Here is a 57,671-nt window from a genome sequence, read left to right on the forward strand (position 1 = left end):
GCCTCAGGGTAGTCATCTTTAATGTTCAGTGCTTTCAGATTGAACGCGGCATGCAATTGGTTATCGGCGGTCATTGAAAGCCCGGTTGATGCCGGTATATTCCCGCTGCCATTACCTTTCAGGAGGTCAGCAATTCCTTCTGCCAGAGTCACATTGTCAGTACGGTACACTGCCGCCAGAGAAACAGTACGGGTGACCTCCAGTGAGCGACTATCCCGTTTCAGCCATGCCTGTTCCATCTCTGCCAGGTTCAGCAGCAAAGATTCCCCGGCCATCAGCCCGGCGTTATTGCTCTGCCATGCGCCTGATTTGATGTAGCGGGTAGCCGTATCATTGGTCTGCCATGCGTAAGCTTTTTCCGCCATCATGCAGCGTGCCGCTGTCAGGTCATAGAAGCGGTAATAGATGGATGCCAGACGGCCGCGCAGCCAGCTGTAGAGCGCTTTATTACTGAATTTGCGCTGCAGGAATTCCAGTTGTGCCTGAGTCTGCGCCTGCTGGATTTCCAGGTGTTCGCGCTGCATCTCTGTGGCGGTGCGGCGGACGGCCAGGGCTTCCAGTTGGGCATCAATCTGTTTCACTTCAGATTCGGCATTATTTTTCTGGATTTCCCATTCCTGACGGCGGCGGCGCCATGCTTCAGACTGGCTGATATTATCCGCAGTAATTTTGGTGGCGGAGGCTGCCAGGCTCATACCTGCACCAATTGCTTTCGGGATACCGCCCCAGCGGCTGCCCCCCACGGCCACGCCGAAGATGTTCGGAGCCATATCGGCAGCGGCGGCGGCCATATCCAGCACGCCAATGGAGGTGCTCAGTATTGCGGAAGAGAGGTACAGATCCATGGTCCGTTTTTCTTCCGCACTGACATTTTCATCATACAGGGCGCGGTAGCTGTCAACGCGGGACTGTGCACCGGCACGGCTCTGTTCCAGTGTTTTCTTCTCGGCATCCAGTTCGGTGAGAGCCTGTTCCTGCATACGCAGGGAAGAGAGCATCAGCTCACCGGCCTGGTTTTGCAGCAGTTCACTCATCGCCTCCGCATCCCGGCGCTCAATCAGCCCCAGGAGGGTGGAACCGAACTGCATCAGCTGCCCGGTCAGTGAACGTGCACTGTCCAGTGCCTGCGGGAAGCGCATTGCCGGGATGTCAGCAGACGGTAAAGGTTTGCTGCCACCGGAGGCTGCGGCTGCGGCACTGAGCAGTGCGGCCGGGTCTGCCGGTGCGGCAAAGACCGGCAGCGATAACGGCTGACCATCAATGGAGAGATTATTACGCAAGTTAAACAGGCGCATTTCCAGCATCTGCCAGTAGCCGAGCAGTTTTTCGTTTTGCTGTGGCCGGAACAATCCGGTCAGGGTATTAGCAGTGCGGACGTCAGGCAGCAGACCGCCGCTGCGGATACGGCTGATTTCGTCATGAAACTGTTTTGCCTGAGTTTTATCTGCTGCATTGCTTAGTGACGGATTTTCCCAACCATTGCTGAAAATGCTGACAGGTTTATCCCCGAGCAGCCCCAGCGCCTGCATATACCACATTTTGGCTTCATTAAGGGTATCGCGTTCCTGCATGCGGTAAGCTTTGTCACCACGGGCAATCAGCAGATCCAGCAGTTTCATCAGGGTGCTGACTTTGTAATGCATCGGATCATTCTGGGCGACCGCATCGGGATCAACCGAATCCAGCGGGTCGGCGTTCCAGGACGTGTCTTCTTTCAGCGGACGCACGCGCCAGTCACCGGCACCGCTTGCAGCAGGCTGCCAGATATAGCTTAACCAGCGGTTAGCTTCGGTAAAGTTTTGCTCCTGCAACAGACGCGTTGCTACCATCATCGGAGTGTAATAAAACAATTCCCAGAAATAAAGGGCATTGGCACCGCTGAAATCCATCGGTTCACCGGATTGTAATAAACCGGTGACGCCGTTTTCTGCCAGGCCGGCGAAGGTGCCGTTGTTAACGCTTTTATCCAATGTCCAGCCTTCAGGATTATTATCGGTACGGAACAGCAGGATTTGTTTTGTTGCTTCTTTCTGGTATGTAGCATTGAGATATAAAGTATCCTGCTGCGCACCAGCAGACTGACTCACCGCATTTTTTCCGGGTTTAATCAGCGGAATAAATAATTTTACTTCTGTATTATCGGTAACACTGAGTGAGCCACTGTAAACAGGAAATTTGCCGGAGCCTGTGGCATCATTGCTGTAATAAATCGTAAATGCCCGGTTAGTGCCGTGGGTATTCTTGTCATACGGTTTCAGTGTCAGTGTGACATAGGTGCCCTGTCCCGGTTTCGGTTCAGGCAGATACTGGGTTTCAGGGGATAATATTGCGTCAATTCCGTTATTGGCACGCTCAATTAACTGGCGGGTGAACAGTGTGTTTAACCGGGTACGGTAACCATCCCATTCCATATATTGAGCGCCGTCCGGCGTGGTGTACAGGGAGATGACTTTTTGAACTGGATCAGTTTTTTTTATAACCAGTTTATAAGTGGTAGTAGCTGCAAGAACATCTGTATTCTTGAACCTGACTTTTATAGTACAATCCAGGTTATTAATATCTGCACCAGCGGGAATGGTTATAGACAGTTTCCCAAACGGGAATGCCAGTGTTTCTCTTGAGACTGTCGGGTATAATGGTGGCCGGAGTCCGACGTCACTACCTGTTATTGTTTCAAATTTCGTACTATTTAGTTCAATCTCAATGGAGATATCATCTGAACTGATTGTTTTGACTTGTGCTATCATTTTGCCCAAGCTAAGCGTGCCCAGTTTTTTTTCACCAGTGCTGATAGTATATTTATCTTCCTCCAACGTTAACCTATCGTCGGTAACATCTCCATATGTAAAATACAACATTGATGTTTCTGCGTGCTTTATAAAGAAACTCGCGAGTTTACGGCCTACCAGCTCAAGAGGAGTAATTAGCGGATAAATTCTACCAATGGAAAGAGAAATATGTTTTTTCGGTGGCTGGTTATTATAAGTATATATGGCACAAGCGTTAATCTTATCGGATATAGAATTATCGGCAGGCTCCATTTTTTTTGATTCCGGAGCATAAACCGTACCGGAATGAGAGTTAAGATGAGTAATATATTTCTTGCGATAAAAATCAGGAATATAATTAAATAATTTATAGGGGGTGATGTTAATATAAGCAGTAGGGTTCAATATCAGTGCAGATATACTGTTTTCAGTTTTGACAGTATAGTCGCCATGGGAGATGACCAGATCAATTTCTTTATTCCCCTCTTGTTTTTCCAGGGTAAATTCGAAAGAGGATATACGATTCAGGAGGGTGTTTACCCTGACGGTAGTTTCTGTATCTAATTGATGGGTAACCGTGGCTAATATCCCTGCTATATTCGGTTCTTTTTTACAGCTCATGTCCGGCTGAATATGTAGCCCGAAGCTATTGGGCTGTGTTTCCTTTTCTATTTGATACCAGGCAATGAGCAGTGAATTATCTTCCTGGCTGGCGGCACAGTACAGACCCGTTTTTTTCCACTCGGATATGTTTTTTTCAGTAATATCATAACTGAACGGCGAAGCCCAGCTGCCATCATATTTGACATGTGTCAGCTTCAGGGTAAAAGATGCCGTATCTTTACCGGTGTTATCTTTCTGTACTTGTTTTTCAATCCATAACAAATAAAGACGTGAATGGAAAATCACCGGACGCACCATATCCCCATAAGGATTCACCGCACAGGTAATTTCTTTCCAGTCACTCCAGGCATTGGCGGCAAAACGGCCATTCTGACATTTACTGTGATCGGCTTTGCGCCAGTAATATTTTTTCGGCTCAGTCTGGCTGGTACCGATAAACCAGGTGTTACCCTGATTAATATTAACCGTATCATGATAACCGCTGACTACTTTCAGGTCAGCGACCTGCTCAAAGGCGGTCAGGTACTGGCGGAAGCCGTTTTCCAGGGTATCTTTGTTGAGCTCACTTTGTGAAAGCTGCTCCAGCATGGTGTTCATCATCCCGGTCTGACCGGTACGGAGGGTCGGATCAACGAAGTTTTCAGGGTAATAGACTAACTGAGACACACCCGCCCAGGTACTGTAGCGTTTATTACAGGCATCCCAGTCTTTAAAGAACTGACGCTCAAGAGCGTCACTGTCAGCACCCGGCTCATCACCGGCAATAGTGCGGTTAATATAGAGCTGAATACCGGCGATGGCATCTGCCAGCAGGGTGGTGGTGATTTCAGCGCTGACTTTTCCGTCCACCAGCAGATTACGCCAGATATCATCACGGTCTGCCACCGGGTTGTTCATAACCAGAGAGCGGTACTCCCCGCTGAGGGCTTCATTGCGGCGCGGCTCAGACTGATTTTGCAGTTGTTTGGTCTGTTGTTCGCTCAGACCGGCCTGTAACAATCCGGCCAGTGCGGAGAGGTCTGTATAAGAAGGTTTCGCATTTTCAGACACTGTCAGCAGAGTGGTGATATCTTTCGGGGTGATATGCAGGGTATCTGCCAAATCCAGCCGTGGCGGCAATGTGGCCAGCTGTGCCCATGTGGTCAGTTCCGGTTTTTGTCCGGCCAGTGTCAGTGCCTGAGTAATCACCTCTTCTGACAGATTCAGTGCTTGTGCCAGAATTTTAACTGTCAGTGTCCCGCTTTGCAGTGCATCCAGTACCGTACCGGCCTGTCCACCGCAGCGGTTAATCAGGTTATGGAAATCACTGATGTTATACAGTTCAGTAATGGTTCCGGCCGGTGCACCCTGTGACAATGTCTGAAGTTCGGCATTACTGAGTGTAAAGGTACGAATTGTCAATGCACGCTGTGCCAGTGCCTGGCACCATGCCGCCAATTTTTTCTTTTCGTCATCAGACGGCGCTTTTTTGATAATAAGCTTCCAGGCCCCGGTGGTGGTGGGTATCCCTGCGGTATGATTGTTATCCAGCCAGCGCAGCAGAGCTTCCCCTGATTCCGTGACGTCCAGTTGCATAGCTGCAGTAATCACCGGTGCCATGGTGGTATACAGCGTTTTTGTATTGGTTTTGTCAATACCACCGTTACGCAGGAGATCCAGCAGGACCTGCATCTCTTTGGTCGGCGCCGCCGGAGATATTTTATCCAGCAGCAGCATCAGTTGTTCAACCGTGATATTTTGTGTATTCAGCCATTGGGTGATCCGGGACAGAAAAGAGAGCATTCCCTGGCGTATTTTGCCATCTAAATCGTAAACGTTCATTGAACTGTAAGGGGAAATCTGCAGCAGAGCATCCAGTTGTGCTACTGTCAGGTTGTGCACATCCGCCAGCAGACGAACAAATAACAGACCACGAAGTTTTTCTGTCTTGTTTTCGATAGTTTTGGATTTGTTTCTACGATTTGTGATAACAAATAGTTGCCACAAACCGGTATTATCTACCCGGAAAGCGCGTTTCAGGACTTCACGACGCGGGTCTTCGGCATCCGGTTCCATCGGCATATCATCACCACCTAAAGTGTAAGTTACACCATTCAGCGGCGGATTATTAAACAGGCGGTCAAAATGGCTGATCTGCCCGTCATAGCTGACTCTGCTGATACCGGCGTTACACAGCATTAATGCTGTTTCAGTATCAATACCGTAACGTTTACGGTAAAGCAGCGTTTCGGTGAAACGGCGTAATTCGTATTCGCTTGAATCATTTCTTACGTGGATTAATGCATGTTGTGTTTCGTGCGGGGTCATACCGCTGACTTTTGCCAGACGCAGTGTTTTGTTGAGTCTGAGGAGCCATATACCCGGTTCTGCATTGGGATGGATGGTGAAGGTGGCTGAGGTGTAATGGTTCCCGTCGCTGGCAGGTTCTGGTTTTTTTCTGGTGATGCCGATTTCAGTCTCTGCTTCCAGAAGCTCAGCATCCAGTGTGACGGGGATACTGTAGTGCTCCCCGGCGAGAGGAACAAAACCATTTTTATCTGCCAGGTTATCAAACGATTTACCATAGCCTATACTAAAATGCGGCGCGTCTTTTATGGTTTCCTTTACACTAAAATTAACTAAAAACTGATTACCACCCTGCGGAATTAAATCAATATAGTCTGCCTGTTTTTCATCACTCTGTGTTTTGGCCAGTTCACTGAATGTGATGTTTCCGTCAGTGCTTATTACCGGTATTACCAGTTTATTATCACCGTTATACACATCCGGTGTTGGTAACCGGCCTGTTATTTCGGCAGCAACAAGGGCCTGAATGTCATCTGCCGGAAGCTCATAATAATTGGCCAGCGCATCCAGAGTCATCAGGTCTTTAATCTTAACCTTCGGGAAGTTTCTTTTGAGAGACTTTTCCAGATCGGAGCCGGTTAATGACTCTGTGTCTTCTGTCAGTATGTTATATAACTTTGGTGAGATACCGGCGTCGTATGCCGCCAGTATGGCAAACTTCGCAGGGTTGCTGAGAATATTATCCGGCAGGACAAAATTCCGCTGTGCCAGGGCATTATGTATTCCCTCAAACGGCGCGTTATACGGGGTTACACCACTGCGGCGGGAGGTCGCCAGGGTTTCATAATATTTGTTTTTGTCTGTCTTACCGGTTTGCGCCATCAGCGCCGTTTCCAGTTGCTCATTAGCCAGTGACAGAGCAGAGATTTCGTTATCCAGATTGTCCTGAGAGAGCACCAGTTTTGCCAGGTCCGGACGGCGCTTATCCAGATTACGGTCACTGTCTTTTGGATGCAGTCCCCGTGCTTCACGGTACAGCTCAGTCAGATAACCGGCAGGGGAAAACATGGAAGAGACGGCGCCGGGTGCGACAAATTTCTCTGCACGCGGCGGAATAATATTATCATAGCCATATGGGGTGGCGCCGTAATAACGGGCAGTATTCATTTCTTTTTTCAGCAGCGGGTTAGCGCGGGTCAGCATCCGGGCGGTATAGAGAATGTTGTTTTGCTTTTCTTTTTGCGCTGCACGGTGTAGTAACTGTGCTTCTTCACGCGATAACCGGCCTGTGTTTTGGCTGCGGATCTCTGCAAGGGACATCGGCATAAAATCTGCCAGTGTCACGGTTGTTTCACCGCTGCGTTGCTGATTCAGTTTTTCAAGAATTCGGGTTATTTGATCCATTGATAATGGCCTCCTAAATATGAAATTTAGTTAATGACATAAGTGTGTACCTTGTAGTACTCCTTAAATTCATTGTTTACCGGTGTTATATTTCTAAAAAAATGAAATCATTGATATATATTACTGAAATTGAGTGTCGGTTTTGGAATGAGGATAGTCAATCAGAACGATTAGCATGATGTGCTGATTTTGATGGAAATTAATTATCTATATGATTATTAATCATAAAAAAAGATATTACGCGAGCGGGAGTAATGAGCTGATTTTATTGTTTTGCTTTTATCATCAATTTTATTTATATAAAAAGTGGTGTCGGTGAAATGACAAAACGAATGCGATCCGTATGGATTATTCGCCGGGCCCGGTTTTTTCTGCGGTAAAATGAACGTTTCTTTGAGTTGAGTGTCTGTAGCATGTAGAATGCTGCCAATAAGTCTATTAACCAGCAATATAGAGTGTTGGCTTTGAGTCCTTACAGGTGTCCAAAGCTAGTTTTATAGGGCATTACAAAGAAGAATTTTATCTTGAAAATCAACCACATCCGAAATTTTTCCATTATTGCTCATATCGATCACGGTAAATCCACGTTATCAGATCGCATTATTCAGATTTGCGGCGGCTTATCCGACCGTGAAATGGCAGCGCAGGTTCTGGATTCAATGGATCTGGAACGCGAACGCGGCATTACCATCAAAGCACAGAGCGTGACGCTGGATTACACCGCACAGAATGGTGAAACGTACCAGCTCAACTTTATCGATACCCCGGGACACGTTGACTTTTCTTATGAGGTCTCCCGTTCACTGGCTGCCTGTGAAGGGGCGCTGCTGGTGGTTGATGCGGGGCAGGGGGTTGAGGCGCAGACGCTGGCAAACTGCTATACAGCGATGGAAATGAACCTGGAAGTTGTCCCGGTTCTGAACAAAATTGACCTGCCTGCTGCCGACCCGGAGCGGGTGGCGGAAGAGATTGAAGATATCGTCGGGATTGAAGCCGCCGATGCGGTGCGCTGCTCGGCGAAAACCGGTGTGGGCGTGACCGATGTGATCGAACGCCTGGTACGTGATATTCCGCCGCCGGAAGGTGACCCTGATGCGCCGTTACAGGCACTGATTATTGACTCCTGGTTTGATAACTATTTAGGGGTTGTGTCTCTGATCCGGATTAAAAACGGCACACTGCGCAAAGGCGACAAAATCAAAGTGATGAGCACCGGCCAGGTGTATAACGCAGATCGCCTCGGGATCTTCACACCAAAACAGGTCGATAAAGAGATCCTCAGATGCGGTGAAGCCGGCTGGGTGGTCTGTGCGATTAAAGACATTCTCGGGGCACCGGTCGGCGATACGTTAACCGGCGCACGCGCACCGGCGGATAAACCGCTGCCGGGCTTTAAAAAAGTCAAACCTCAGGTCTATGCGGGTCTGTTCCCGGTCAGTTCTGATGACTATGAAGCTTTCCGTGATGCACTTGGTAAACTGAGCCTCAACGATGCTTCCCTGTTCTATGAGCCGGAAAGCTCTACCGCACTGGGCTTCGGTTTCCGCTGCGGCTTCCTGGGTCTTCTGCATATGGAGATTATCCAGGAGCGTCTGGAGCGTGAATATGACCTCGATCTGATCACCACCGCGCCGACCGTTGTTTATGAAGTGGAAACCACCAGCGGTGAAATCGTCTATGTCGACAGCCCGTCCAAATTGCCGCCGCTCAACAATATTGAAGAGCTGCGCGAGCCGATTGCGGAATGTCATATGCTGCTGCCGCAGCAATACCTCGGTAACGTGATTACCCTGTGTATCGAAAAACGCGGTGTGCAGACCAATATGGTTTATCACGGTAATCAGGTTGCTCTGACCTATGAAATTCCGATGGCGGAAGTGGTGCTCGATTTCTTCGATCGCCTGAAATCCACCTCACGCGGCTACGCATCACTGGATTACAACTTCAAACGTTTCCAGGCGTCTGACATGGTGCGTGTTGATATCCTTATCAACAGTGAGCGGGTGGATGCACTGGCACTGATTACGCACCGCGATAATTCTATGTACCGCGGCCGTGAGCTGGTGGAGAAGATGAAAGACCTGATCCCTCGTCAGCAGTTTGATATCGCGATCCAGGCTGCCATCGGTATGCATATTATTGCGCGTTCAACAGTGAAACAGCTGCGTAAAAACGTTCTGGCGAAATGCTACGGCGGTGACGTCAGCCGTAAGAAGAAACTGTTGCAGAAACAGAAAGACGGTAAGAAACGCATGAAACAGGTCGGTAACGTTGAGTTACCGCAGGAAGCGTTTTTAGCCATTCTCCATGTCGGCAAAGATTAATCATTCAGCAGGTTGTAAGGAGACATAATGGCGAACACCTTTGCGCTGATCCTGACCCTGGCAACGTTGGTTACCGGGATCATCTGGGCGGTGAATAAATTTAAAATTCAGCCGGCCCGTAAGAAAAAACTGGCGCGCATGGCGGAGCTGACTGAAGGAACCATGGATCAGGCCCATCTGGCTGAGACTGTGGCCAAACCGGGCTGGGTGGAAGGTACCGCATCCCTGTTCCCGGTGCTGGCGATTGTCCTGATCGTGCGCTCATTTATTTATGAGCCGTTCCAGATCCCGTCCGGGTCCATGATGCCGACGCTGTTAATCGGCGACTTTATGCTGGTGGAAAAATACGCGTACGGGTTAAAAGACCCGATCACGCAGACCACCCTGATCAAAACCGGGGAGCCGAAGCGCGGTGATATTGTCGTGTTTAAATATCCGGAAGATCCGCGTGTCGATTATGTCAAACGTGTGATTGGCCTGCCGGGCGATAAAGTTGTTTATGACCCGTATGCCAAAGAGTTACAGGTCTATCCGGGCTGTACCAAAGACCAGAGCAGCTGTGAAACCCTGCCGGTCACCTATGGTCAGGAGTATGAAAGCGAGTGGGCTATCCGCTGGGAAAAATCCCCGCTGGGCGGCTCCTTTATGAGTGGCGGCGCACGTCAGTTCCCTATCGAAGATGATATGGAAGTCGGTTATCGTCGTCAGGCGGAACGGATTGAAAACCTGGGGCCGGTTGCTCACCATATTCTGACTGTTCCGGAAATCACCCCGGACAGCATCAGCGGGCAGCGCCTGTTCCGTCAGCCGGGATTACCGGAGTACACCTGGGTGGTGCCGGAAGGGCATTACTTTATGATGGGTGATAACCGCGATAACAGTGCGGACAGCCGCGTCTGGGGATTTGTGCCTGAGCAAAACCTGGTCGGCCGTGCAAGCTTTATCTGGTTAAGCCTTGAAAAACAGGAAGGTGAATGGCCTACCGGTCTGCGCCTGAGCCGTTTCGGACGGATAGAATAGAAAAAACAGAATTTGCTGAGCATTACCTGTAATCACAGTGTAGAATATGCCCCGCAAAATGATTGGCTCCCCGGTATACGGGGAGCCAGTGCAAACGCAACAGTTTTGTATCGCGGCTTTTCGCGGCTACAGGTCTGTTGCGTGTGCGTTTTATAAACATCCTAATTTTTGGTCGCACATGAACCCGATAGTGATAAACCAGCTGCAGCGAAAACTCGGCTATACTTTTACCCGTCAGGACTTATTAATGCAGGCACTCACTCACCGCAGTGCCAGCAGCAAACATAACGAACGCCTGGAATTTCTCGGCGATTCTATTTTAAGTTTTGTTATTGCCAATGATTTATATCACCGCTTCCCGAAAGTGGATGAAGGGGATATGAGCCGGATGCGCGCCACACTGGTGCGCGGAAATACCCTGGCGGAACTGGCCCGCGAATTTAACCTCGGCGAATGTCTGCGCCTGGGGCCCGGGGAACTGAAAAGCGGCGGCAGCCGCCGTGAATCGATCCTCGCGGATACCGTCGAAGCCCTGATTGGCGGGATTTTTCTCGACAGTGATATTCAGACAATTGAGCGGATTATCCTCAGCTGGTATGAATCCAGACTGAACGAAATCTCGCCCGGGGATAAACAAAAAGACCCGAAAACCCGGTTACAGGAATACCTTCAGGGGCGGCATCTGCCTCTGCCGAACTACCTGGTTGTTCAGGTAAAAGGTGAAGCTCACGATCAGGAGTTCACCATTCACTGCCAAATCAGCGGTGTTGAACAGCCGGTAAAAGGAACCGGTTCCAGCCGCCGGAAAGCCGAACAGGCCGCGGCGGAACAAGCATTAATTTTGTTGGAGCTTGAATGAGCGAAGAAAACACCTATTGCGGCTTTGTCGCGATAGTCGGACGTCCCAATGTGGGCAAATCCACCTTACTGAACCAGTTACTGGGGCAGAAAGTCTCTATTACCTCGCGGAAACCGCAGACCACGCGGCACCGCATTATGGGGATCGATACACAGGATAATTACCAGATTATCTATGTGGATACCCCGGGGCTGCATATTGAGGAGAAACGGGCAATCAACCGCCTGATGAACCGTGCGGCCAGCAGCTCCATCGGTGATGTTGAGCTGGTGATTTTCATGGTTGAAGGCACCAACTGGACGCCGGATGATGAGATGGTACTGAATAAAGTCCGCTCTCTGCGCTGCCCTGTACTGCTTGCCATCAACAAAGTGGACAACGTGGAAGATAAAACCAAACTGCTGCCGCATATTGCGTTCCTCAGCCAGCAGATGGATTTCCTCGACGTGGTGCCGCTCAGTGCCGAGAAGAAAATGAACGTCGATACCATTGCGAACATCGTGCGTCAGCACATTCCGCAGGCACCGTTCCACTTCCCGGAAGATTACATCACTGACCGTTCACAGCGTTTTATGGCCTCTGAAATCATCCGTGAAAAACTGATGCGTTTCCTCGGCGATGAACTGCCGTACTCGGTGACTGTGGAAATCGAACAGTTTGTTGTGCAGGACAACGGCGTATTTCAGATCAACGGTCTGATCCTCGTTGAACGCGAAGGCCAGAAAAAAATGGTTATCGGCAACAAAGGCAGCCGTATCAAAACTATCGGGACGGAATCCCGTATTGATATGGAACGCCTGTTTGATGCCCGTGTTCACCTCGAACTGTGGGTGAAAGTCAAAGCCGGCTGGGCAGATGATGAACGTGCACTGCGCAGCCTGGGTTATGTTGACGACCTGAAGTAACGCACCAATGGACGGCTGGCAGCGCGCATTTGTACTCCATAGTCGCCCTTACAGTGAAACCAGTCTGATGCTGGATGTATTCACTGAACAGGAAGGGCGGCAGCGCCTGCTGGCGAAAGGGGCGCGCCGCCGCCGTTCAGGTCTCAAAGGGGCATTACAGCCCTTTACGCCGCTTCTGATCCGCTGGGGCGGGCGCGGGGAACTGAAAACCCTGCGTGATGCGGATCCTATTTCCCTCGCATTACCTCTGAGTGGTACTGTCCTTTACAGCGGTCTGTATATCAATGAGCTGCTCTCCCGTGTGCTGGCTAACGGCGTCACCTATTCCGCTCTGTTTTTTGACTATCTGCGCTGCCTTCAGTATCTCGCGGCCAGCGACACCACACCGGAACAGGCACTGCGTCAGTTTGAGCTGGCACTGCTGCATCATATCGGTTACGGCGTGGACTTTCTTCACTGTGCAGGCAGCGGACAGGAAGTCTCTGATACCATGACGTACCGTTACCGTGAGGAAAAAGGCTTTATCGCCAGCCTGGTGGTGGATAACAGCAGTTTCACCGGCCGTGAACTGAAAGCACTTGCCGCCCGGGAATTCCCGGATGCGGAAACTTTACGTGCCGCCAAACGCTTCACCCGCATCGCTTTAAAACCCTATCTCGGCGGAAAGCCATTGAAAAGCCGCGAATTATTTCGTCAATTTGTGCGCCCGCCGTTGGTTTCAAAAGAAAATGGCCGCAGTGGTTCCTCTTCGTCTGAAAAAGGTTAAACTGAATAACAAAAGTTACCCGGAGGATGATAAAAAATGAGTGAAGTTTTATTGGGTGTAAACATTGACCACATTGCAACTGTCCGTAATGCACGCGGCACCAACTATCCTGACCCGGTTCAGGCGGCATTTGTCGCAGAGCAGGCGGGGGCGGAAGGTATCACTGTGCATCTGCGCGAAGACCGCCGTCATATCACCGACCGTGATGTGGAACTGCTGAGACAAACCATTCAGACCCGTATGAACCTGGAAATGGCGGTCACTGATGAAATGGTCGATATCGCCTGCCGTATCAGACCGGCATTCTGCTGCCTGGTACCGGAAAAGCGTCAGGAAGTTACTACGGAAGGCGGTCTGGATGTTGCCGGTCAGAAAGAAAAAATCGCCCGTGCGGTGAAACGCCTGACTGAAGCGGGTATTAAAGTTTCCCTGTTTATCGACCCTGACCATACCCAGATTGATGCTGCGGATGATGTCGGCGCACCGTTTATTGAGATCCACACCGGCGCTTATGCGGACGCGGAAACGTCTCAGGAAGAAGACAAAGAATTTATCCGTATCAAAGATGCGGTTGCTTATGCGGCTGGTAAGGGCCTGAAAGTGAATGCCGGACACGGTCTGAACTATCACAACGTCCAGCGTGTTGCGGCACTGCCGGCGATTTATGAGCTGAATATCGGCCATGCGATCATCGGCCGTGCGGTCTTCAGCGGACTGGCTGCTGCTGTTGCGGATATGAAAACCCTGCTGCGGGAAGCCCGTCGTTAATGGCAATTGTCGGCATTGGTACAGATATTGTTGAAATAAGTCGTATTGAAGCGGTTATCGGGCGTTCCGGCGACCGCTTTGCAAAACGGATCCTCAGTGACGCGGAATGGGACGTGTACCGGCAGCATAAACAGCCGGTGCGCTTTCTGGCCAAGCGGTTTGCGGTTAAAGAAGCGGCATCCAAAGCACTGGGCACCGGGATCCGTCAGGGGCTGGCGTTTAACCAGTTTGAAGTCAGTAATGACTCACTAGGCAAACCTAACCTGACCTTTCTCGGCTATGCCGGAGAACTGGCTGCCGCCCGTGAAGTCACACACTACCATGTCTCTATTGCCGACGAGCGTCATTACGCTTGTGCTACGGTTATTCTCGAAACAAACACCTGAAATTGCGCCCTCTGCGGGCGCATCATTACGCTTAAATCTTATCGGCGTGATACATCAGCACAAACTTATCCCACAGCATTTCCTGTGTTTCGGTATGTTCAGGATCGATAATAATGGTGTTGGTAATCGGACAGACTGACTGGCAGGTCGGTTTATCATAATGCCCGACACACTCAGTACATAAATCAGGATTAATTTCATAGATAGAATCCCCCATTGAAATCGCTTCATTAGGGCACTCAGGTTCGCACATATCGCAGTTTATGCAACGTTCGGTAATCAGTAACGCCATAATCGCTATCACCATATAAATTATTTAAAATTCAGTAACTTATATCTTGCACTTATACGTTACTCTCTGCCGCTTCCGGCAGTGTTCCCGGAACTGATTATAGCGGCTTTTATCGGTTGGTAACACCCGGTAAGGCTGTTACAGATGACAGTATGCCCAAAAATTTCCGGAACGGAGATAAAATGCCTCAAAAACTGAACGGTGCACAGAATTCAATATAATGTACCGGTATACCGAGTCAGGACATGACTTTCATCATAGATGTACATTTTCAGGGAACAGAGACATGGATGAGCCGGTGAAGAAAAAATATAATATAGCGTTCATGGCATTGCTGCTGATTATGCTATCTGTTTTTTATATATGGCTATCGGTAGTGTACTTTTCAGACTATATAAATAAAAAAGATATTATCAAGGTTCATATTGGTCAGTTTTTTATACTTTCTGTACCATTGTTACTGTACTTTGCATCAGGCAGTATCATGATTTTTTTAAATAAAGAAAAATTTCTTAAAAAGCATAAATTTTTCAAAGTGTTATTTTATATATTCCTTTCTTTGGCTATTTTTTCATTTATTTTATTAATAATCGGTCCGATGTACATGGATAAAAAACTTATATCTGAGGGATATATCGAATGCCCGAAAGCCTCATTCAGGTCATCAACGGTTTATGTTGCTGATACTGGTTTGTGCAAAAAATAACAGGGAGTGTATTCCCTGTTATTTTATCAGATCACAGATTATCATCAATCAATATTTGTGGTGTCAGTCGCACAGACTCTCAGGCGATGACCATCGGGGTCGGTTGCCACGAAAGTATAGCCGAAATCCAGCATTACGGGTTTCATAATAATCTCCACTCCCAGTTCACTCCATTTGCGGAAAATCTCATCAACTTCCCGGTTACTGATATCTGACATGCATATTTCCGTACCGCCAATATGTGGTTGTGGTGCAGGGTCGATACCGGATTTTGCCTGAAGTCCTAATATCATATCGTCCGATAAGGCAAAAACAGAAAATTCACTGTATTGTTCAACAGGCTCTGCATTAAGAAGTCTGGTGTAAAAACGGGTACTTTTCTCAACGTCGCTGACGTACAGAATAATGCTGTTTGGTTTAAACATGCTGCCTCCTGTGGTTTTTCATATCATAGCCCCGTTGAATGACAGAAATTGTCAGCAGTGATAAATCCGGAATAGTGCCACCGGGGTTACCTGTGTATTTTTATAAAAAAATAATAATGATCTGATGTGATTGGTAAATCATTATTTTGATGTTATTTGTTTTTCCGGAATAAAGGGCCGAAGTATTGCTGTGGCTTTATTATTTATTGCCGGAAGTGTAACATTTGCAGAATAAAATATATTGTAACAGTGAAAAAATTATCTTGCACAGTTGTGGCAGGAATTGCTGACACAATTTATATCGGTATGAATCAACAGAACAGGGACTTCCTGTATATTCTTCACTCAAAGCAACAGGTATGCAATGAAAAATATCAACACATTGAAGTCAATCACAAATCAGGGAACCGGTAAATTTGTATTGCTCAGCATATTAACTGCGGGTATTTATCCGATAATGTGGGCCTGAAAAAATACTGATGCCTTTAATTCAGAGCTGAAAATGAAACCATTTGAAAGTTCAGTGTTCATTTATCTGGCGATTGCAATGGGGGTGTCTTTATGGATGTATTCAGCTTTATGAGTGATGCCTATAATTACGGGTATATCGCTGAATCAAACAATATTTATGATATATTGGGTACTATCATCACAATCGGGATGACTGTTTTCTGGATTGTCTGGGCATTTAAGATGAAGAGCGCTTTAGAATATTATGCAGCAAAAGAATTCGGCATTTCTCTGCGTCTTAACGGATTCTGGACATTATTATTTCAATACTTCTATATCAACTACTGCATGAATGCGCTGGAAGAAGATTTTGCCAAGGAAAAAATGCTGGCAGATGTCCGGAGTAACTACTCAAATAACAGTACGGATGATGATGAAAATAAAAATTAATTTACTGTTACCTCTGTGCCTGCTTCTTTCAGCGCCGGCGCTGGCGGTTGACGAATAAATACGCTGTTAATTCCTGTCTCTGAAAACGGGCTGTTAATCTGTGATAGCGGCCCGTTTATTTCAGCTACTTCCCTCAGATGCACATGTTTAAATCAGTGATTTATACCCGTTCAGTAAATAAGGCGCCAAATGCCAGACCGTATCATTATCGGTAAATTGCACATTCATTTTCAGCATCATATTTTCTGACAGGCAGAACGGGAAGAAATGATATAAGTGCATGACAAACATAAAGGCATCGCCGGTATTGTCATATTTATGCGGATCCAGTGTCATTGTCAGATCCAGACAGCGGTAAGGTTTTCCCCGGACAAGGCGGTCATCCAGTACTGAATCAACCGCGTGAATACCGCTCAGCAATTGGTTTATCTGTTTGCAGCGCTGCCGGTCTGTATCCTGATACAGCACATAGTCACTGATCAGCTGTTTTACCGAATCTACTGACGACAGCATAAAACTGTTGGCACTGTAGTGTGACAGCAGATTCCAGTAAGCGTGATTATCCGTTATCGGCGGGTAGCACGGCGTGCATTGTGTGATACCGGTGGCTTCCAGCAGGTCCGGCAGCAGCGGGCGGAATATGATTATGACATCTCCGGGCACAGAACCGGCGGCCACTCCTGGCCACATTCATTAAAAATTATTTTAAAAACCATAACTATTTTGATAAATAACAAGTCTGCTTTGTGGTCACCATGTTACGGTCGGATAAATATTGGCCAGGCGGGAGCGGGATATGCCTTATTTATTCTTAACGCTGGCGGCGTGTTTCTGGGGCGGGAACTATGTTGTCGGGCATCTTTTGGTGACAGAAGCCGACCCGGTGATTTTATCGCAACTGCGCTGGCTGGTGACGGCGGTTTTACTGATGACGCTGTATTTCAGTCAGGTGAAACAGCAGTGGGAATTCATGAAAAAGGCAAAAGGGATAATTCTGTTTCTGTCATTATGCGGACAGGTTTTATTCCCGGTCACATTGTATATTGGTCTGCAATATACCACAGCACTTAATGCTGCTATTTATATGTCGGCAACGCCGTCAATTGTTTTACTGATCAATGCGCTGGTGTTTAAAGAAAAAATTCAGGGGAAAAATTATATCGGCGTATTATTGAGTACGTTAGGTGTGATTTATCTGATATTTAAAGGTAATCTGAATTTTTCAGAAGTGATCAGTCATCTGAATAAAGGAGATTTGTGGGCACTGGGGTCCGCCATCAGCTGGGCGTTGTATTGTGCTTTTTTAAGACTGAAACCCCGTGAGGTGAAAGGTAATGCATTTGTGGCCATCAGCTCGGTGACCGGCAGCCTGATGATGTTACCAATACTGATTATTTATCTGTTTTCACATGATTTTCAGATCAGCAATATGGGAAATTATGCCTCGCCGCTGTTTATATCCGGGCTTGCCTATCTGGTTATTTTTCCGTCTTGGCTATCATACCTGCTGTGGAATAAAGGTATCCTGACTATCGGTGCAACAAGAGGGGAGATTTTCTCTCACCTGATCCCGCTGAGTGGCGGTTTCTTTGGTGTTCTTTTCCTCAGTGAAAAATTACACAGTTTCCATTTTTTAAGTGGTGCTTTAATTATTTCCGGAATTTATTTTTGTTCTTCTGCGAAAAAACAGGGGTAAAGTAAAGGGGGATGATGCTTGTTATTTTTTATTTATTTCCATTGGTAAATAATAATGGAGTGTCATTAATCCCGATTATTTTAAAAATTAATATCACAGGCGGCCGGGTGCCGGGACATAAAAATCCATCTCCTATGATAAAGAAACTGGCCACATCGGTACTGGTACAATCAAATACTAAAAAACAAACCGGAGCGATATTGAAACTCTGGCCTCTGATGTACTGAAAAGTGATCAGTATGATGAAAAAGCCAAAGCTTTTGCGGCATTGGAACTGTCTCAGGCTAATAAAGAACGATTCAGTCCGTGTAAGTAATGTGTTATTTAATAACAGTCAGTAATTAAAATTGAAGTGTAAGATAAATAATGAAATTATTTTTTATTGAAGAGGGGTGATAGGTAATATCTGATTATATTGTCGCTGTGAATAATAAATAAGACCACGGATTAGTTAGCATGAATACCGGTATATACGGATTATTCTCTGTTTTTCATGATGTAAAAAAGGAATTCTTGATTAAGATTTAAATAATATGGAGTATATATGCACATACCATGACGTTATCTGTAAACCGGTGTGTCGCTATATGACTTTTTTATTGATAAGGATATCCGTATGAAAGAATTATCTGTTCGTGAGTGTGACGCTGTCATCGGCAGCGGAATCGCTGATTTTCTCCGGCCGGGAAGCGGTGATGTTTCTCCGTCGGTAACACCGGAAAAAACCGGTGGTCAGTTGATTATCGGCGGGGGAATCGGTCTGGGCTTCGGGGGATTCCCGTTTATCGTCGGTGTTTTCATTGGCGGGATCATTAAAATTCCCCGCTGATACAAAGATAATAAATAAGGTCACTGCGGTGACCTTTTTTGTGCCCGGAAGAAAGTGAAAAGAATAAAAAAAAGCCCGGACACAAAACGTGACCGGGCGGAAAGGATATAGGTATGATAATCATGAACAGTATGGAAAGTTCATGTGTGTATAATAAAGGGAGCTGTCTAAACAAAAGCACAACACAAGGCCGTTACAGGGAAACCGGTGGCAGGTGTTGTTTTTTACGGTGTCACACCATAACCGCTTCCGGGAGACTGCTGTGTATTTTGTTCTTACGGCACGGTGGCTTGTCCGCCGGTACAGGAAGCCGCGCTGACGGGGAAAAAATCCTGCTGCTGTCAGTCGTCCGGGGAATAAAAAATACCCGCACAGGTTAGTGTGCGGGTAAATCATGTCAGAACGTGTACCTGCACAGTCAGGAGCAGGTCAGTAATGTGAATATCAATTAATTAAAACTGCTTATCAATATAGTCGCTGTACGGAAGATGTACAGCATAAAAATGTATTTACGGTTATTTTTAGTATTTACACGTAGTTGTTTATATCAGGTGGGATACTTATATTGCAGTATATTTTTTCCATGATATACAATGCATTACCGGGTTATTGACCAACATTTCTGACGGGAAATAAAAAAGCCTCTGAACAAACGAAACCGGTTCAGAGGCGTCAGGCGTTACTTTCAGCTTGGTAACATCTTGAAGATAGTTAAATTATATGAATTAGTCAAAAAATGACTGATCAAAAAAATGTGCTTTTGCCGGGAAGGAAAGGGAGAACAGAGTATTGCACAGCATCATAAATAAAAACGCCTTTCAGTTTTGATATAACACTGAAAGGCGTTCAGAGAGACAATACGTCTGCGTTCATTTAATCATCCCATTTCGGGCTCATGACGGTGGCAAACAGACAGGATAAGATAATAAATCCGAGTGTCAGTAAAAACATATATTCTCCTTAATATAACTTTAGTCTGATCCGATAAACATTCTCCGGCGGAAGGTAATAAATCATAATGTGTCTTCACTGACTGATTCTACCTGATAAAGCCGGTAACTCAATGAAAGAAAACTGATTTATTGTCATGATTTGTCATCTTTGTCCGGGGTGTGCTGACAAAGAATAAAGTATGTAAATAAAAACAGCAGAAATGAAAATATCCGTCGCAGCAAAAAAAAGAGTGGCAATAAGATATAAAGGTTGTACATTGTCAGCATGATGAATAATAAAATTCCAGGCTGTTTATCACACAATGCTTTCTGGTGGCGCACAACATGCGGCGCCGGTTTTGTTATTCAGTTTTAATTGCAAAAATCGCCGCCGGAGTGCGGCGATTTCATTTCAGACATATTGCATTCACCCCGGCGGCCTCTGATCACAATAAAAGAGGAAATCGTATGTCTGTTCATCACACCCAATCCGTTATTCTGACCGGCGACCGTATCACCGGGCCGTTACACCTCGGACACTATACCGGCTCGCTGCAACAGCGGGTCAGACTTCAGCATTCTGCCGTGCAGTATATTCTGATGGCGGATATGCAGGGACTGACGGATAACGGTGCGCAACCCGAAAAAGTAAACCGTTATTTTTATGATGTAGCGGCGGATTACCTGGCGGCAGGCATCGATCCCGCCCATTCGGTGATTTGTCTGCAATCGGCGCTGCCCGCACTGGCTGAACTGACACTGCTGTATCTCAATCTGGTGACCGTTTCCCGGCTGGAGCGGAATCCGACGGTTAAACAGGAAATCATTCAGAAGCAGTTCTCCCGTACACTGCCGGCCGGATTTCTGATTTATCCGGTCAGCCAGGCGGCGGATATCACTGCGTTTAAAGCTGATCTGGTGCCGGTCGGGGAAGATCAACTGCCGATGATTGAACAAACCAATGAGATTGTCAGCAAAATCAATCATGTTACCGGGCAGGAATTACTGGTTCACTGCCGTGCTGAAGTCGGTAAAACCGGCCGCCTGCCGGGGATTGACGGTAACGGTAAGATGTCCAAATCACTGGGAAATGCCATTAATCTCTCTGTCAGTGCGGATGACCTGACGCGTGCCGTCAATGCTATGTTTACCGATCCGCAGCATCTGCGGGTGTCTGATCCCGGCCGGATTGAGGGCAATGTGGTGTTTGCGTATCTTGATGCGTTTCATCCGGATACAGCCCTGGTTGCTGAGATGAAAGCCCGTTATCAGGCGGGCGGTTTAGGCGACAGGGAGTGCAAATCAGTGCTGAACGAGTGCCTGCAGGCACTGCTGGCACCGATCCGTGAGGAGCGGGCGCGACTGATGGCGGATAAGTCTTATCTGCTCTCGGTTATCCGCCGCGGGACAGAAAAAGCGCGGGAAGTGACACAGCAGACGCTGGATCAGGTAAAAAGAGGAATGGGGCTGCTTATTTTTTGAACCGCATTTTTTGCGGATTATGCTGAATAAGCAGGATGCGATTGATTCCCGTTTGCGGGAGGTCTACTATATGAACCATATCTGTTTTATATATGGTTTATCAGTTAAGGATTTCACGTGGGTATTGTTAAAATCTCCGATGAATTACATGAATATCTGCGCCGAGCGAGCACAGTGATGTCGCGCTCTATCAATGCTCAGGCAGAATTCTGGATCAAAATCGGAATGCAGGCTGAAATGAATCCGGATAAAACCTTCACAATGCTTGTCAGCGAAATGCTGGAAAAAGAGTCTGTCAGCCGGAAAGGAGAACAGCATGAGTAGTATCGTTATAAAAACACCTGAAGAAATTGAGCTGATGCGGGAATCAGGTCGTCTGCTGGCAAGCGTTTTTGCCATGCTGGACGATTTCATTAAACCGGGTGTTTCCACGCTGGCGATTAATGACAAAGTTGAAGATTATATTGTGAATACCCTTCAGTCACGCCCTGCCAGTAAAGGACAGTACGGGTTTCAGTATGTGCTGAATACCTCGCTGAATGAAGTGGTGTGCCACGGCGTTCCGAAAGCGGACGAACTGGTGAAAGATAAAGATATCATTAACGTGGATATCACACTGGAAAAGAACGGCTTTATTGCCGATTCCAGTAAAATGTATGTGATGCCGGAAGCATCGCCGCTGGCCCGTAAACTGGTGAAAACCACCTATGATGCCATGTGGGAAGGTATTCAGCAGGTGAAACCGGGCGCGACGCTGGGGGATATCGGTTCAGCTATTCAGCATTATGCTGAATCACGCGGCTACAGCGTGGTGCGCGAGTATTGCGGTCACGGTATCGGCCGTGAGATGCATGAAGCCCCGCAGGTGCTGCACTATGGTGTGCGCGGTAAAGGAACGGAACTGAAAGAGGGGATGACCTTTACCATCGAACCGATGATTAACCAGGGTGGCGCGAAAATCAAAACCAAAAAAGATGGCTGGACGGTGGTGACACGGGATAAAAAATTATCCGCGCAGTCCGAACACACCATTCTGGTGACCGCGACCGGCTATGAAGTGTTAACTCTGCGTGCGGATGAAACATTACGCTGATTTTTATCTGTATAAACAACAGAGTGTGCAAAGCCCGGCTGCGACCGGGCTTTTTTTATCAGAGCAGATCAGGCCTTCAGAAAGCGCAGAAACTGTTCATACAGCACGCCGCCCAGCGTCTGTGCGGTGTAGTGTCCGGACTGCGGCAGGGTATCCACCGCCGCATGCATACCGTGATAAATAATCATGGCCGTGATATCCGGATGTGCCACCCGCCAGTGACTGTGCTTCTCACCTTCCGCAATCAGGGCAAGCAGCTGATTCAGCACGGCATTTTCATGGTCATTGCCCTGCTGGTGAAATCCCTGATGGAACAGGACATCATGCAGTTCCTGTTTTTCAGTATAGGCCGTGACAGAACGATCACACCAGGCTGCCAGTCTGGCATCCGCATCACCTGCCGCACAGGCATCCATCGCCTGCTGAGTCTGTGACAGAAACCAGTCCATATAACGGTGGCGTAATGCCTCGTAAATGTCCGGTTTGGCGGCAAAATAGTGGTAATAGGTTCCCTTGGCGACACCGGCCCGCGCCACAATGTCACTGACTGTAGTGGCATCAAATCCCTTTTCGAGAAACAGTGATTCGGCGGCATCCATCAGTTCATTGATCCGGACATCGGCAGGTTTAAAACGGGGTTTGTGTTCTGCTGACTGAGTCATAAACGTGCCTTGTATAACGGAAAACCCTCATTATGCCATTTCCGGGGTATGAAGGCGAAAAAAATGCGCAAATGAAATACGTTCTCATTTTTATTGACCGTCGGTCGGTCAATGTGTATTCTGCCTCTGTGAAAGGAGAACACTATGAACAGACTTCGTTATTTTGCCGTTACTACCGCGATTTGCCTGGGTACTTTTATGGCAACGCTGGATATCAGTATCGTGAATGTGGCACTGCCGGCCATTCAGCATGATTTGGATGCACCGATGGTGTCATTACAGTGGCTGATAGATGCTTATGCATTGTGCTTATCCGCCGTTATCCTGTCCGCCGGTCCGCTGAGTGACCGTTACGGGCGCAAAAAGATGTGGCTGGCGGGTGTGCTGATTTTTACCCTCGGCTCACTGCTTTGTGCACTGGCGGATACACTGCCGTTGCTGCTGTCAGGGCGGGTAGTGCAGGGGATAGCGGCGGCGCTGCTGATCCCCGGAGCTTTGTCGCTGATCACGCATACTTTTGCGGATAATCAGCAGCGGATCCGTGTGATTGGTATCTGGTCATCGGTCAGTGCGCTGTCACTGATTACCGGGCCGATCCTCGGCGGCGTGCTGGTGCATACCACCGGCTGGGAAGGCATTTTTCTGATCAATATTCCGGTTGGTATAATCACGTTTCTGCTCGGGCAGTACGGCATCCGTGAAAGTGCGGATCCGGAGAAAGCGGCGTTTGATCCGGCAGGGCAGTTACTCAGTATCGCAGCGCTGGGCTGTGTGACATACGGGCTGACAGAGGCGGGTATTCATGGCTGGCTGCATCCGCTGACGCTGTTAACTGTCACCGGCGGAATTATTTTTCTTTTATTATTTCTGTACACCGAAAGCCGGGTGGCAAAACCGCTGCTGCCGCTGGCGGATTTCGGACGCCGCGAGTATCTGCACTATAATCTGGCCTCGTTTGTGATTGGTTTTGCGGCTTACACCAATGTGTTTTTTATCGCGCTGTTTTTACAGAAAGCGCAGGGCTGGAATGCCCTTGAAGCAGGATGGCGGATGTCGCCGGAATTTATCGCCATGGCGCTGTTTGCATTCTCTTTCGGGCGGATCGCCCGCAAACTGAGTATCCGGCTGATCCTCGGCACCGGTCTGCTGCTGACCGCAGCGGCCTGCGGGCTGATGACTTTACTGACGCCGTATACGCCGTATCCGCTGACAGGGCTGATGCTGTTTATGCTCGGCACCGGTATGGGATTATCGATTCCCGCCACCGGGGCGCTGATTATGCATGCCGCTGATCCGGCGCGTTCCGGCGTGGCATCGGCGACACTGAATATGATGCGCCAGACCGGTATGACGCTGGGGGTGGCACTGCTCGGTACACTGATGATACAGCGGGCGGTCAGTATTGCGCAGCACCGTCAGCTGCCGTCTGCAGAGCAGCTTATTACCGGCGCACAGAGCGGAGAACTGACAGTTGCCGTGCAGAATACAGTTTATGAAGCCTTTGCGGGCGGGTTTAATCTGGCAATGGCAGGCGCAGCATTATCGGCAGTATGGGTATTTATCCTGATATTTTATCCCCGCGGCCGCAAAATGCCGCAGGAAAACGGGAAAATAACCTTATAACAGAGTGGGTATATCCGTGGCATGTATTTTGTGATTTATTAATCTGAACACAAAATAATAAAAATCAGCAGTAAATTTGCACACACCACGGAGGCGTTATGTTTGAAAATCTGGGCATACTGAATATCGGTACTTATATTATCGGCGTTATTTTTATTATCCTTGTGCCGGGGCCGAACTCACTGTATGTCCTTAAATCCAGTGCGACATTCGGATATAAAAAAGGTTACCAGGCCGCACTGGGCGTATTTACCGGTGATGCGGTACTGATCATGTTGTCATTTCTGGGCGTGGCCTCAGTGATTAAAGCCTCTCCGGCATTATTTACCGCCGTGCGTTACCTCGGTGCCGCGTATTTATTGTATCTGGGACTGAAAATCCTCTATGCCACCTTTATGCAGAAGAAGGGGCATCATGAGGATAAGCCGCTGAAAGCGGAAAATGCCTTTAATAAAGCCCTGATCCTGAGCCTGACAAACCCGAAAGCAATTCTGTTTTATGTCTCTTTCTTTATCCAGTTTATTGATTTTAATTATTCTCATCCGGCGGTGAGTTATGGCGTGCTGGCGCTGATTCTGGAAACGGTCAGTTTTTTGTATCTCTCCTTTTTAATTTACAGCGGCACTAAATTATCACAGTTCTTCCGCCACAAAAAACAGGCGGCAAAAGTGGGCAACAGCACCATCGGACTGTTTTTTATGGGCTTTGCCGCCAAACTGGCGCTGTTTACGGCGTAAAGAAACTGCCTGCCTGACAAAAGTGACGCTATACTGTGCCTGATTTTAAATAAGCAGGTATCCACGTGACTGACAGTACAACACCTTATAATAATGATGAATTCTGGATGAGGCAGGCGCTGGCGCTGGCAGAAGAGGCGGCGCTGGCCGGAGAGATCCCGGTCGGGGCTGTGCTGGTGAAAGATAATCAGCGCATTGCCGGTGGTTTCAATCAGCCGATCCTCAGCCATGACCCGACAGCCCACGCTGAAATTGTTACGTTGCGCGGGGCCGGGGCGGTGCTGGAAAATTACCGTCTTACCGATGCCACACTGTATGTCACCCTCGAACCCTGCATGATGTGTGCCGGGGCACTGATCCACAGCCGGATCAAACGTCTGGTGTACGGCGCGGCAGAGCCGAAAACCGGTGCTGCGGGGTCATTTATTGATTTGCTGACCTTACCGCGTCTCAATCATTATATGGAAGTGACAGGGGGCGTGCTGGGGGAGGAGTGTTCGGCAATGCTCAGTGAATTTTTCCGCCACCGCCGTGCGGAGAAAAAAGCCCTGAAAAAACAGCATGCGGAAAGTCAGAAATCAGAGAATGAGTGATCAGTTTGGTGCGGCAGAGGTCAGAATCTCTGCCGTTTCTTCCTGCGGCTGCTGTAACAGCAGCTCTTCCTGATGTAAATCGAGATAGCCCTGTAAACTGAGCTGGTAACGACGCACCCCTTCCACATAGCGGTAAGCTTCGTAACCGCGCGCATAGCCGTACGGCAGAGACTGATAATAGGCTTTTTTGCTCAGCAGCGGCAGACGGGATTTCACATCCAGCCAACTGTCCGGATCCGCCCCCTGCATCTCGGTCAGTTTGCGGACATCCAGCATATGACCGTAGCCCATATTATAAGCGGCGAGGGCAAACCAGATTTTTTCATCATCGGGGATGGAATCCGGCAGTTTGTCCATCAGGTAATTTATATATGTCCCGCCGCCCTTGATGCTCTGCTCAGGGTCAAGGCGATCCTCAATCCCGAAGAAATCCGCCGTCGGCCGGGTCAGCATCATAATGCCGCGCACGCCGGTCGGTGAGGTGGCGGTCGGGTTCCAGTGTGATTCCTGCCAGGCTATCGCAGCCAGTACCTGCCAGTCCATTTTCCCCGCGTACTTTTCAAACAGCGGGCGGTAAGTGGCCAGTTGGGTGTTGATGGCATTAATAAAGGTTTTGGTATCCACATAATTAAACTGATTCATGTGGCTGAAATACTTCTCTTCCAGACGCGCCAGGGTGTCGGTTTCCCGTGTCTGGTTGAAAAAATCGAGCAGGGCGGCATTCAGGCTGCTGTCTTCACTGCGTTTCAGATACCAGGTCAGCGGCTGGTTTTCTGTGACCTCAAAGGCCACCGTGACATTCGGATGAATATGCTGTTCCTGTGCCACGCTGACAGAATCGCTGACGACATAATCAATCTCACCTTTTGCCAGTCGCTGAAGCAGATGGCTGCTGTTTTTATCGGCAATTTCACGGATATCCAGATCCGGATATTTATCTGCTTTGAGCTGGCGGAGCAGGCGGGCGTGAGCACTGCCGGCTGTGACCCAGACCGGAGAGCCGAGATCGCCCAAATCCCGCGGACGTTTGTTACCCATGCGGTAGAGAAGCTGCTGTGCGACGGTGTAATATGTCGGGCCGCTCAGCGCGTTGTCCAGGCGGTCTTCATTATAGATAAGCCCAGCGGCGAGCAGATCGGCATCATTATTGGCAAGGTCGCTGAACAGGTCATTGACACCGTCGCGTTCCCGCACCACCAGTTTTACCCCGAGGTAGTCCGCGAAACGCTGCGCCAGTTCGTAATCAAAACCGCTGGCCTGTCCCTGCTTATTAAAGCTGATAAGCGGTGATGCCACTGCGCTGACACGCAGTTCCCCCCGCGCGAGAATACGGTTGAGCTGCGGCTGCTGCGATGGCCAGCTGATATTGATGGCGATCAGCGCCGCCGCGAACAGCGCGACGACGACGATAACGACATAATTTAGCTTTTTATGTACCAAAGGCGCATCTCACCGGTTACACAAAAGGATTCATTCTGAGGCATAAATTACCATGGTTATATTTCCAGTAATCGGACATTTTGCTCAACATTTTGTCACTGTGCAACTTTATTCCGTTTTCCGGGGCTGAAATCCGGAAAAAATCCCCCCGGGAAAAAACGTCACGCAAACGGTTTCGTCGGCGTCAGTATTGCTCTATAATGTGCCCGTTTCCCCTCCGGGCCGATGGCTCTGCGTGTTAAAAAGAGAGAACTGACAACTATGGAAATTTTGCGTGGCTCACCTGTGTTATCTGCGTTTCGCGTATCAAAATTTATCAGCGCGTTCACTGAACACCACCTGCCGGTGACCAACATCTATGCGGAATATGTGCATTTTGCTGATCTTTCCGCACCCCTGACCGACGATGAGCACTCCAAATTACAGCAGTTGCTCCGCTACGGCCCGTCGCTGGCGGAACATGCGCCGGAAGGGATCCTGTTTCTTGTCACGCCGCGCCCGGGAACATTATCTCCCTGGTCATCGAAAGCCACGGATATCGCGCATAACTGCGGTCTGTCAGCCGTTACCCGGCTGGAGCGGGGAATCGCCTACTATATTACTACCACAGGGCTGACAGAGAATGAACATCAGCAACTGAGTGCGCTGTTGCATGACCGCATGACAGAAACGGTTTTCAGCGAACTGTCACAGGCACAGGCGCTGTTTGCCCGTCATGAACCGGCACCGCTGACCGTGATTGACCTCGCGGGTCAGGGCCGAGCGGCACTGGAAAAAGCCAACATTTCGCTGGGGCTGGCGCTGGCGGAAGATGAAATCGATTATCTGGCTGATGCATTCACGAAACTCGGCCGCAATCCGTCCGATGCGGAACTCTATATGTTTGCCCAGGCAAACTCTGAGCACTGCCGCCACAAGATTTTTAATGCTGACTGGGTGATTGACGGCGAAGAACAGCCGAAATCCCTGTTTAAGATGATTAAAAATACTTTCGAGCAGACACCGGATCATGTGCTGTCCGCGTATAAAGATAACGCGGCGGTGATGGAAGGCTCCTCCGCCGGACGTTTCTTCCCGCAGGGGGAAGACCGCAGTTATCAGTATCATCAGGAAGAGACTCATATCCTGATGAAAGTGGAAACCCATAACCACCCGACCGCCATTTCCCCGTGGCCGGGGGCGGCAACCGGCTCCGGCGGTGAAATCCGTGACGAAGGTGCGACCGGGCGCGGTGCCAAACCAAAAGCGGGATTAACCGGGTTTTCTGTCTCCAACCTGCGTATCCCGGGCTTTACCCAGCCTTGGGAGCAGGATTTCGGCAGACCGGACCGCATTGTCAGCGCCTATGACATCATGACTGAAGGTCCGCTCGGCGGCGCGGCATTTAATAACGAATTCGGCCGTCCGGCACTGCTCGGCTATTTCCGGACCTATGAAGAGAAAGTCAGCAGCCACAACGGCGAGGAACTGCGCGGCTACCATAAGCCCATTATGCTGGCGGGCGGTATCGGTAATATCCGTGCTGATCACGTGCAGAAAGGAGAGATCCCGCCGGGGGCGAAACTGATTGTATTAGGCGGCCCGTCGATGAATATCGGCCTGGGCGGTGGTGCGGCATCTTCCATGACATCCGGTCAGTCGGATGCGGATCTGGATTTTGCCTCTGTGCAGCGCGATAACCCGGAAATGGAGCGCCGTTGCCAGGAAGTGATCGACGCCTGCTGGCAACAGGGGGATAACAACCCGATTCTGTTTATCCATGATGTCGGTGCGGGCGGTCTGTCCAACGCCATGCCGGAACTGGTCAGTGACGGCGGGCGCGGCGGACGTTTCGAGCTGCGCGATATCCTCAGTGATGAGCCGGGTATGAGCCCGCTGGAAATCTGGTGTAACGAATCCCAGGAACGCTATGTGCTGGCGGTCTCGCCTGAGCAGTTGCCGCTGTTTGAGGCACTCTGTCAGCGCGAGCGCGCGCCGTATGCGGTGATTGGTGAAGCGACAGAAAAACGTGACCTGATCCTGAATGACAGCCATTTTGATAATCAGCCGATTGATATGCCGCTGGATATCCTGCTGGGTAAAACCCCGAAAATGCGCCGTGATGTCACCACACTGACCGCGGAAGGCACACCGATTGATCGCCGCGATATTAATCTGCATGAAGCGGTAAAACGCGTGCTGCACTTACCGGCGGTAGCGGAAAAAACCTTCCTGATCACCATCGGTGACCGCACGGTGACCGGCATGGTTTCCCGTGATCAGATGGTCGGCCCGTGGCAGATTCCGGTGGCGGATTGCGCGGTGACCACTGCCAGCCTTGACAGTTACTATGGCGAGGCAATGTCCATCGGTGAACGTGCGCCGGTTGCTCTGCTTGATTTTGCCGCTTCAGCGCGTATGGCGGTGGCGGAAGCGCTGCTGAATATTGCCGGTGTGCAGATTGGCGATATTAAGCGGATTAAATTATCCGCCAACTGGATGGCCGCAGCCGGGCATCCGGGCGAAGATGCCGGGTTATATGCAGCGGTGAAAGCAGTGGGTGAGGAGTTATGTCCGGCGCTCGGCCTGACTATCCCGGTCGGTAAAGATTCCATGTCGATGAAAACCCGCTGGAACGAGCAGGGCGAAGAGCGTGAGATGACCTCGCCGCTGTCACTGGTGATCACGGCATTTGCCCGTGTGGATGATGTGCGCCGGACCGTCACGCCGCAACTGCGGAGCGATGTGCCGAACCGTCTGCTGCTGGTGGATCTGGGGGAAGGCCGTAATACCCTCGGTGCCACCGCACTGGCGCAGGTGTATCGCCAGCTGGGACAGAAAGGCGCGGATCTGCGCAATCCGCAGGCGCTGCGTGCATTCTTTGACACCATGCAGACCCTGGTGTGGGATGAAAAACTGCTTGCGTATCATGACCGCTCAGACGGCGGCCTGTTTGTCACACTGGCGGAAATGGCCTTTGCCGGACACTGCGGTGTGAATGCGGATATCAGTGCATTTGATGAGGATATCCTCGGCGCGCTGTTTACCGAAGAGCCGGGGGCTGTGCTCCAGGTGCGTGAAGCGGATCTGGATGGCGTTGTGCAGGCCTTCACCGATGCCGGTCTGGCAGATATGCTGCATGTTCTCGGTGAAGCTGTACCGGGGGATGATTTTGTTGTCCGCAGCCATAATACAGAAGTCTATCACCAGTCCTGCCGTGAACTGCGGATCATGTGGGCGGAAACCACCTGGCAGATGCAGCGTCAGCGTGATAACCCTACCTGTGCGGATGAAGAGCATGAAGCCAAGCAGGATCTGACAGACCCGGGCCTTAATGTGGTACTGACGTTCGATCAGAATGACGATATCGCCGCGCCATATATTGTAAAAGGCGTGCGTCCGCGTGTCGCGGTGCTGCGTGAGCAGGGGGTTAACTCCCATGTGGAAATGGCGGCCGCCTTCCACCGTGCCGGGTTTGATGCCATCGATGTGCATATGAGTGACCTGCTGAACGGGCACCTTCCGCTGGACAGTTTTCAGGCGCTGGTTGCCTGCGGCGGCTTCTCTTACGGGGACGTACTGGGTGCCGGTGAAGGCTGGGCGAAATCGATTCTGTTCAATCCGCAGGTACGGGATGAATTTGCGCAGTTCTTTGCGCGTCCGGATACCTTATCACTCGGGGTCTGTAACGGCTGTCAGATGATGTCAAACCTGCGGGATCTGATTCCGGGGGCGGATTTATGGCCGCGCTTTACCCGTAACCGCTCTGAACGTTTTGAAGCGCGTTTCAGTCTGGTCGAAGTGGCACAAAGCCCGTCTCTGCTGCTGAGCGGCATGGCCGGTTCGCGGATGCCGATTGCGGTGTCTCACGGCGAAGGGCTGGCGGAATTCCGTGATGCGGCACATCAGCAGGCGCTGACGGAACGCGGCCTGGTGGCTCTGCAATATGTGGATAACTACGGGCAGGTCACTGAACGCTATCCGGCCAACCCGAACGGTTCACCGGACGGTATCACGGCGGTCACGACCGATGACGGACGTGCCACTATTATGATGCCGCATCCGGAACGCGTTTTCCGTACCGTCAGCAACTCCTGGCATCCGGAGAACTGGGGTGAGGACGGACCGTGGTTGCGGATCTTCCGTAATGCCCGTAAACAATTAGGCTGATAAACACGCGGGTATAACTTTTCAGTTTTACCCGCTTTTTTACTTACCACAATAATATTACCGCAATAATAAATCCTCTCTGCTTCTGTCAGTTGCTGAACAGTATTGATAATCGTTATTAATTAGTTCTCACCTGAATACAAACATAAATAATAAGATAATCTATTTAAAAATAGTATTTTAGCCACTTTAAAATTCCACTGAATCGCTATTGCAATCCAATTATATTCAATAATGATTTTATCAGTAATGTGATGAAACATAGTTTCATTATCATTTTTTTCGTTGAATACGTAGTTTCACCATGTTAGCATTTGCAAACAATAATGATAATGCGAATAGATATCATTTGCTTTAAAATAAAGTTAACCCAATGAAAAATACAGATAAATTACTTATTGCAGCTATTACAGGCAGTTCATTTTGTAGTTTTTATACACATGCAGCTCAATATAACCCCGATAACCATATTAAGGTTGCGGTTAAATCGGATGCACACGCAGAGACAGATGATCCTCTGTCGTCTCAAACGATAACAGAGCAGGAAATAAAGGATTCACCATCATCTAATAGTAACCTGAGTGATTATTTGAAAGCCGTCCCTGGTGCCCGTGTGGAGAGTAAATCAGAAACAGGATTTACCAATGGTGAAATTAAACCGCTCTCTGTTTCCATTAACGGTGCGCCTTCAGAACAGACGGCGTATATGATAGACGGGGTGAATATTAATAACGATATTGACCCGGCTTCCTCCTTATTTGATGGCACCATGGGCGTCAATCCGAATAAGAGTTCAGAGCAGGCTTATTTCTTTGATGCGAAACTACTTTCGGGAATAACGGTTTACAGTAATAACGTTCCGGCAAACCTGGGCGGATTTACCGGCGGGGCAGTTGTGGCGGAAACCCGGCAGTACAGCGGGGAAAATCACGCATCAGTCAGTTACCGTACCACCCGGTCCTCCTGGGCATCATTAAAAGCGGATGAGGCTGTAAAAGACGCGCTGGATAAAAAAGTCCCCAACGGAATGAATGCAGAATTTCAGCCCGTTTATAAAAAGGAATTCTTTAATCTGACGGCGGAATACGGATTAACGGAGAATACCGGTATGGTATTCGGCTTCAGCCGCCGTGATTCTGATATCCGCCAGACCCGGATGCTGAATTCGAAAGGAGAGACGGATAACCGTAATCACACCCGCCGTTCCGATAATATGCTGGTCAATTTTAACTGGACACCGGATACCGGCCGGACACTGGAAGCCGGGTTCCGCATGTCAGATTATAAAGAGGGTAAGTTTTACGCCAATAATATTGATAATAACGTCAATGATACCCATCAGGCTTACGGTACGACGATCCGGTATATTCAGTCTGTGCCGGGCGGTAAACTGATATCAACGGCAGCATATGACAAGTTTTCCGATAAACGCCGTTCCAACAGTACCGAAGCCAGTGTGGTGACTGACCTGGATACCGGTCTTGATTTTGAAGAAGGCGGTTATGGTAACAGTCAGCTGACGCAGGAAAATATCAATTTAATTCTGGATTATAATGCTGACCCCGTATTCTTCGGAAATACAGAGCACGTTTTCAATACAGGGGCAGATTACCGTCATACGGCATATGCGTTTAAGCGGGATGAAGATGTTCACTCAACGGTATCATTAATTGACAGTACCGGCCGGGATGTTCTTTTAAGTGAACTGACCGCGTCAAAAGGAACCGTAAATACCTCTCATCAGAATTATGCACTTTATGCTCAGGACACGATTAAAACCGGTGATTTCACATTCCGTCCCGGCTTACGTCTGGAACGGGATAATTATTTAAGTAACACAAATATCGCTCCCCGTTTTACGGCTTACTGGCAGGCATTACCGGATACCCGGTTTAAGTTCGGACTTAATCGTTATTACGGACGTTCATTTGCCACGATGAAGTTATCCGGGAAAATACTGGAACTGAATCAGGATCGTACCCGGGATTACCGTTCACTGACACATTTAAGTACGCCGCATTCCGATGAATTGAACTTCGGGGTTAATCAGGACTGGAATAACTGGCGTATTTCCGCAGATTATACATACAGAAAGTATAAGCAGCGGATTGTGGTTAAGCGCAGTACTCAGGATGATAAGAAAGTTGATTCATTCACCAACGGCGATGATTTTAATGCTCAGATTTATACGCTGCAAATAACCAATAAAACACCGTGGACTCTTGGTGCGACAGAGTGGAATACCACATTAGGTGCTGACTGGCTGAATACCGGCAGAGCCGATCTTGAGAAAACATTAGATCCGGATGAGGTGGTTATTCTTGATGGACGTCTGATGTCCCGTGCTCAGATGGAAAAAGAAGTCAATAATAATGAAGAGGAGTGGATGGTCCGTCTGGGTGTTGATATGAAGATCCCGGATAATAATATTACCTGGTCGAATAAATTTTATATTAAAGCACCGGTCCATTCTTATGCAGAAACCAACAGTACGGATGATATTACTGTTTATAAAACGCAGAACTTCGGAACACATACTCAATGGGATACCAGCCTGAGCTGGCAGCCGGCTATTTACGGTTCACATCAGCTTTATTTCCGTGCCGAAGTACTCAATGTGCTGAACCAGGTCAGGAAAATGGAAAATAAAGGCTACAGTTCAAATGAGTACGGAATTTATACTCCGGGACGTGAATTCTGGCTTGAAGTTGGTTATGAATTTTAATTGAGACATAAGAAACTGCCGGCGGAAATTCTGTTTTCTGCCGGCAGCCCATGACAAAACACAGTATGAATAGTAAATCTGAATTAAATAAAAATAAATTTATCAAACAGGTCTGGAGCCTGGCCTGTCCGTATTGGAAAAGCCGGGAATGGAAAATAGCCTGGCCGCTGATTATTTCTGTTATTGCACTTAATTATATTGTTGTTGAAATTGCAGTGAAATACAGCGACTGGAACCGTGATTTTTTTAATCTTATGCAGAATAAGGACTGGGATAATTTCTGGCCGATGCTGAGTCAGTTTGTTCTGATCATGGTGGTTTATTCTTCTGTCGATCTTATTGAAGAATATTTGCGCCGGACATTACGTATCCGCTGGCGGGGCTGGCTGACAGAGCGGTTTCTTACGCAGTGGCTGAGCCATAAGCGTATTTACCGGCATCAGCTTTTATACAAAGAGAGTGATAATCCGGATCAGCGTATTGCTCAGGATATAAAAGAATTTTGCGATCAGACATTGCAGCTGGGACTGGGATTACTGCGGACTATCACCAGTCTGGTGTCTTTTACCGTTATTTTATGGAATCTTTCCGGAATACTGACATTTGAACTGGGCGGAATGACATGGGTAATACCGGGATATATGGTATGGGTGGCAATATTGTATTCCGTTATCGGTACATGGCTCACCCATAAAATTACCAGAAAACTGATCCCGCTGACATTTCAGCAGGAAAAATGTGAAGCCGATTTTCGTTTTCATCTGATGCGGGTAAAAGAATACGCGGAATCGATCAGTTTTCTGCGCGGTGAAAAGGCGGAATTATCCTCATCAAAACGGTTATTCGGGAAAATATGGCAGAACTGGCAATATCTGACCGGAATGAAAATGAAATATCAGGCCTTTAACAGCGGATATAATGAGGTCGCCCGCATTTTCCCGTATCTGGTGGCATCGCCGCGGCTGATGAGCGGCAGCCTGCAACTCGGGGATATGATGCAGACCGCAACCGGATTTTACCGGGTACAGGAAGCATTCAGCTGGTTTGTCGATTCTTATGAGTCAGTAGCAAACTGGCGGGCAGTCACCGGGCGTCTGGTGACATTCAGTTCGCAGCTGGATTCTATTACCGGCACCGGCACAATCCGTCAGTCTGATTCTCCCGAATGGTCTGAGTTATCAGTATTTTTACCGGATAACCGCCCGGTTCAGGAAAATATGTCCGGTGCCTTTCCGGACAGCAGCTCAATAACAGGCCCGTCGGGATGCGGGAAAAGTACATTCCTGCGCACACTCGCCGGATTATGGCCGCATTATAAAGGTTCATTATCCATGCCTCCGGATAATAACTGCATGTTTATTCCCCAGAAACCGTATTTACCGGAAGCCACATTGCGGGAAATTTTAATATATCCCCATATTCACGGGGAATATGACGATGCATTGCTGGCCGGTGCATTAACGGATGTGGGACTCAGTCATTTTATTCCTGAACTGGATACCGGGAAAAACTGGCAGCACACATTATCCGGCGGAGAACTTCAGAAAATAATGCTGGCGCGGTGTCTGATACAAAAACCGGCCTGGCTGTTTCTCGATGAGGCCTTATCCGCACTCGATGAGGAAAATTATAAAACACTGAGCCGGTTACTCAGGGAAAAACTGGCTCACAGTCATATTATCGAAATATCTCACAGGGAAGACGTGAGAAATGATAAGCCCGGGTTGATTTTATGAAAAGAATACTACTGATAACCGGCATGTTATTTATTTTGTCCGCCTGTTCCGGTCAGCAGACACAGGTTAATGACCTGCTGAAAATGAAAACACTCCGGTATGACCCGGCAATAGAAACCGGCACGCTGAATAACGGATTTCGTTATTTTCTGGCGGAAAACAGCACACCGGAGAAAAAAGTGTATATCCGGCTGGTTGTTAATGCCGGATCAATGAATGAGGATGATGACCAGAGAGGCGTTGCACATATTGTCGAACATATGGCATTTAACGGAACAACGCATTTCCCCGGTAATAAGCTGATCCGTGACCTGGAAAAAGCGGGATTAAAATTCGGTATTGATATTAATGCATTCACGGATTTTGAAAATACGGTCTACACATTAAATCTGCCGGACAATGACCCGGTAAAAATTAACCTTGCGCTGGATATTGTTGCTGACTGGGCAGGGCGGGTAACCATAAATCAGGCGGACCTGGATGCAGAAAGGGGCGTTGTTCTGGAAGAGTGGCGCGCCAGACTGGGAGCTATGCTGCGGCTGGGGGATAAAAAGAGCGCCATTGAGATGGCGGGGTCGCGCTATGCATTACGTGACCCTATCGGGGATGCGGAAACAATACAGAATGTCAGCCGTAAACGGGTGGCTGATTTTTATTATCGCTGGTACAGACCGGATAATATGTCTCTGGTAGTCGCCGGGGATATTAATAAACAACACATCCTGTCTCTGCTGAAAACAAAATTAACGATGCTTCCGGTCAGAACAGATCCGCCTGAGATAATTGATTATTCTGTACCGTTGCCGGAACACTGGCGTACGGCTTTTGTTCATGAAGATGAAATCCGGACACCGGCGGTGGAAATCAGTTTTTTCAGTCCTTATCAGGAGGATTATTCACTGGCCCGTTATAAGGATGATCTGGTTAATCAGATTATGACCCGGCTGATAAATATCCGGTTACAACACCTGGAAAAAGAGAATGATGAGTTTATCAGTACCGCGAATTATTACTCTTCAGCGACCGGACGGGAAACCATACAATCTGTATTTTCCCTGCAATTATCAGATGAAAAATATGATGAAGCCACACTGAGTATTTTTAATTTTCTTGCTACTGTTGAGCAGCAGGGTTTTACACAGGCTGAACTGGATGAAGAGCTTGAGCGGTTAACCCGCCTTAATGAAAAACAGAAAGATAAAACCATTTACAGTATTGATCTTGCGGCGGATATGATGACGGCGGCAGCCAGTCATCAGCTGCTTGCAGGGCAGAATGATAAATTTCTTCTCAATCGCTATTATCTGAAAAATATCACCTTAGCCGATGTGAACAGCGCATTTCATACTATGACAGCCGTGAAATCCCGGTTGGTGATGATAACGCATCCGGAGAAAATACAGCCGCAGGCCATGGATGCGGCAGCACTGGAAAAAAACTGGATTGAAAGTCACCGGTTACCACAGAAAAAATGGGACCCGGCCGCAGAACAAATAACAGAACTACCGGATATTAATGTCACGGCCGGTAGTGTGAAACTTATCAGAACGGCTGAAGAATATAATATCAGGGAATATCAGCTGAGTAACGGCAGCCGGTTAATCTATCAGTACAATAATGATAATCCGGGAAAAGTGTTCTTTAAGGCGCTGACACCCGGCGGATTACGGTCAGTACCGGATGACGATTATCATGCGCTGCGGATTGCCGTCAGCCTGACGGATGAAACCGGTTTTGGCCGTTATCCGCTATCCGCATTACAGGCTGTTTTTAATAAGAGTCCGGTGGTAATGTCAACATTACTGGATGAGCATCAGCAGGGTTTTTCCGGCTGGGCAGAGACGGATAATCTTGAAAAAATTCTGACGCTTTTTCATCTGAAATTAAATGAAAGCCGGGTAACGGAAAAAGTATGGCGTAAATATAAATCGGAAATGGATAAACAGCTGGCTGAGAATAATAAAGACAGTCAGCATCTCTTTATGCAGAAAATATCATCACTGCGTTATCCGGGTAAACATACCATATATGATGCCACACAGCAGGATCTTGACGTACTGAGTGCGGAAAAACTGACGCAATTGTATGAACGTTATATCAGTAATAAAACCGATTTTACGTATTTTATTACCGGTGATATTCAGCCCCGCGATGCGGAAAAAATTGCAGGAAAATATCTGGCATCTGTTGGTGTAAAAAAGGATGGCAGAGAACCCGTTGCGATTGAAGCCGGAACACCGGAAACACCATTAATTGTCAGGGGATTGCAGGAGCCGCGGGCTGAAGTGGAGATCTATCTTGTCCGCAAAAATGGCTGGCGGCCGGATAATGCCTATTATCTGGAGATCGGCGGTGAGGTGATTCAGGAAAAACTGCGGGAAAAATTACGTGAGGAAGCATCAGGTGTTTACAGTGTCACCGCATGGTTCTGGCACAACCCGTCTGAAATACAGGATGAGGGACGGATCATGTTCACCTGTGCACCGGAACGGGTGGATGAACTGATTGCCCTGAGTGAACGCGTACTGACGGAATTTGAGCACAACGGGATTGATCGGCAGGTATTCAGAAATAAAATCGTTCAGAGCCGCAATATTCTTGAGCGAACCCATAATTCGGTGACCGGCATACTGGAAGATATTGAACGCAGTTATATGCTGACCGGCGGCCCGTTATTAATCGGCGCTTCACTGCGGGCAAATGAAAAGGCATCTCCGGAAGAGACTGAAATGGTTTTACAGGACTTTTTACGTCATGCCGGAAAATTCCATGCGGTATTACTGCCTGCGGAGTAATCAATGAATCGCTGCAAACTGGCCGGTTTATTCTTTTCTCTGTGTCTTCACGGCGGACTGCTTATTTTTTTATTCTGTATCAGCCAGACTGATTATGCGGAAAACGGCAATATAAGGACGGATAACCGCAGTGCCATGTTATTGCTGCCTGCGCCGGAAAAGGCGGAGGAACACTCTCCGGATATACCGGAACAGAGCGAGAAAAGCCTGTTACCGGTGATAAGCCCGGCAGCGGATAAAAAATCAGAATGGCAGGCGGAAAAAAACAGAAAAAAACGTGAGAATAAACTGCGGCAGAAAATTAAAAAGCCGGTTACTGCACCGCGGCATGATAAAGATGTGCATAAACCGGCAGAGGTTCCGGATACCGGTTTACAGTCATCTCTGTCGGCCGGAAATCATAACCTGACAACAGCCGATACCGTTGCCGGGCAGCGGAGTGACGACGAGCTGTGGTTATACCGGGAAAAAATGCGCAGAGAGATCCTGCGGTATATTTATTATCCTGCCAGAATCAGAAAGGTCAGCGCAGCCGTTGATATTAATGTCAGTATTTCCGGAACCGGTACACTTTCTGACCCCGTGGTGATCAGAAGTTCGGGGAACCGGATACTGGATAAAATTGCGCTCAGTGCGGTCAGTAAATATCAGCCGGTAGGAATTCCGCCGCCGGGGTTGGACAAAAGTATTGTCCTGACGGTGGATTTTATTAAGTAAACTGCGTGTTTGTTTGCATGTCCGGTATAAAAAATCACCTGTGTCATAAAATAACGACAGTCATCATTTTTAATGTCTCCAAAAGGAGACATCTAATGCATTGATATTTAAAGAGGTAAAAAAGAGCAAAAAAGACTGTCGCAAATCAGAGACGTTTTTTTGTAAAACGGGGGAAGAAACCGGAAGATAAGATGCGTATGACAGCACGCCGGAAAAAAATAGCGGGTGATGAAAAATATTTTCTCTTTAATAACAGTGTATTGAATTTTATTTTTCAAAGTTGGCACAGCAGTTGCAATGTCTTCTGCAGTTGCTCATTCAATTTTTTATGTCGGCCCGCACTATGGCGGAAACATGCCACATAAGCCCGGGAATGATGCCAGAGTAAGGTGCCTACCGTCCGTTAATACCGATAACTGCGCAAGCTTTATCAGACACAGGGCGACACGTTGAGTGAGGCACCACCTTAATCTCACTGACGGGACGGCAGGAAACTGTCGTCCCGTCATCATTTTATACCTTCCCTGCATTCTTTCTGTTCTCTTTTTCGCACAGATGCATCCTGATCCTTTTCTCTTATCCCGGATCCGGTTAGCATCATGCACATGACAACAGGTTAAGAGATGACAATCTTGAAAAAATGGCGATTATTTCCGCGCTCGCTGCGTCAGTTGGTTGTGGTGGCATTCTGTCTGGTATTGCTGCCGTTGCTGGGACTGGCATGGCAGGCGTATCAGAGCTTTGATGAGCTGAGTAATCAGGCGGCGCAAATCAGTATCTCAACTGTACAGGATGCGCGGCGCAGTGAGGAAATGTCGAGCCTGGCGCTGGAAATGGAGCGCAGCTACCGCCAGTACTGTGTGCTGGGTAATGAAACCCTGAAAAATGTCTGGCACAAACAGTATCTCCGCTATGAGGACTATCTCGCCCGCCAGAAACAATCCACCCCGGATCCGCGTTATACTGATGATATCGCCGGCAGCCTCGGACAGTTGTCTGTCCTGCAGTGTGAGAACGGCGAGCCGGTTGCGGCGATGACCACTCACCTGGAAGCCTTTGCCCGCAGTAACGCTGATCTGGTGCAGGCTATCCGTGAGGCGAATTTCCGGCGCGGTGAGGAACTTCAGAATGCCATCGCCCGCAAAGGCCAGTCATTCGGCTGGCAGAGCCTGCTGGTGTTTGTCCTGAGCACCGGGCTTATCATTCTGTTTACCCGCATGATTATCGGGCCGGTAAAAGTGATTGAACGGATGGTTAACCGCCTGGGGGAAGGGCGCAATCTGATTCAGCGCCTTGATAATTTTAACGGCCCGAGAGAACTGCGCTCGCTGGCGCTGCGGATTGTCTGGCTGAGTGAGCGCCTCGACTGGCTGGAATCCCAGCGTCATGAATTCCTGCGTCATATTTCCCATGAACTGAAAACCCCGCTGGCCAGTATGCGTGAAGGTACCGAACTGCTGGCGGATGAAGTCGCGGGGCCGCTGACGGCGGATCAGAAAGATGTGGTATCAATATTGAGTGAAAGCAGCCGCCATTTGCAGGTGCTGATTGAACAGCTGCTGGAGTATAACCGCACACTGGTGGACAGCCCGACAGAAGCCAAATGGGTTAACCTCGATACGGTAGTGCATGAGGTGGTTAATGCCCACAGCTTACCGGCGAGAAGCAAAGAAATCACTACGGACCTTGCTCTGGATGAAACAAGTGTCTGGGCTGAACCCGTCTTATTAACACGTGTACTCGATAATCTCTACTCAAATGCGGTACACTATGGCGCTGAATCGGGTAAGATCCGGATAACCAGCCGGAAAGCCGGTCAGCATATACAGATTGATGTCGCCAATACCGGTACGCCGATCCCGGAAGAAGAGCAGGAAATGATCTTCGAACCGTTCTATCAGGGCTCGCTTCAGCGCAAAGGTGCTGTCAAAGGCAGCGGGCTGGGACTGAGTATTGCCCGGGATTGTATTAACCGGATGGGCGGCGAACTGATATTAGTCGGTTCTGAAGGTGCGGATGTGTGCTTCCGTATTCAGCTTCCGTTCCACACCTTACTGGAATAACAGGTCAGCATTAACTTGAAAATGACATTTAAGTCCCTGATTGCCGCCGTCCCGCTGTTGCTGGCCGGTTGCGTAAAAACCGCAACGCCGCCGGATCTCTCCGCGCTGGCCTCTGTTGTCCTGCCGCAGGAGCGGACGGCGGATTACCGGATTGCGGACTGCCACGCTATCTGGGAACTCAACTCTGCGGCCGCGACAGAAAACGCGCTTTACTGGCTGCGGATGATGGATTGTGCTGATCTGCTCAGCAGTGATACAGCCCGCATTATGGCGGGGAAAATCACCCCGGACAGCTGGGATACTGCACTGCGTCAGAGCATTCTGCTTAATAACACCGGCACCTCCGCCAATGACAAGCGTAAGGTGCTCGAGACCCTGAATGCCTACAGTGCCGGGTTCCCGGTCTCTCTGCGTCCGCTGATGACCCTGTGGCGTGATCAACTGAAACAGGCGATTGCCCTGAGTGACGAACGCCAGCGCTACCGCCGCCTGCAGAGCGATACGGACGGCAAAATTGATCAGCTGCGTGCGGTTAACTCCCGCCTGCAGTTTGAATTACAGAATACCACCCGCAAGCTGGATAACCTGAGCAACATTGAGCGCCAGCTGGCCGGCCGCAAACAGCCGACCAAAGCGGATGCGGAACTGGAAAATGCGCTCGAGGAGCGCCGTGAGGCATTAGAAGAGGCAGCAGGTACGGCAGAGCCGAAACCGGCGGAAGCAAAACCTGCGGATGTCAAACCGGCAGAAGCCAAACCGGCTGCCGCAGAAACAAAAGCCGCAGAAACAAAACCGGCACAGGAAAAAAAGGAGTAACCCCGGCATGACAGCACGCCGCAGCGCAAACTTATTATTGGTTGATGATGATCCGGGTTTACTGAAACTGCTGGGTATGCGCCTGAGCAGTGAAGGTTTCCGGGTATCAACGGCAGAAAGCGGCCCTGAAGCGCTGAAGGTACTCAATAAAGAAAAAATCGATCTGGTCATCAGCGACCTGCGGATGGATGAAATGGATGGTATGGCGCTGTTTGCCGAGATCCAGAAAACCCATTCCGGCATGCCGGTGATTATCCTGACAGCCCACGGCTCCATTCCGGATGCCGTGGCCGCCACCCGTGAAGGTGTGTTCAGCTTTCTGACCAAACCGGTGGATCGCGATGCATTATATAAAGCGATTGACGATGCGCTGGCACTTTCCACCACCACGGTCAGTGATGAATCCTGGTGTGAAGGGGTTGTGACCCGCAGCCCGCTGATGCTGCGTCTGCTTGAACAGGCACGTATGGTGGCGCAATCCGATGTCAGTGTGCTGATCAATGGTCAGAGCGGTACCGGGAAAGAGGTACTGGCCCAGGCTATCCACAAAGCCAGTCCGAGAGCGAAAAAACCGTTTATCGCCATCAACTGTGGTGCACTGCCGGAGCAGTTGCTGGAATCCGAGCTGTTCGGCCATGCCAAAGGTGCCTTTACCGGCGCTGTGAGCAGCCGGGAAGGGCTGTTCCAGGCGGCAGAGAGCGGCACACTGTTCCTCGATGAAATCGGGGATATGCCGATGCCGCTGCAGGTCAAGCTGCTGCGTGTTCTGCAGGAGCGCAAAGTGCGCCCGCTCGGCAGTAACCGCGACATTGATATTGATGTCCGCGTCATTTCCGCGACACACCGCGATTTACCCAAGGCGATGGAAAAACACGAATTCCGTGAAGATCTCTACTACCGCCTCAATGTGGTTAACCTGAAAATTCCGACACTCCATGAGCGGGCTGAAGATATCCCGCTGCTGGCCAATCATATTCTGCGCGAAGCGGCGAAAAAGCATAAGCCGTTTGTCCGCAGCTTCTCTCCGGATGCCATGAAATGCCTGATGGGCGCGAGCTGGCCGGGCAACGTCCGTCAGCTGCTTAACGTTATCGAGCAGTGCGTGGCGCTGTCCACCGTGCCGGTGATCAGTGAGGCGCTGGTGACTCAGGCGCTGGAAGGGGAAAACACGGCGCTGCCGACCTTTGCGGAAGCCCGTAACCAGTTTGAACTCAATTATTTACGCAAACTTCTCCAGATGACCAAAGGTAACGTGACCAACGCTGCCCGTCTGGCAGGGCGTAACCGGACAGAGTTCTATAAATTACTGTCCCGTCATGAGCTGGATGCGGCCGACTTTAAAGAATAAGCAAAGAATCGGTGTGAACCGGTACATTTTGCTATCATCTTCATTATTAGCTGTTTTATTATTAATTTTTACATACGGTGAGATCTATCCCGGGAGAGCAGGATTTTATGCGTCGTACACTTAATATCGCCCTGGCCCAGCTGAATTTTCTGGTCGGAGATATCGAAGGCAATGGTGAACGTATTCTGAAAACCATGGCGGAACAGCAGGCGGCAGGGGCTGACCTGGTCATGTTTTCCGAACTGGCATTGTCCGGGTATTCACCGGAAGACCTGGTTTTTCGTCCCGATTTTCATCAGCGGATAGCGCAGAGCCTCACCCGGATCCAACAGGCCAGCGGTGACTGTGCTGTGCTGGTGGGACACCCGTGGCAGGAAAACAGCCACATTTATAACGCCCTCTCTTTCTTTGAGAAAGGGGAGCTCCGCGCCCGTTATTTCAAACAGGAACTGCCGAACTACGGCGTGTTTGATGAAAAACGCTGGTTTACGGCAGGAACAGAAACCTGTGTGATTGATTTTCGCGGTTACCGCCTCGGGTTACTCATTTGTGAGGATATCTGGACTGACGGTCCGGTGGATGCCCTGAAAGCGGCCGGTGCGGAAATCATTCTGACACTGAATGCGTCACCGTATTCCACTGATAAAATTGATACCCGGGATGTGCTGATACAGGCACACTGCCGCCGTACCGGGCTGCCGCTGGTCTATCTCAACCAGGTCGGCGGACAGGATGAGCTGATTTTTGATGGTGATTCTGCTGTTTTCGCCGCAGATGGCAGCGTAACACATCGTCTTGCTGCATTTTCAGAGCAAATCGCGCAGTGTTACTTTACGGATTTAACCATCACGCCGATGGCGGATCCGGCACCGTCGTTACCTGTTCTGGCTCAGGTTTATCAGGGGCTGGTGCTGGCAACGCGGGATTATGTCCGCAAAAATGGTTTTCAGGGAGCGCTGCTGGGCCTGTCCGGCGGGATCGATTCCGGCCTGACTGTCGCCATTGCTGCAGATGCACTGGGTAAAGATAAGGTGCAGGCGGTGATGATGCCGTTCCGTTACACCTCGGATATCAGCATCCACGATGCCCGTGAGCAGGCAGAGCTGCTGGGTGTGGAATTTGATGTGGTGTCGATTGAGCCGATGTTTGAAGCCTTTATGCACGAACTGGAACCGAAATTCGCCGGAACACCGGTTGATACCACCGAAGAGAATTTACAGGCACGCTGCCGTGCGGTGATCCTGATGGCGATGTCCAACAAACGCCGCCGCATTGTGCTGACCACCAGTAATAAAAGCGAGTGTGCGGTTGGTTACTCCACACTGTACGGGGATATGGCCGGGGGCTTTAATGTCCTGAAAGATGTGCCGAAAACTATGGTGTTTGAACTGGCAAGATACCGCAACACACTCTCTCCGGCGATTCCGGAGCGGGTTATCACCCGTCCGCCGTCAGCAGAGCTGGCACCGGGTCAGCTGGATCAGGACAGTCTGCCGCCGTATGACATCCTCGATGCCCTGCTGGCCGGGTATGTTGAAAAAGATATGTCCGCAGATGAACTGATCGCCGCCGGGTTTGATGAAGCGGTGGTCCGTAAGGTTATCCGGCTGGTGGATATCAATGAATACAAACGCCGCCAGTCACCGGTGGGACCGCGCATTACCGCCCGGAACTTTGGCAAAGATCGCCGTTACCCGATTACATCCGGGTTTGGCCGCAAAAATTGGTAACAGGATCTGACAATGAAAAAGATTGAGGCAATTATTAAGCCGTTTAAACTCGATGATGTCCGCGAAGCTCTGGCCGAAGTGGGGATCACCGGGATGACCGTGACAGAGGTGAAGGGTTTCGGCCGTCAGAAAGGGCATACGGAACTGTATCGCGGTGCGGAATATATGGTGGATTTTCTGCCGAAGGTAAAAATTGAAATTGTTGTCGCCGATGACATTCTCGAAACCTGTGTGGAAACCATTATGCAGACGGCGCAGACCGGTAAGATCGGTGACGGTAAAATCTTTGTGTTCGATGTGGCACAGGTTGTCCGGATCCGTACCGGGGAACAGGATGAAGATGCTATCTGAGTTCTGCTGAGCATCCCTGCAAATTAAACGTATCCGGCGGCTGTTATTTCTGACACCGCCGGATTCTTTTATCTGTCAGTAAAAGGAGAAGACTGTGCGGACAATACATGTGCGGGCAATACAATGGATAGTGGCGGTGTGTGCTGTGGTTATTATTCTGGTTATGGCCGGTATTATTATTCTGCAGTCAGCACTGAAAGATCCCGGTCAGCATGAATTACCGGCGCTTTTTGCGGAGGTTTCCGGGATGAATTTAAATAAAGAAGAACAGAACGAGCTGGAAGAGTGTATTAATTCGGCCAAGGTGATGTATTTCTCTCAGGCAGTAAAAAAATGTGTGAACCGGGCCCGGTATAAAAACTGACGGGTAAAAAAAAGAGTAACAGTGAACCGGGCGAAAGGATGGGATAGATATAAATTCGGCGGTTATGTCACTGTTACTCAAATGTGCTTCATCTTAAGCACATACGCTGAATATCCAGCGTGTTGTTATTGTTGTTCTGTCGCGATTATAAAATTTTGTGCGGACCGAAACATTCATAATGGATCTGGTCTGCGCTGACGCCGATTGCAGTCAGCTGACGCGCAATGTGCTGCATAAAGGCTACCGGCCCGCACAGGTAGTAGTGGCGGGTTTTACTGAGCAGGGCATCCTGCTGAGCGGTTAAATCCATCAGCCCGGTCAGGTGCGGATGAGCTTCGTCTGCGCGCGGCTCTCTGTACCAGACGGTCTGACTGAACGCAGGCAGCTGAGCACCAAACCGGTTTACTTCCTCCGCAAAGGCATGCACGCCGCCGTGCTCTGCCGCATGCAGCCAGGTCACGTCTGCCGGATGCTGTTGTGCGGCGAGTGTCTGCAGCATAGCCATCATCGGTGTTAAGCCGACACCGGCTGAAATCAGGACCACCGGAGTCTCTTTTTCTGCCTCCAGGAAGAAATCCCCCAGCGGCGGGGTCAGTCTGACCACATCACCTTCCTGCACATTGGCGTGCAGCCAGCCGGAAATCGTACCTTTGTCTTCACGTTTGACTGCAATCCGGTAGGTTTTACCGTCCGGTGCCTGCGTCAGGGAATACTGGCGGATCTCCTGATTTTCCAGCACATCATCATTGATATAGACACTGATATACTGCCCCGGGCGGTAATCCGCGACAGGTTTACCATCGACCGGAGCCAGTTCAAAACTGGTGATAAGTTCACTCTGCGGCTGTTTGCGGATCACGCGGAATTCACGCAGTCCTTCCCATCCGCCCGGCGACGCCGCTTTTTCCTGATACAGCCCGGCTTCGCGCTGAATAAAGATATCCGCCAGCACGCCGTACGCTTTCCCCCAGGCGGTAAGGACTTCCTCACCCGGATTGAGCAACTCTTCAATGGTGGCAAGCAGGTTTTCCCCGACAATCGGATAATGCTCAGGTCTGATCATCAGACTGGCGTGCTTGTTGGCAATTTTTTCCACTGCCGCACCCAGTGCGCCGAGGTTATCAATATTCATGGCATAGGCGCAGACCGCATTAAACAACGCTTCACGCTGTGCGCCGTTCTGCTGGTGGCTCATGGTGAAGATATCTTTTAACTCCGGGTGCTGACGAAACATGCGGTCATAGAAATGGGCGGTCAGTTTCGGGCCGGTGGCGGCAATCAGTGGGGCGGTGGATTTTACGGTGGCGATAGTTTGTGCATCGAGCATAGCAGGGCTCCTGAAAAAGCATCACATCAGTGTGAAATTTATAACATGTATTTTTTATGCAACTTATAATACAGGGCAGAATTTGTAAAGCGCAAATTTTTCTGCTGTTTCTGAAAATCCGGTGAAAATAGCGAAATTGATCAGTGAGCGTGGGTAAGAGGGGATCACAAATCCGGTATTGTGTCCGATGGACAGGATATTCTTATGAAATAATAAGCATGCTAATTACCTGATTTTACCGCTATGCAATCGTTTGCGTATTTTTTGTTTCCGGGGCTATCTCAATTCAGAAAAAGGGTTTACACTGTAGGGCATTCGTCCCCGGAAAGGGGTGTTTTTTTATCGGCATCAGGCGAGTCAGGAGAAGCGAATGTTAAAGCGTGAAATGAATATTGCAGATTACGACCCACAACTCTGGCAGGCGATGAAAGACGAAGATCGTCGTCAGGAAGAGCACATTGAATTAATTGCCTCTGAAAACTATACCAGCCCGCGCGTTATGGAAGCTCAGGGCTCCCAGCTCACCAACAAATATGCAGAAGGGTATCCGGGCAAACGCTACTACGGCGGCTGCGAATATGTGGATATTGTTGAACAGCTGGCGATTGACCGTGCAAAAGAACTGTTCGGCGCAGACTATGCCAACGTTCAGCCGCACTCAGGTTCCCAGGCTAACGTTGCAGTGTACTCCGCACTGCTGTCACCGGGCGATACAGTATTAGGGATGAACTTAGCGGAAGGCGGTCACCTGACTCACGGCTCTCCGGTAAACTTCTCCGGTAAACTGTACAATATCGTCCCTTACGGTATCGATTCTGCCGGTAAAATCGATTATGACGATGTCGCTGAACAGGCGAAAAAACATCAGCCGAAAATGATCATCGGCGGCTTCTCTGCCTACTCCGGTGTGGTTGACTGGGCGAAAATGCGTGAAATCGCTGACAGCATCGGTGCTTACCTGTTTGTTGATATGGCCCACGTAGCCGGTCTGGTTGCTGCGGGTGTTTATCCTAACCCGGTTCCGCATGCTCACGTTGTCACCACTACCACGCACAAAACCCTGGCGGGTCCGCGCGGCGGGATGATCCTCGCGAAAGGCGGTGATGAAGATCTGTACAAAAAACTGAACTCAGCGGTATTCCCGGGTAACCAGGGGGGGCCGCTGATGCACGTTATCGCCGGTAAAGCCGTGGCGTTAAAAGAAGCAATGGAGCCTGAATTTAAAGCAAATCAGGTCCAGGTTGTGAAAAATGCCAAAGCAATGGTTGAAGTCTTCCTGAACCGTGGTTATAAAGTGGTGTCCGGCGGTACTGAGAACCATCTGTTCCTGGTGGATCTGGTCGATAAAGACATCACCGGTAAAGATGCGGATGCGGCACTGGGCCGTGCAAACATCACTGTCAACAAAAACAGTGTGCCGAACGATCCGAAGAGCCCGTTTGTGACTTCCGGTATCCGTGTCGGTTCCCCGGCGATCACCCGCCGCGGCTTCAAAGAAGCAGAAGCCCGTGAACTGGCCGGCTGGATGTGTGACGTGTTAGATAACCTCAATGATGAAGCGACCATTGAAGCTGTGAAACAAAAAGTTCTGGCTATCTGCGCGAAATATCCGGTTTACGCATAATCGCGTTACCAATCTGATGTAACCAAAACCCGCTTCGTTCGCCGCGAGCGGGTTTTTTGTATTCCTGAAAGGAGAGGCAGATGTTTGTTCCGTCATCGCTCTGGCTGGCGCTTGATTATTTTACGTATTTTTTTTCCTACGGGATTTTTCTTCCCTACTGGGGCGCATGGCTGAAAGGTGAAGGGCATGATGTGGCAACGGTCGGTATGCTGCTCAGTGTGGGGCTGGTGGCGCGGTTCGTCGGCAGCCTGTTTATCACACCGCTGTTTAAAGACCCGTCACGGCTGATTTTTGCCCTGAGACTGATGGCGCTCTGTTCTTTCCTGTTCGCGGTGGCGTTTTATTTCGGTTCTCACTGGCTCTGGCTCTTTTTTGTTATGGCCGGATTCAACCTCTTTTTCTCGCCGATGATCCCGCTGGGGGATTCCCTCGCCGCAACCTGGCAAAAACAGTTCCCGATGGATTACGGCTCGATCCGTGTCTGGGGATCGGTGGCATTTATCATCGCCACCTCGGTTACCGGGATGCTGATGGATATCTGGAAGCATGAGGTGATTCTGGCTGCATTAGTGGTCAGTACCGGCTCGCTGTTGCTGACGTCGCTGCTGCGACCGCGCATTATGCCGTCCGGAGAGATGAAACAGCGCGGTCCGCAGGTGAAATTCCGTGTTCTGCTGAAAGATAATGCGGTGGTCCGCTTTCTGCTGTGTGTGAGTCTGTTGCAGGGGGCGCATGCCGCCTATTACGGCTTCAGTGTGATTTACTGGCAAAAAGTCGGCTATTCTGATGCCGCGATCGGCTATCTCTGGTCGCTGGGCGTGGTGGCGGAAGTGATTGTCTTTACCTTCAGTAATAAGCTGTTCCGCCGCTGGAGTGCGGCCAATCTGTTACTGCTTTCCGGTATCTGCGGTATTCTTCGCTGGTCGCTGCTGGGCATGTCGGCGGCACTGCCGGTGCTGATTGCGGCGCAGATCCTGCACAGCGGCACCTATACCGTGTGTCATCTGGCGGCCATGCGCTTTATCGGTGCCCGCAAATCCACAGAGATCATTCCGTTACAGGCGGCGTATTCCGCGCTGGCGATGGGCGGGGCGATTGCGGTGATGACGCTGGTGGCCGGGTATCTGTATGAGGATATCCACGGCGGTATATTTTATCTGATGGCACTGACGGTGCTTCCGGCACTGTTCCTGCGCCCGAAAGTCCGGCCGCAGACCCCGGAAAATGCATAATAAAAAAGGGTTATGACGAAAGTCATAACCCTTTTTCACATCTGGCGGAACAGAATCAGCGTTTCAGAGACTCAGTCAGCTCATCACGCAGTTCTGCCAGCAGTTCGCGGACCACACGCGGGCTGCCTGCAACGATGTTGCCGCTGTCGATATAACGGTGGTCACCGGTGAAGTCAGTGACGATACCGCCCGCTTCACGGACCAGCAGTTCACCACCGAGGAAGTCCCACGGCTTCAGGCCGATTTCAAAGAAACCGTCCACACGGCCGGCAGCGAGATAAGCCAGATCCAGTGCGGCAGAGCCGGTACGGCGGAAGTCTGAGCAGCGGGTAAACAGTTTGCCGAGCATTTTGATATAGGTATCAGCGTGCTGTTTGGCTTTGAACGGGAAGCCGGTAGCCAGTACCGCGCCGTCGAGATCACGGGCAGTCGCACCGCGCAGACGGTAGCCGTTTAATTGTGCGCCCTGACCACGGACCGCAGAGAATAATTCGTTACGCATCGGATCGTAAACAACCGCCACTTCAGTGCGGCCTTTGATACGGAATGCGATAGATACCGCGAAGTGCGGGAGACGTTTGACGAAGTTGGTGGTGCCATCCAGGGGATCAATCACCCATTGCATATCATGTTCTTCACCGGGTAACTCACCGCACTCTTCGGAGATAATGGTGTGCTTCGGATAAGATTTGCGGATGATCTCGATAATCATCTGCTCGGCTTCGCGATCCACGTTGGTCACAAAGTCATTGGAACCTTTCTGAGTTGTCTCAACAGTGTCAGGCATTTCATAGTGTTTGGCAATCAGGTTGCCGGCCTTACGTGCAGCACGTATGGCGATGGTAAGCATCGGATGCATGGGGTTGTCCACCGGGATGTTAAAGAACGAAAATAAACGCGGCAGAGTATAACAGGTGATCGTCAATCTGACTATTCTTGTGTTAAGATATTGCGATAATTTCTCAAAGAAAGTGTGTTATGTCCGAAAATATCCGAATCGTCCTGGTTGAAACCTCACATACAGGCAATATGGGCTCCGCTGCGCGGGCTATGAAAACAATGGGGTTATCCAGCCTTTATCTGGTCAATCCGCAGGTACAGCCGGACTCTCACGCCATCGCGCTGTCTGCCGGTGCCAGTGATGTTATCGGCAATGCAAAGATTGTCAGCACCCTGGATGAGGCGATTGCCGGTTGTGAACTGGTGATCGGCACCAGTGCCCGGTCACGCACACTGCCGTGGCCGATGGTTGAACCGCGTGAATGCGGGGAAAAAAGTGTTAAAATCGCACAGACCGCACCGGTCGCGATTATTTTCGGCCGTGAACGTGTCGGGCTGACCAACGATGAATTGCAGAAGTGTAATTATCATCTTTATATCCCGACCAACCCGGAATACGGCTCGCTGAACCTGGCGATGGCGGTGCAGCTGGTCAGTTATGAGATCCGGATGGCATTTCTTGCCTCTCAGAATGAGAGCGAACCGGCAAATAATGATGAGGCAGATGAGGTACACTATCCGCCGGCGGATGATATGGAGCGGTTTTACACGCATCTGGAATCGGTACTGAATGAATCCGGTTTTATCCGCAAAGCACACCCGGGTCAGATTATGAACCGTCTGCGCCGCTTATTTACCCGCGCGCATCCGGAAACACAGGAGCTGAATATCCTGCGTGGAATCCTGACTTCTGTTGAGAAATGGGCGAAAAAATAGTTGAGTAAATTACTGGGTTAAATAGTTGACTAAATTACTCAGGAATGACACAATTTCTTCACCATTTATCACGGGGATCCGGTTATGAGACTGACATCAAAAGGGCGCTATGCGGTAACCGCTATGCTCGACGTAGCGCTGCACTCCCATGAGGGGCCCGTACCACTGGCTGACATTTCTGAACGTCAGGGTATCTCCCTCTCTTATCTTGAGCAACTCTTCTCCCGTCTGCGTAAAAACGAGCTGGTTTCCAGCGTTCGCGGGCCGGGCGGCGGGTATCTTCTGGCACGCGGTGCCGGTGAGATTTTCATTGCTCAGGTCATCTCGGCCGTCGATGAATCCGTTGATGCGACCCGCTGTCAGGGAACTCAGGAAGGTTGTCAGGGCGGTGACCGCTGTCTGACACACGCGCTGTGGCGTGACCTGAGTGACCGTATTACTGATTTCTTAAGCAGTATCAGTCTGGAAGAGTTAGTAAATCATAAAGAAGTGATTGATGTTGCTGATCGCCAGGATGATAAACGTCGTGCACATAATCTGGCAATTAACGAAACGATTATCAATCTGCAAGCATAAGCAGAAACCTGCGTTAACAACGCAACCGTAGTTCATGGAGCAATTGAGCGATGAAATTACCGATTTATTTAGATTACTCAGCAACCACCCCGGTTGATCCGCGTGTTGCTGAAAAAATGATGCAATGCCTCACAATGGACGGCATCTTCGGCAACCCGGCCTCACGTTCTCACCGCTTTGGCTGGCAGGCCGAAGAGGTTGTCGATATTGCCCGTAACCAGATTGCTGATCTGGTCGGCGCTGACCCGCGTGAAATCGTGTTCACTTCCGGTGCCACCGAGTCTGACAACCTGGCGATTAAAGGTGCAGCCAAATTCTATGAGAAAAAAGGCAAGCACATTATTACCTGTAAAACTGAGCATAAAGCGGTACTCGATACCTGCCGTCAGTTAGAGCGCGAAGGGTTTGAAGTAACCTATCTTGCGCCGCAGCGTAATGGCCTGATCGACCTGGCTGAACTCGAAGCTGCAATGCGTGAAGACACCATTTTAGTCTCAATCATGCATGTGAATAACGAAATCGGTGTGATTCAGGATATTGAAGCTATCGGTGAACTGTGCCGCAGCAAAGGGATTGTTTTCCATGTGGATGCCACCCAGAGCGTCGGTAAAGTGCCGGTTGATTTAAGCAAACTGAAAGTGGATCTGATGTCCTTCTCCGGCCATAAGATTTACGGCCCGATGGGTATCGGTGCACTGTATGTCCGCCGCAAACCGCGTATCCGCATTGAAGCGCAGATGCACGGCGGTGGTCACGAGCGCGGTATGCGTTCCGGTACACTGGCAGTTCATCAGATTGTCGGTATGGGTGAAGCTTACCGTATCGCCAAAGAAGAGATGGCAGCGGAAGCTGAGCGTCTGTCCGCACTGCGTATGCGTCTGTGGAACGGTATCAAAGATATCGAAGAAACCTATCTGAACGGTTGCCCGGAGCACTCCGCACCGAATATTCTTAACGTCAGTTTCAACTATGTTGAAGGTGAATCCCTGATGATGGCGCTGAAAGATCTCGCGGTATCATCCGGTTCTGCCTGTACGTCCGCCAGCCTGGAGCCGTCATATGTTCTGCGCGCCCTGGGTATGACCGATGAACTGGCGCACAGCTCAATCCGCTTCTCTCTGGGTCGTTTCACGACTGAGGAAGAGATTGACTATGCTATCAAACTTATCCATAACGCAATTGGCCGCCTGCGCGATCTTTCCCCGCTGTGGGAAATGCACAAGCAAGGTGTTGATATTAACAGTATTGAATGGTCACACCATTAATCAGACGGTTTCAGGAGTATAAACAATGGCTTATAGCGATAAAGTAATCGATCACTACGAAAACCCGCGCAACGTCGGTTCATTCGACAACGAAGACCCGACTGTCGGCAGCGGCATGGTGGGTGCACCGGCCTGTGGTGACGTAATGAAGTTACAGATCAAAGTTGATGATAACGGCGTGATTGAAGACGCACGTTTCAAAACCTACGGCTGCGGCTCGGCGATTGCGTCAAGCTCACTGGTGACTGAGTGGATGAAAGGGAAGACCCTGGATGAAGCTGAAGCCATCAAAAATACCGCGATTGCGGAAGAACTGGAATTACCGCCGGTGAAAATTCACTGCTCGATTCTGGCTGAAGATGCGATCAAAGCAGCAATTGCGGATTACAAAAGTAAACGCCGGGGCAACTAATAGCCCGCCGCTGCCGGTGTGCAGCAGGTAAAACAATAAAATAATGGCGGATACTGATCCCATCGGTCATCCGCCATACTGGTTTATAGAGCGAGGTGTGTAATGTCCGTTTCTCTTACAGAAAGTGCGGCAAACCGGGTCACCAGTTTTCTGGCAAACCGCGGTAAAGGAGTAGGTCTGCGGTTAGGCGTGAGAACCTCCGGTTGCTCTGGTATGGCTTACGTACTTGAATTTGCCGATGTCATTAATGAAGATGATGTCGTCTTTGAAGATCACGGCGTAAAAGTGATCATCGACGGAAAAAGTATTGTGTATCTTGACGGCACGGAAGTGGATTTCGTGAAGGAAGGGTTAAACGAAGGGTTTAAATTCAATAACCCGAACGTCAACAGCGAATGTGGCTGCGGCGAGAGTTTTCACGTTTAACTGATCCATTTATCCGCGAAGAGAACACGATGAACTATTTTTCCCTGTTCAGCCTGCCTGTGCGTTATGACCTTGACACACAGGCACTTGCCGGTCGTTATCAGGATTTGCAGCGCCAGTATCACCCGGACAGATTTGCCGCCGGTGATGCGAAAGAACAAGCGCAGGCACTGACAATGGCCGCGACCATCAATGACGCCTACCAGTCCCTGAAACATCCCCTGAAACGTGCGGAATACATGCTGCTGTTACATGATATTGATATCAATAATGAACAGCACACAATGCATGATACTGCATTTCTGATGGAGCAGCTGGAGCTGCGCGAAGCCCTCGATATCATCGAACAGAAACAGGACAGTGATGCACTGGCCGGTTTTGCTGCCACTATCACTAAAATGACAAAAACCCGGATGGCAGAGATGATTCATCAGCTGGATGACGAAGACTGGACCGCTGCAGCGGACAGCGTGCGTAAATTACGATTTTTGAGTAAACTGACGCAACAAATTGAAAATCTTGAAGAACGTTTGCTCGACAGTTTCTAGGGGAAAATATGGCACTGTTACAAATCAGCGAACCGGGACAGGCTCCCGCCCCGCATCAGCGCCGCCTTGCCGCGGGTATTGATTTAGGCACCACTCATTCACTGGTCGCCACTGTGCGCAGTGGTGAAACCGATGTGCTGCCCGATCACGAAGGGCGTTATTTACTGCCTTCTGTCGTGCAGTACAGCGCGGACAGCCGCCTGGTCGGCTGGGATGCCCGCGCAAATGCGGCGGCCGATCCTCAGAATACCATTATCTCTGTCAAACGCATGATGGGGCGCTCACTGACCGATATCACTGAGTGCTATCCTGATCTGCCGTATCAGTTGCAGGCGGGTGAAAACGGCCTGCCAATCATCCGCACTGCGGCCGGGCTGACAGATCCTGTCCGTGTCTCGGCGGATATTCTGTCCGTGCTGGCACAGCGCGCGCAGGAAACCCTCGGTGGTGAACTGGATGGCGTGGTGATCACTGTTCCCGCGTATTTCGATGATGCGCAGCGTCAGGGCACCAAAGATGCCGCCCGCCTTGCCGGATTACACGTTTTACGTCTGCTGAATGAGCCGACAGCGGCGGCAATCGCCTACGGGCTGGATTCCGGTCAGGAAGGGGTGATTGCGGTTTATGACCTCGGCGGCGGTACGTTTGATATCTCTGTGCTGCGTCTGAGCCGTGGTGTATTTGAAGTGCTGGCCACCGGCGGTGATACCGCGCTCGGCGGTGATGATTTCGATAATCTGATTGCTGACTGGATTTATGAGCAGCGCGGCATTCAGTCACAGGGGCATTCGCAGCACCGCGAAGTATTAAATGCGGCGGCGGAAGCCAAAATTGCACTGTCTGATGCCGCACAAACCACCATCTCCCTGGATGGCTGGCAGGGTGTGCTGACCCGTGAGACTTTTGAGGAACTCATTCGTCCGCTGGTCAGAAAAACCCTGATGACCTGCCGCCGGGCCCTGAAAGATGCGGGAACGGATCAGGATGAAGTCCGCGAAGTGGTGATGGTCGGCGGATCAACCCGGGTGCCTCTGGTGCGTGAGCTGGTCGGTGAGTTCTTCAGCAAAGAGCCGCTGACCTCGATTGACCCGGACAAAGTGGTTGCTATCGGTGCCGCGATTCAGGCAGATATTCTGGCCGGTAACAAACCGGACAGCGACATGCTGCTGCTGGATGTGATCCCGCTCTCGCTGGGGCTGGAAACTATGGGCGGCCTGGTGGAAAAAGTCATTCCGCGCAACACCACCATTCCGGCAGCCCGTGCCCAGGAATTTACCACCTTTAAAGACGGCCAGACCGCCATGACCATTCATGTGCTGCAGGGCGAGCGGGAAATGGTCAGCGACTGCCGTTCCCTGGCACGTTTTACCCTGCGCGGCATCCCGCCGATGGCCGCCGGTAATGCCCATATCCGTGTCACCTTCCAGGTGGATGCGGACGGGCTGCTGAGTGTCAGTGCACTGGAGAAATCCACCGGTGTGCAGGCCTCAGTTCAGATCAAACCGTCTTACGGCCTGAGCGATACCGATATCGCCGGGATGATCAAAGATTCACTCGAAAACGCAGAAAACGATTTATCCACCCGCCGTCTGGCGGAACAAAAAGTGGAAGCTGCCCGCCTGCTGGAGAGCCTGACTCAGGCGCTTTCAGAGGATGGCAATTTACTGAGCGACGACGAAAATGCCGCTATTGATGCGGCAGTCGGTGTGCTTATTGAGAGCGTTGAAGGCGACTCACCAGCCGCCATTGAAAACGCAATTAAACAACTGGACAAGCAAACACAGGTATTCGCGGCGCGCCGGATGGACAATTCTGTCCGCAAGGCACTCGCGGGCCACTCTGTGGATGAGATATAACGGGAAGATTATGCCTAAGATTGTTTTTTTACCGCATGAGTCATTATGCCCTGAAGGTGCGGTATACGACGCAAATGAAGGTGAGTCAATTCTGGATGTTGCCCTGCGTAACGGTATCGAAATTGAACATGCCTGTGAGAAATCATGTGCCTGCACAACCTGTCACTGTATCGTCCGCGAAGGGTTTGACTCCCTCGGAGAGAGCAGTGAGCTGGAAGATGACATGCTGGACAAAGCCTGGGGACTCGAGCCGGAAAGCCGTCTGAGCTGCCAGGCGAAAGTCGCGGATGAAGACCTGGTGGTGGAAATTCCGAAATACACCATCAACCACGCGCGTGAGCACTGATAAAGGAGCCTGAAATGGGACTGAAATGG

At 49.8% G+C, this 57,671-nt stretch carries 47 protein-coding genes and 1 pseudogene (2 of these 48 running past the window's edge); 40 read left to right on the plus strand and 8 right to left on the minus strand.

Features of this window, described 5'->3' with window-relative positions; translation table 11 throughout:
- A protein-coding gene (locus tag GN208_RS00315; protein ID WP_004236989.1) for a neuraminidase-like domain-containing protein crosses the window boundary here: on the minus strand, positions 1 to 7,082 show its 5' portion. It extends 328 nt beyond the left edge of the window; the window shows 7,082 of its 7,410 coding nt (coding positions 1-7,082); its start codon is at positions 7,080 to 7,082; its stop codon lies beyond the left edge, outside the window.
- 530 nt (positions 7,083 to 7,612) lie between these two features.
- Here GN208_RS00315 and lepA point away from each other — a divergent pair.
- The 7 genes from lepA to acpS all read left to right on the plus strand — a co-directional run bounded on the left by lepA (position 7,613) and on the right by acpS (position 14,110).
- Positions 7,613 to 9,406, plus strand: coding sequence for a translation elongation factor 4 (gene lepA, locus GN208_RS00320; RefSeq protein WP_032098592.1), 1,794 nt, complete (start codon positions 7,613 to 7,615; stop codon positions 9,404 to 9,406).
- Between the two features lie 27 nt (positions 9,407 to 9,433).
- On the plus strand, positions 9,434 to 10,426 hold the full coding sequence (gene lepB / locus GN208_RS00325; RefSeq protein ID WP_004236987.1) for a signal peptidase I: 993 nt from the start codon (positions 9,434 to 9,436) through the stop codon (positions 10,424 to 10,426).
- A gap of 178 nt (positions 10,427 to 10,604) precedes the next feature.
- Positions 10,605 to 11,285, plus strand: coding sequence for a ribonuclease III (rnc, locus tag GN208_RS00330; protein WP_004236985.1), 681 nt, complete (start codon positions 10,605 to 10,607; stop codon positions 11,283 to 11,285).
- Positions 11,282 to 12,190, plus strand: coding sequence for a GTPase Era (gene era / locus GN208_RS00335; RefSeq protein WP_004236984.1), 909 nt, complete (start codon positions 11,282 to 11,284; stop codon positions 12,188 to 12,190). Before rnc ends, era begins: the two co-directional genes overlap by 4 nt.
- A gap of 7 nt (positions 12,191 to 12,197) precedes the next feature.
- A complete protein-coding gene (gene recO, locus GN208_RS00340; protein WP_004236983.1) occupies positions 12,198 to 12,956 on the plus strand; it encodes a DNA repair protein RecO in 759 nt (252 codons plus the stop codon).
- Positions 12,957 to 12,992: 36 nt separating this feature from the next.
- Complete coding sequence (pdxJ, locus tag GN208_RS00345) at positions 12,993 to 13,724, plus strand: pyridoxine 5'-phosphate synthase (RefSeq protein WP_004236982.1); 732 nt, start codon at positions 12,993 to 12,995, stop codon at positions 13,722 to 13,724.
- Positions 13,724 to 14,110 carry a holo-ACP synthase gene (gene acpS / locus GN208_RS00350; RefSeq protein WP_004236981.1) on the plus strand — a complete coding sequence of 129 codons (387 nt, stop codon included), beginning with the start codon at positions 13,724 to 13,726 and terminating at the stop codon, positions 14,108 to 14,110. The genes pdxJ and acpS overlap by 1 nt, the downstream gene beginning before the upstream one ends.
- Positions 14,111 to 14,141: 31 nt before the next feature.
- Here the strand turns inward: acpS and GN208_RS00355 are convergent, their stop codons facing one another.
- Positions 14,142 to 14,402 carry a YfhL family 4Fe-4S dicluster ferredoxin gene (locus tag GN208_RS00355; protein WP_015422607.1) on the minus strand — a complete coding sequence of 87 codons (261 nt, stop codon included), beginning with the start codon at positions 14,400 to 14,402 and terminating at the stop codon, positions 14,142 to 14,144.
- Positions 14,403 to 14,688: 286 nt separating this feature from the next.
- Here GN208_RS00355 and GN208_RS00360 point away from each other — a divergent pair, with 286 nt between their 5' ends.
- Positions 14,689 to 15,108, plus strand: a complete 420-nt coding sequence (locus GN208_RS00360) for a DUF1240 domain-containing protein (RefSeq protein WP_004236979.1) — start codon at positions 14,689 to 14,691, stop codon at positions 15,106 to 15,108.
- 44 nt (positions 15,109 to 15,152) lie between these two features.
- On the opposite strand, the gene GN208_RS00365 is transcribed toward GN208_RS00360, so the two are convergent.
- Positions 15,153 to 15,533, minus strand: a complete 381-nt coding sequence (locus tag GN208_RS00365; RefSeq protein ID WP_004236978.1) for a VOC family protein — start codon at positions 15,531 to 15,533, stop codon at positions 15,153 to 15,155.
- Positions 15,534 to 16,094: 561 nt separating this feature from the next.
- Here GN208_RS00365 and GN208_RS00370 point away from each other — a divergent pair.
- Positions 16,095 to 16,433, plus strand: a complete 339-nt coding sequence (locus tag GN208_RS00370; RefSeq protein ID WP_243828265.1) for a hypothetical protein — start codon at positions 16,095 to 16,097, stop codon at positions 16,431 to 16,433.
- Between the two features lie 147 nt (positions 16,434 to 16,580).
- Here GN208_RS00370 and GN208_RS00375 read toward each other — a convergent pair whose 3' ends face one another.
- Entirely contained in the window at positions 16,581 to 17,111 is a 531-nt protein-coding gene (locus tag GN208_RS00375; RefSeq protein ID WP_032098552.1) for a type VI secretion system baseplate subunit TssF, read from the minus strand.
- A gap of 118 nt (positions 17,112 to 17,229) precedes the next feature.
- Between GN208_RS00375 and GN208_RS00380 the strand changes: the two genes are divergently transcribed.
- The 6 genes and pseudogenes from GN208_RS00380 to map all read left to right on the plus strand — a co-directional run bounded on the left by GN208_RS00380 (position 17,230) and on the right by map (position 22,465).
- Positions 17,230 to 18,129, plus strand: a complete 900-nt coding sequence (locus tag GN208_RS00380; protein WP_004241939.1) for a DMT family transporter — start codon at positions 17,230 to 17,232, stop codon at positions 18,127 to 18,129.
- Positions 18,130 to 18,745: 616 nt separating this feature from the next.
- Entirely contained in the window at positions 18,746 to 18,958 is a 213-nt protein-coding gene (locus GN208_RS00385) for a hypothetical protein (RefSeq protein ID WP_004236972.1), read from the plus strand.
- 273 nt (positions 18,959 to 19,231) lie between these two features.
- Positions 19,232 to 19,318, plus strand: a pseudogene (locus GN208_RS18115) (hypothetical protein); the annotation flags it as partial.
- 1,040 nt (positions 19,319 to 20,358) lie between these two features.
- Positions 20,359 to 21,372, plus strand: coding sequence for a tryptophan--tRNA ligase (gene trpS / locus GN208_RS00390; protein ID WP_004236969.1), 1,014 nt, complete (start codon positions 20,359 to 20,361; stop codon positions 21,370 to 21,372).
- A gap of 117 nt (positions 21,373 to 21,489) precedes the next feature.
- Positions 21,490 to 21,696 (plus strand): ParD-like family protein, encoded by a 207-nt coding sequence (locus tag GN208_RS00395; RefSeq protein ID WP_004241949.1) that lies wholly within the window; start codon positions 21,490 to 21,492, stop codon positions 21,694 to 21,696.
- Entirely contained in the window at positions 21,689 to 22,465 is a 777-nt protein-coding gene (map, locus tag GN208_RS00400; protein ID WP_004236966.1) for a type I methionyl aminopeptidase, read from the plus strand. Before GN208_RS00395 ends, map begins: the two co-directional genes overlap by 8 nt.
- Before the next feature lie 68 nt (positions 22,466 to 22,533).
- Here map and GN208_RS00405 read toward each other — a convergent pair whose 3' ends face one another.
- A complete protein-coding gene (locus GN208_RS00405) occupies positions 22,534 to 23,127 on the minus strand; it encodes a TetR/AcrR family transcriptional regulator (protein ID WP_004236965.1) in 594 nt (197 codons plus the stop codon).
- Positions 23,128 to 23,271: 144 nt separating this feature from the next.
- Here GN208_RS00405 and GN208_RS00410 point away from each other — a divergent pair, with 144 nt between their 5' ends.
- The 3 genes from GN208_RS00410 (at position 23,272) to tadA (ending at position 26,080) form a co-directional block, all read left to right on the plus strand.
- Entirely contained in the window at positions 23,272 to 24,750 is a 1,479-nt protein-coding gene (locus GN208_RS00410; RefSeq protein ID WP_004236964.1) for an MFS transporter, read from the plus strand.
- A gap of 98 nt (positions 24,751 to 24,848) precedes the next feature.
- Positions 24,849 to 25,487, plus strand: coding sequence for a leucine efflux protein LeuE (leuE, locus tag GN208_RS00415; protein ID WP_004236962.1), 639 nt, complete (start codon positions 24,849 to 24,851; stop codon positions 25,485 to 25,487).
- Between the two features lie 65 nt (positions 25,488 to 25,552).
- Positions 25,553 to 26,080, plus strand: coding sequence for a tRNA adenosine(34) deaminase TadA (tadA, locus tag GN208_RS00420; protein WP_004241953.1), 528 nt, complete (start codon positions 25,553 to 25,555; stop codon positions 26,078 to 26,080).
- Here the strand turns inward: tadA and mltF are convergent, their stop codons facing one another.
- Positions 26,081 to 27,520, minus strand: a complete 1,440-nt coding sequence (mltF, locus tag GN208_RS00425; protein ID WP_004236959.1) for a membrane-bound lytic murein transglycosylase MltF — start codon at positions 27,518 to 27,520, stop codon at positions 26,081 to 26,083.
- Between the two features lie 261 nt (positions 27,521 to 27,781).
- Between mltF and purL the strand changes: the two genes are divergently transcribed.
- The 11 genes from purL (at position 27,782) to GN208_RS00480 (ending at position 46,314) form a co-directional block, all read left to right on the plus strand.
- Positions 27,782 to 31,669: a phosphoribosylformylglycinamidine synthase gene (purL, locus tag GN208_RS00430; RefSeq protein ID WP_015422608.1), complete on the plus strand. Its 3,888-nt coding sequence runs from the start codon at positions 27,782 to 27,784 to the stop codon at positions 31,667 to 31,669.
- A gap of 373 nt (positions 31,670 to 32,042) precedes the next feature.
- Positions 32,043 to 34,394, plus strand: a complete 2,352-nt coding sequence (locus GN208_RS00435; protein ID WP_243828266.1) for a TonB-dependent receptor plug domain-containing protein — start codon at positions 32,043 to 32,045, stop codon at positions 34,392 to 34,394.
- 65 nt (positions 34,395 to 34,459) lie between these two features.
- On the plus strand, positions 34,460 to 36,130 hold the full coding sequence (locus tag GN208_RS00440; protein ID WP_225806405.1) for an ABC transporter ATP-binding protein/permease: 1,671 nt from the start codon (positions 34,460 to 34,462) through the stop codon (positions 36,128 to 36,130).
- Entirely contained in the window at positions 36,127 to 38,925 is a 2,799-nt protein-coding gene (locus tag GN208_RS00445; RefSeq protein ID WP_087769978.1) for an insulinase family protein, read from the plus strand. The genes GN208_RS00440 and GN208_RS00445 overlap by 4 nt, the downstream gene beginning before the upstream one ends.
- A gap of 3 nt (positions 38,926 to 38,928) precedes the next feature.
- Positions 38,929 to 39,642, plus strand: a complete 714-nt coding sequence (locus tag GN208_RS00450; RefSeq protein WP_004236952.1) for a TonB family protein — start codon at positions 38,929 to 38,931, stop codon at positions 39,640 to 39,642.
- Positions 39,643 to 40,265: 623 nt separating this feature from the next.
- On the plus strand, positions 40,266 to 41,705 hold the full coding sequence (locus GN208_RS00455) for a HAMP domain-containing sensor histidine kinase (protein WP_004241960.1): 1,440 nt from the start codon (positions 40,266 to 40,268) through the stop codon (positions 41,703 to 41,705).
- A 21-nt stretch (positions 41,706 to 41,726) separates the two neighbouring features.
- The gene (gene qseG, locus GN208_RS00460; RefSeq protein ID WP_015422610.1) at positions 41,727 to 42,521 is read left to right on the plus strand and encodes a two-component system QseEF-associated lipoprotein QseG; all 795 of its coding nucleotides are present in this window, start codon (positions 41,727 to 41,729) and stop codon (positions 42,519 to 42,521) included.
- Between the two features lie 7 nt (positions 42,522 to 42,528).
- Positions 42,529 to 43,869, plus strand: a complete 1,341-nt coding sequence (glrR, locus tag GN208_RS00465; protein WP_004236949.1) for a two-component system response regulator GlrR — start codon at positions 42,529 to 42,531, stop codon at positions 43,867 to 43,869.
- 107 nt (positions 43,870 to 43,976) lie between these two features.
- On the plus strand, positions 43,977 to 45,599 hold the full coding sequence (locus GN208_RS00470; RefSeq protein ID WP_004236948.1) for an NAD+ synthase: 1,623 nt from the start codon (positions 43,977 to 43,979) through the stop codon (positions 45,597 to 45,599).
- Between the two features lie 12 nt (positions 45,600 to 45,611).
- A complete protein-coding gene (glnB, locus tag GN208_RS00475; protein ID WP_004236946.1) occupies positions 45,612 to 45,950 on the plus strand; it encodes a nitrogen regulatory protein P-II in 339 nt (112 codons plus the stop codon).
- Positions 45,951 to 46,044: 94 nt separating this feature from the next.
- Positions 46,045 to 46,314, plus strand: a complete 270-nt coding sequence (locus tag GN208_RS00480) for a hypothetical protein (protein WP_015422611.1) — start codon at positions 46,045 to 46,047, stop codon at positions 46,312 to 46,314.
- A gap of 145 nt (positions 46,315 to 46,459) precedes the next feature.
- Here GN208_RS00480 and hmpA read toward each other — a convergent pair whose 3' ends face one another.
- Positions 46,460 to 47,641 carry an NO-inducible flavohemoprotein gene (hmpA, locus tag GN208_RS00485; RefSeq protein ID WP_004236944.1) on the minus strand — a complete coding sequence of 394 codons (1,182 nt, stop codon included), beginning with the start codon at positions 47,639 to 47,641 and terminating at the stop codon, positions 46,460 to 46,462.
- A gap of 370 nt (positions 47,642 to 48,011) precedes the next feature.
- Here hmpA and glyA point away from each other — a divergent pair, with 370 nt between their 5' ends.
- Complete coding sequence (glyA, locus tag GN208_RS00490) at positions 48,012 to 49,265, plus strand: serine hydroxymethyltransferase (protein WP_004236943.1); 1,254 nt, start codon at positions 48,012 to 48,014, stop codon at positions 49,263 to 49,265.
- Between the two features lie 80 nt (positions 49,266 to 49,345).
- Positions 49,346 to 50,497 carry a 3-phenylpropionate MFS transporter gene (locus GN208_RS00495; protein WP_004236942.1) on the plus strand — a complete coding sequence of 384 codons (1,152 nt, stop codon included), beginning with the start codon at positions 49,346 to 49,348 and terminating at the stop codon, positions 50,495 to 50,497.
- Between the two features lie 55 nt (positions 50,498 to 50,552).
- On the opposite strand, the gene suhB is transcribed toward GN208_RS00495, so the two are convergent.
- Positions 50,553 to 51,356 carry an inositol-1-monophosphatase gene (gene suhB, locus GN208_RS00500; RefSeq protein ID WP_004236941.1) on the minus strand — a complete coding sequence of 268 codons (804 nt, stop codon included), beginning with the start codon at positions 51,354 to 51,356 and terminating at the stop codon, positions 50,553 to 50,555.
- Positions 51,357 to 51,475: 119 nt separating this feature from the next.
- On the opposite strand from suhB, the gene trmJ reads away from it, so the two are divergent.
- The 9 genes from trmJ to iscX form a co-directional block, all read left to right on the plus strand.
- Positions 51,476 to 52,213: a tRNA (cytosine(32)/uridine(32)-2'-O)-methyltransferase TrmJ gene (trmJ, locus tag GN208_RS00505; protein ID WP_004236940.1), complete on the plus strand. Its 738-nt coding sequence runs from the start codon at positions 51,476 to 51,478 to the stop codon at positions 52,211 to 52,213.
- Between the two features lie 84 nt (positions 52,214 to 52,297).
- The gene (gene iscR, locus GN208_RS00510) at positions 52,298 to 52,789 is read left to right on the plus strand and encodes a Fe-S cluster assembly transcriptional regulator IscR (RefSeq protein ID WP_004236939.1); all 492 of its coding nucleotides are present in this window, start codon (positions 52,298 to 52,300) and stop codon (positions 52,787 to 52,789) included.
- Between the two features lie 50 nt (positions 52,790 to 52,839).
- Positions 52,840 to 54,054 (plus strand): IscS subfamily cysteine desulfurase, encoded by a 1,215-nt coding sequence (locus tag GN208_RS00515; protein ID WP_243828267.1) that lies wholly within the window; start codon positions 52,840 to 52,842, stop codon positions 54,052 to 54,054.
- A 25-nt stretch (positions 54,055 to 54,079) separates the two neighbouring features.
- Positions 54,080 to 54,466 carry a Fe-S cluster assembly scaffold IscU gene (gene iscU / locus GN208_RS00520; protein WP_004236936.1) on the plus strand — a complete coding sequence of 129 codons (387 nt, stop codon included), beginning with the start codon at positions 54,080 to 54,082 and terminating at the stop codon, positions 54,464 to 54,466.
- Between the two features lie 102 nt (positions 54,467 to 54,568).
- Positions 54,569 to 54,892 carry an iron-sulfur cluster assembly protein IscA gene (gene iscA / locus GN208_RS00525; protein WP_004236935.1) on the plus strand — a complete coding sequence of 108 codons (324 nt, stop codon included), beginning with the start codon at positions 54,569 to 54,571 and terminating at the stop codon, positions 54,890 to 54,892.
- A gap of 29 nt (positions 54,893 to 54,921) precedes the next feature.
- Positions 54,922 to 55,440, plus strand: a complete 519-nt coding sequence (gene hscB / locus GN208_RS00530) for a co-chaperone HscB (protein ID WP_004236934.1) — start codon at positions 54,922 to 54,924, stop codon at positions 55,438 to 55,440.
- Positions 55,441 to 55,448: 8 nt separating this feature from the next.
- The gene (gene hscA / locus GN208_RS00535; protein WP_004236933.1) at positions 55,449 to 57,296 is read left to right on the plus strand and encodes a Fe-S protein assembly chaperone HscA; all 1,848 of its coding nucleotides are present in this window, start codon (positions 55,449 to 55,451) and stop codon (positions 57,294 to 57,296) included.
- Between the two features lie 10 nt (positions 57,297 to 57,306).
- Complete coding sequence (fdx, locus tag GN208_RS00540) at positions 57,307 to 57,642, plus strand: ISC system 2Fe-2S type ferredoxin (RefSeq protein WP_004236932.1); 336 nt, start codon at positions 57,307 to 57,309, stop codon at positions 57,640 to 57,642.
- Positions 57,643 to 57,656: 14 nt separating this feature from the next.
- Positions 57,657 to 57,671 carry the 5' end (the start) of a Fe-S cluster assembly protein IscX gene (gene iscX / locus GN208_RS00545; RefSeq protein ID WP_004236931.1) on the plus strand. Its footprint extends 186 nt past the window's final position, so 15 of the gene's 201 nt are visible here — the first part of the coding sequence; its start codon is at positions 57,657 to 57,659; its stop codon lies beyond the right edge, outside the window.

Origin of the sequence: Morganella sp. HSTU-ASny43, assembly GCF_022819185.1 — a bacterium.
Lineage (GTDB): Bacteria > Pseudomonadota > Gammaproteobacteria > Enterobacterales > Enterobacteriaceae > Morganella > Morganella morganii.

What these genes read in the sequence shown, in the direction of transcription:
- trmJ (WP_004236940.1), top strand. Translation starts at nt 51,476, where the DNA reads ATGTCCGAAAATATCCGAATCGTCCTGGTTGAAACCTCACATACAGGC.
- iscA (WP_004236935.1), top strand. Translation starts at nt 54,569, where the DNA reads ATGTCCGTTTCTCTTACAGAAAGTGCGGCAAACCGGGTCACCAGTTTT.
- GN208_RS00495 (WP_004236942.1), top strand. Translation starts at nt 49,346, where the DNA reads ATGTTTGTTCCGTCATCGCTCTGGCTGGCGCTTGATTATTTTACGTAT.
- GN208_RS00455 (WP_004241960.1), top strand. Translation starts at nt 40,266, where the DNA reads ATGACAATCTTGAAAAAATGGCGATTATTTCCGCGCTCGCTGCGTCAG.
- iscU (WP_004236936.1), top strand. Translation starts at nt 54,080, where the DNA reads ATGGCTTATAGCGATAAAGTAATCGATCACTACGAAAACCCGCGCAAC.
- hscB (WP_004236934.1), top strand. Translation starts at nt 54,922, where the DNA reads ATGAACTATTTTTCCCTGTTCAGCCTGCCTGTGCGTTATGACCTTGAC.
- map (WP_004236966.1), top strand. Translation starts at nt 21,689, where the DNA reads ATGAGTAGTATCGTTATAAAAACACCTGAAGAAATTGAGCTGATGCGG.
- iscR (WP_004236939.1), top strand. Translation starts at nt 52,298, where the DNA reads ATGAGACTGACATCAAAAGGGCGCTATGCGGTAACCGCTATGCTCGAC.
- GN208_RS00370 (WP_243828265.1), top strand. Translation starts at nt 16,095, where the DNA reads ATGGATGTATTCAGCTTTATGAGTGATGCCTATAATTACGGGTATATC.
- leuE (WP_004236962.1), top strand. Translation starts at nt 24,849, where the DNA reads ATGTTTGAAAATCTGGGCATACTGAATATCGGTACTTATATTATCGGC.
- GN208_RS00445 (WP_087769978.1), top strand. Translation starts at nt 36,127, where the DNA reads ATGAAAAGAATACTACTGATAACCGGCATGTTATTTATTTTGTCCGCC.
- GN208_RS00360 (WP_004236979.1), top strand. Translation starts at nt 14,689, where the DNA reads ATGGATGAGCCGGTGAAGAAAAAATATAATATAGCGTTCATGGCATTG.
- recO (WP_004236983.1), top strand. Translation starts at nt 12,198, where the DNA reads ATGGACGGCTGGCAGCGCGCATTTGTACTCCATAGTCGCCCTTACAGT.
- GN208_RS00385 (WP_004236972.1), top strand. Translation starts at nt 18,746, where the DNA reads ATGAAAGAATTATCTGTTCGTGAGTGTGACGCTGTCATCGGCAGCGGA.
- GN208_RS00515 (WP_243828267.1), top strand. Translation starts at nt 52,840, where the DNA reads ATGAAATTACCGATTTATTTAGATTACTCAGCAACCACCCCGGTTGAT.
- GN208_RS00365 (WP_004236978.1), bottom strand. Translation starts at nt 15,533, where the DNA reads ATGTTTAAACCAAACAGCATTATTCTGTACGTCAGCGACGTTGAGAAA.
- qseG (WP_015422610.1), top strand. Translation starts at nt 41,727, where the DNA reads ATGACATTTAAGTCCCTGATTGCCGCCGTCCCGCTGTTGCTGGCCGGT.
- rnc (WP_004236985.1), top strand. Translation starts at nt 10,605, where the DNA reads ATGAACCCGATAGTGATAAACCAGCTGCAGCGAAAACTCGGCTATACT.
- glrR (WP_004236949.1), top strand. Translation starts at nt 42,529, where the DNA reads ATGACAGCACGCCGCAGCGCAAACTTATTATTGGTTGATGATGATCCG.
- glyA (WP_004236943.1), top strand. Translation starts at nt 48,012, where the DNA reads ATGTTAAAGCGTGAAATGAATATTGCAGATTACGACCCACAACTCTGG.
- glnB (WP_004236946.1), top strand. Translation starts at nt 45,612, where the DNA reads ATGAAAAAGATTGAGGCAATTATTAAGCCGTTTAAACTCGATGATGTC.
- GN208_RS00435 (WP_243828266.1), top strand. Translation starts at nt 32,043, where the DNA reads ATGAAAAATACAGATAAATTACTTATTGCAGCTATTACAGGCAGTTCA.
- GN208_RS00450 (WP_004236952.1), top strand. Translation starts at nt 38,929, where the DNA reads ATGAATCGCTGCAAACTGGCCGGTTTATTCTTTTCTCTGTGTCTTCAC.
- trpS (WP_004236969.1), top strand. Translation starts at nt 20,359, where the DNA reads ATGTCTGTTCATCACACCCAATCCGTTATTCTGACCGGCGACCGTATC.
- GN208_RS00410 (WP_004236964.1), top strand. Translation starts at nt 23,272, where the DNA reads ATGAACAGACTTCGTTATTTTGCCGTTACTACCGCGATTTGCCTGGGT.
- GN208_RS00470 (WP_004236948.1), top strand. Translation starts at nt 43,977, where the DNA reads ATGCGTCGTACACTTAATATCGCCCTGGCCCAGCTGAATTTTCTGGTC.
- hmpA (WP_004236944.1), bottom strand. Translation starts at nt 47,641, where the DNA reads ATGCTCGATGCACAAACTATCGCCACCGTAAAATCCACCGCCCCACTG.
- era (WP_004236984.1), top strand. Translation starts at nt 11,282, where the DNA reads ATGAGCGAAGAAAACACCTATTGCGGCTTTGTCGCGATAGTCGGACGT.
- GN208_RS00405 (WP_004236965.1), bottom strand. Translation starts at nt 23,127, where the DNA reads ATGACTCAGTCAGCAGAACACAAACCCCGTTTTAAACCTGCCGATGTC.
- pdxJ (WP_004236982.1), top strand. Translation starts at nt 12,993, where the DNA reads ATGAGTGAAGTTTTATTGGGTGTAAACATTGACCACATTGCAACTGTC.
- lepB (WP_004236987.1), top strand. Translation starts at nt 9,434, where the DNA reads ATGGCGAACACCTTTGCGCTGATCCTGACCCTGGCAACGTTGGTTACC.
- purL (WP_015422608.1), top strand. Translation starts at nt 27,782, where the DNA reads ATGGAAATTTTGCGTGGCTCACCTGTGTTATCTGCGTTTCGCGTATCA.
- fdx (WP_004236932.1), top strand. Translation starts at nt 57,307, where the DNA reads ATGCCTAAGATTGTTTTTTTACCGCATGAGTCATTATGCCCTGAAGGT.
- hscA (WP_004236933.1), top strand. Translation starts at nt 55,449, where the DNA reads ATGGCACTGTTACAAATCAGCGAACCGGGACAGGCTCCCGCCCCGCAT.
- acpS (WP_004236981.1), top strand. Translation starts at nt 13,724, where the DNA reads ATGGCAATTGTCGGCATTGGTACAGATATTGTTGAAATAAGTCGTATT.
- GN208_RS00440 (WP_225806405.1), top strand. Translation starts at nt 34,460, where the DNA reads ATGAATAGTAAATCTGAATTAAATAAAAATAAATTTATCAAACAGGTC.
- suhB (WP_004236941.1), bottom strand. Translation starts at nt 51,356, where the DNA reads ATGCATCCGATGCTTACCATCGCCATACGTGCTGCACGTAAGGCCGGC.
- GN208_RS00355 (WP_015422607.1), bottom strand. Translation starts at nt 14,402, where the DNA reads ATGGCGTTACTGATTACCGAACGTTGCATAAACTGCGATATGTGCGAA.
- GN208_RS00380 (WP_004241939.1), top strand. Translation starts at nt 17,230, where the DNA reads ATGCCTTATTTATTCTTAACGCTGGCGGCGTGTTTCTGGGGCGGGAAC.